This is a genomic window from Pseudonocardia aurantiaca (genome assembly GCF_039526725.1).
GTDB lineage: Bacteria > Actinomycetota > Actinomycetes > Mycobacteriales > Pseudonocardiaceae > Pseudonocardia > Pseudonocardia aurantiaca.
The window spans coordinates 165,726-222,047 of sequence record NZ_BAAAJG010000026.1; the positions used below are offsets into that span (position 1 = coordinate 165,726).

Genomic DNA, 56,322 nt, shown 5'->3' on the forward strand with positions numbered 1-56,322 from the left:
ATCCCGTTCCTGATCAGCATCGTCCTCGTCGCCGTCGGGCTCTACATCCGGCTGAAGATCGAGGAGACGCCGGTGTTCCGGCAGGTCCACGCGCGCAACGAGCAGGTCCGGCTGCCGGTCGCCGTGGCGCTGCGCAACCAGTGGCGCGAGGTGTTGCTGGCAGGCGGCACGCTGACGGTGCTCTTCGGGTTCTTCTACATCGGCTCGGTCTACCTCACCAGCTACGCGGGCTCCGCGCCCGGCACCGGGGTGCTCGGGCTCTCCCGGCCGACCGTGCTCGTCGGGGGCCTGATCGGCGCGCTGGTGTTCGCCGGGACGTGCATCCTGTCAGCGCTGTGGTCCGACCGGGCCGGCAGGCGGCGGGTCATCCTGCTCGGCAACGCGCTGGCGGTCGTGGCTGGGCCCCTCGCATTCTTGATCATGCGGCCCGGGAACGCCCTGTCGTACGTGATCGGAATGGCCCTGCTGATGGTGGTGGTCGGCATCCCGTACGGCCCGGCCGCGGCCTACCTGCCGGAGATCTTCAAGGCCCGTTACCGCTACACCGGCGCGGGGATGGGCTACAACCTCGCAGGCATCCTCGGCGGTGCGGTGCCGCTGATCGTCGCCCCGCCGCTGACCTCGGCGTTCGGCGGCATCGGGGTGGGGGTCTACCTCGCGGCGCTCGGTCTGCTGAGCCTGCTGTGCGCGCTCGCCCTGCCCGAGACGAAGGACGAGGTGCTCGACGGGACCGTGCCGGCGGCTGCTCCGGCCTGAGGCCTCCGGTGCGGGGTGCGGGAGCACCGCACCCCGCACGGGGCTACTTGCGGACGGGGCTGATGTTCAGGCTCATCCCGGCCAGGCCGCGGGCCCGCGTGGTGAGCCGGTCGGCCACGCCCTGCAGAGCGGTGGCGGCCGGGCTCTCCGGCTGGGCGAGCACGATCGGGGTGCCCTCGTCGCCGCACTCGCGCACGCGTGGCTCCAGCGGCACCTGCCCGAGAAGCGGCACCGGCGCACCGAGGGTGCGGGTGAGCGAGTCGGCGACCGTCTGCCCGCCGCCCGAGCCGAACACCTCCATGCGCGTGCCGTCGGGAAGTTCCATCCACGACATGTTCTCGACGACGCCGGCGAGCCGCTGGCGCGTCTGCAGCGCGATCGAGCCGGCCCGCTCGGCCACCTCCGCCGCCGCCATCTGCGGTGTGGTGACGACCAGCAGCTCCGCGTTGGGCACGAGCTGCGCGGTGGAGATCGCGATATCGCCGGTGCCGGGCGGCAGGTCGAGCAGCAGGACGTCGAGGTCGCCCCAGAACACGTCGGCCAGGAACTGCTGCAGCGCGCGGTGCAGCATCGGGCCGCGCCACACGACCGCGTCGTTGCCCGCGGTGAACATGCCGATCGAGATGACCTTCACGCCGTGCGCCTGCGGCGGCATGATCATGTCCTCGACCTTGGTGGGCCGGGCGGTGGTGCCGAGCATGCGCGGCACGGAGTGCCCGTAGATGTCAGCGTCGACCACGCCGACCGAGAGGCCCTTCGCCGCCATCGCGGCGGCCAGGTTGACGGTGACCGAGGACTTGCCGACACCGCCCTTGCCCGACGCGACGCAGTAGACGCGGGTGAGCGAGCCGGGCTGGGCGAACGGGATCACGGGCTCCGCCGCGTCGCCTCGCAGGCTGCGGCGCAGCTGTGTGCGCTGCTCGTCGCTCATCACGTCGAGCTCGACGTCGACGGCGCTGATGCCCGCGACGGCCGACACGGCGTTCGTGACGCGGCTGGTGATCGTCTCCCGCATCGGGCAGCCCGCGACCGTGAGGTAGACCGCGACCTGAGCCCGGCCCTCCGGGGACACCACGACGCTTTTCACCATGCCGAGATCGGTGATCGGCCGGTGGATCTCCGGGTCCTCGACAGTGGCGAGCGCGGCCTGCACGGCCTCTTCGAGGGTGGTGGTGTTTCCGCTGGTCGACATGAGGGTTCTCGTTGCACCTTCCGCCGTACACGTCCATCGACGCAATGGATCGCTACTGGCGTCGCTGCTCGGTGCAGCCACGCCACGCCCGGACACATGCTACGTCTGTGCCCGGGAGCCGTGACGTCCGTAGCATCGTTGGCCGTGACGGAAACCGCCGCCCCGACATCGCGCGCCGAATCCGCGGAGGCGCCGTCCCGGACGACCCCGACGCGCGAGCAGATGGCGTCGTGGCGAGCGTTCCTGCGGGCCCACGCCACCCTCGTCCGGGTGCTCGAGACCGAGCTGGTGGCCGAGGAGCAGCTGTCGCTCGCCGCGTACGACGTGCTGGTGCAGCTCGCGGAGGCGCCGGACCGGCGGCTGCGCATGACGGAGCTGGCCGACGCGGTGCTGCTCTCGCGGTCGGGAGTCACGCGCCTGGTGGACCGGCTGGAGAAGATCGGGCTAGTGGCCCGGTGCCCCGTCGAGAGCGACGGGCGCGGTGTGGCCGCGCGCCTCACCGACGCCGGGCGGAACCGTCTCCGGGTGGCCTCGCGGACGCACCTCGCCGGTGTGGTGCGGCACTTCGTCAACCGGCTCGACGCGGACGACCTCGCTGCGCTCGAGCGGATCAGCCGTCGGCTGACCGATTGATCCTCGTCCGCGCCCGATCGGTCGCGCCGGTCTGGGCGCCGCCGAGCCGGTCGCACAGCTTGTCCAGCTCGCTGCGCAGGTAGTCGCGGGTCGTGACCTCGCCGAGCGCCAGGCGGAGGGAGGCCAGCTCCCTGGCCAGGTACTCGGTGTCGGCCTTTGTCTGGGCGGCCCGCGCGCGGTCCTCCTCCAGCGACACCCGGTCGCGGTCGTCCTGCCGGTTCTGCGCGAGCAGGATCAGCGGCGCCGCGTACGCGGCCTGCGTGGAGAAGACCAGGTTGAGCAGGATGAACGGGTAGGGGTCCCAGCGGCCGATCACGGCCGTGAGGTTCAGCGCGATCCACACGACGACGATCACGGTCTGGATCGCGAGGAACCGTCCGGTGCCCAGGAACCGGGCGATCCGCTCCGAGAGCCGCGCGAACCAGTCGGGGTCGACCTCGAACCGGGCGCGGCCGAGGCGAGGCTGATCGAGCCGGCGGTGGGTGGTGTTCTCAGGCATCGCGCACCTCGGCGACTGGGTCCTCGGTCTCGCCGTCGCGCGGCTCGTCCGGGTCTGTGAGCCGGTCGCGCCAGTCGGGCGGCAGCAGGTGGTCGAGCACGTCGTCCACGGTGACGGCGCCGAGCAAGTGCTCCTCCGCGTCGACGACCGGGCCCGCCACCAGGTTGTACGCGGCGAAGTACCGGGTGACCTCGCCGAGCGACGCGTCCGGGGTGAGGCGGGCCAGGTCGGTGTCGACCACCCCCGCCACCAGCTCGAACGGCGCTTCCCGCAGCAGGCGCTGGGTGTGCGCGCAGCCGAGGTAGCGCCCGGTCGGCGTCTCCGACGGCGGACGGCAGACGAACACCATGCTGGCCAGTGCAGGCGGGATGTCGGGGTTGCGGACGCGGGCGAGCGCCTCTGCGACGGTGGCGTCGTGGCGAAGGATGATCGGCTCCGGCGTCATGAGCCCACCGGCGGTGTTCGAGGAGTAGCGCATCAGCCTGCGCACCGGCGCCGACTCGCCGGGCTCCATCAGTGAGAGCAACGTGTCGGACTCGTGGTCGGGCAGCTCGTGCAACAGGTCGGCGGCGTCGTCGGGGGACATCGCCTCCAGCACGTCGGCCGCGCGCTCGGAGTCGAGGTGCCCGAGCAGCGCGCGCTGGTCGGACTCCGACATCTCCTCGAACACATCGGCGAGGCGCTCGTCGTCGAGGGCGTCGACCACTTCGTGCTGGCGCTTCTCGGGCAGCTCCGCGAGCGCGGCCGCGACGTCGGCGGGCCGCATCGTCTCGAACACCGCGAGCAGGCCCTCGGTGCCCTGCCGGTCGGACAGCGAGAGCCCGGTGACCGCGATCCACGGCACCACCTGCACCGGGCCTCGGCGGGCGAACCCCTGCCGGCGCGGGCGGACCGCGAGGCGCCCGACCACCCAGTCGCGGGAGCGGGTCGGCTCGATCGCGGCGTCCACGACGACGACCGGCTCGCCGCTGTCGCCGAGCCGGACCGGCGCGTCGATCAGCTGGCCGACGAGCAGCGTCTCGTTGGGGCGCTGGGTGAAACCGCGCAGGCTCACCGAGCCCGTCGCGAGGGTGACGGCTCCGGGATCGATGTTGGTGACGCGCAGCATCGGCACGAAGATCCGGCGCCGCGTCGCGAGATCCACCACGAGGCCGAGCACGCGGGGCGGGCTGGCGTCCACGCGCATCGACGCCACGAGGTCGCGCACCTTGCCGATGCGCTCACCATCGGGTCCGAACACGGCGAGGCCCACCAGCCGTGCCACGAAGACGCGATCGGTGCCCACGACGGAAGCGTAGGGCGTATCCGGCGGATCTTCGTCCGCGAAAGCCGCGCCCACCTGCATCAGGGCTCTCATCGGGTGCTGGTCGAGGCGGTTGGAGGCGCCGCCGTCGCGACGGCTGTGGAGGGCGGCGTCGTGCGCGTCGCTCGTGGGGAGCTCATCGCGCTGCCGTGACGGGATGGATCACGCTGCGCGGTTTGGACCGCAGTGGGTGAGAAACCAATCACCTCAGCTGCCGACGGCGTTCCCGGCGTGCCAGCATCGCTAGATGCGCCGACCTCGACGAGGAGCTCGTTCGTGACTGCCACCCAGCTGCGCGCCCGCCGGTCCTGCCTCGCTGTGCCGGGGTCCAGCCAGAAGTTCATCGACAAAGCCCGGACGCTCGCGGCCGACCAGGTGTTCCTCGACCTCGAGGACGCCTGCGCGCCGCTGGCCAAGCCCGGTGCGCGCAAGACGATCGTCGAGGCGCTGAACGAGGGTGGCTGGGGCGGGAAGATCCGCGTGGTCCGGGTGAACGACTGGACCACCGAGTGGACCTACCGCGACGTCACCGAGGTCGTCGAGGGCGCCGGGGCGAACCTCGACGCGATCATGCTGCCCAAGGTCCAGACCGCCGAGCAGGTCACCGCGCTCGACATGCTGCTCACGCAGATCGAGAAGACGATGGGCTACGAGGTCGGCCGGATCGGCATCGAGGCGCAGATCGAGAACGCGCTGGGACTGCTCAACGTGAACGCGATCGCCACCGCGTCCCCGCGCGTCGAGACGATCATCTTCGGCCCGGCCGACTTCATGGCGTCGATCAACATGAAGTCGCTGGTGGTGGGGGAACAGCCGCCCGGTTACGACGTCGGCGACGCCTACCACCACATCCTGATGAGCATCCTGATGGCGGCCCGCGCCCACGACAAGCAGGCCATCGACGGCCCCTACCTGCAGATCCGCGACGTCGACGGCTTTCGCCGCGTGGCCGACCGCTCCGCCGCACTCGGCTTCGACGGCAAGTGGGTGCTCCACCCCGGCCAGATCGACGCGGCGAACGAGGTCTACAGCCCGCGGCAGGAGGACTACGACCACGCCGAGAACATCCTCGACGCCTACGAGTGGTACACCTCCGAGGCGGGTGGGAAGCGCGGTGCGGCGATGATCGGAAACGAGATGATCGACGAGGCCAGCCGCAAGATGGCACTGGTCATCTCCGGCAAGGGCCGGGCCGCGGGGATGCAGCGCACGGACCGCTGGACGCCGCCGCAGGACTGACGGCGATCAGGCCAAGTCCGGCGGTCTGTGCGGGGTGCGGCAGGTCTGTGTCGGCGTCGGTGAGAACCTTCACAGGCCGCGCGCTGCTAAGTATGCCAATCGCGAGGGATACTCCGTCAGCAGCCCAGCGCCGGGATATTGATGCCTGCAGGAGGAGCACGATGGCGAAGCTCGCCCAGACCGCCGGTCTCACCGACGTCCAGCAGGAGATCCTGTCCACTGTCCGCACCTTCGTGGACAAGGAGATCATCCCCCACGCGACCGCGCTCGAGCATGACGACACCTACCCACAGGACATCGTCGACGGGATGAAGGAGATGGGCCTGTTCGGGCTCACGATCCCGGAGGAGTTCGGCGGGCTGGGCGAGTCGCTGCTGACCTACGCGCTGGTCGTCGAGCAGATCGCCCGCGGCTGGATGAGCGTGTCCGGCGTGATCAACACGCACTTCATCGTGGCCCACATGATCGCCCACCACGCCACGCAGGAGCAGAAGGAGCGCTACCTGCCGCAGATGGCGGTAGGGGAGGTGCGGGGCTCGTTCTCGATGTCCGAGCCCGACCTCGGCTCCGACGTCGCCGCCATCAAGACGAAGGCCGTGGCGGACGGCGACGACTTCGTCATCGACGGCGCCAAGATGTGGGTCACGAACGGTGGCACGTCCAACCTGACGGCGGTGCTCGTGCGCACGGACGAGGGCGCCGAGCGGGCCCACAAGAACCTCACCTGCTTCCTCGTGGACAAGCCCGAGGGCTACGGCGAGGTCGCGCCGGGGCTGATCGTGCCCGGCAAGATCGACAAGATGGGCTACAAGGGCGTCGACACCACTGAGCTGGTCTTCAAGGGCCACCGCGTGCCGGCAGCCCAGATCCTCGGCGGCGTGCGTGGCGGCGGCTTCGCCCAGATGATGGACGGCGTCGAGGTCGGGCGGGTCAACGTCGCCGCCCGCGCCTGCGGCATCTCGATCCGCGCCTTCGAGCTCGCCGTGGAGTACGCGCAGCAGCGCAGCACGTTCGGCAAGCCGATCGCCGAGCACCAGGCCATCGCGTTCAAGCTCGCCGAGATGGCCACCAAGGTCGAGGCGGCGCACCTCATGATGGTCAACGCCGCGCGGATGAAGGACTCCGGCGAGCGGTTCGACGTTGAGGCCGGCATGGCCAAGCTGCTGGCCAGCGAGTACTGCGCGGAGGTCACGCAGGATGCCTTCCGCATCCACGGCGGCTACGGATACTCCAAGGAGTACGAGATCGAGCGGCTCATGCGCGAGGCACCGTTCCTGCTGATCGGCGAGGGCACCTCGGAGATCCAGAAGACGATCATCAGCCGCGGGTTGCTGAGGGAGTACAAGTCACGCTGACGTCCTGCAACACGCCAGGGGTCATCATGGCCGGGCGGCGCCTATGAGCCCGGCCACGACCATCTCGGCCGCGGGGCACACCTGGACGAGCTGGTCCAGCCCGCTCGACCGAAGCAATCGGCGCACCCCTTGGTGTTCCGCCGACACGTGCAGCTGCGCTCCCACCGCGACGGCACGCGTGTGCGCGGCCCGCAGCAGCTCTAGGAACTGCCAGTCCAGAAACTGCACGTCCTGCAGGTCGATCACGACATGGCGCGCCCGGCCGAGCTGCTGGTCGACCCGCCGGACGAGCACCGGGGCTGCTGCCCCGTCGTCCAATCGACCGCTCACGCGGACCACCACGACGTCAGGTATCGGTGCGTGCAGCCGTACGTCCACGACTGCCGATGCACCTGTCATCCCACATCACCAACCATCACGCGTCCCCTTCGACATGTGGAGGGAGTCGTGCCGTACCGGTCCCGGCCCCCTCGCCGGGACCGGTACGGCGGGCGGCACCTCGCAGTGCTCCCCAGCCTGCGAGGTGCGAGCTCATGGCGCGCTCAATGCGCGGGCGGCTCGGAGTTGGTGCAGCCTGCGACGGATGGTCTGCGTACGGGTGTGGGCGGTCGGGGTGGTGCCGAAGGCTGCTGCGGCGATCGGCCGACGCCTGTGCACATGTTCACCTCGCTCCCCGCCGGGATAATCACGACAACCTGACGGCCCGGCGCATTTATGTGGATTGGTCTCCGCCGGGGTCTGGAGCGGTGGTTACACAAGTACCGGCCGCCCGGGGTGCACGGCTACGTCCGTACGAGGGAACGTTGTTATCGGACCGCGACAGCGCGTTTGCGCAGGTTACGCTGCCCGGGTGACCGAAGCCGCTGGACGGCCGCGTCGCTTACTGGCGGTAGGCGGCGGGCGATGGGCCAGGTCCGCCAATCCGGCGCCACGCGAGAGAACCGGCAATCCGATCACGTGGCTTACCGCGCGACCGGGGCCGGTGCCGCAGCTTCTCCACCGGATTCGTGTGATGATCGCCGGTACGGGCACTTCGTCCCTGGTACCTGCGTTGACATGATGTGGACGCCTGAGTTTCAGGAGTCCCGACGTCGAGGAATGAGGAGGCCCCGTGACATCACCGTTCGGCGGCCCCGCGCGCACCGCGCCCGGTCCGTCCAACTTGCCCACCCCGCCCACCGGGTGGCCGGTCGGCTCCTACGCCACATACGAGGAGGCGCAGCGGGCGGTGGACCACCTCGCCGACGCCGACTTCCCGGTTCGTGACGTCACGATCGTCGGCGTCGACCTCATGCTCGTCGAGCGGGTCATCGGCCGCCTGACCTGGGGCCGGGCCATCGGTTCCGGTGCCGCGTCCGGTGCCTGGTTCGGTCTCTTCGTTGGCCTGCTGCTCAGCCTCTTCACGGCCGGTGGCTCGTCGTTCGGGCCGATCCTGGTCGGCCTCGCGAGCGGCGTGGTCTTCGGAATTGTCTTCGCCGCCGTCGGGTACGGCGCCACGAGGGGGAGGCGCGACTTCACCTCCGCCAGCCAGCTCGTGGCCGGCCGCTACGACGTCCTGTGCCAGCCGCGCAACGCCGAGAAGGCGCGCGAGCTGCTCGCGAAACTGGCGATGGGCAACTCCCCGGCCTGACGGGCCACGCACATCTCATTCCAGTCACCCCCTCGGGCCAGCGATTGCGGCTCGGAGCTGACGCGCATAGGTTCGGATCACCGGCACTGACCGTGACCGGCATCACACCTGTGGGCGGCGCGGCCCCGACCGCGCGCTCGGAACGGGGGGCGTCATGCGGGCACCGGTCCATCCGTTGTCGCGGCGGCGCGCCGGGCGGCCACTCGTCGCGGCCGCGTGCGCGCTCCTTGCGGCCGCCGCGCTGGCCGGCTGCGGCTCCGCAGCCTCCGGCCCACCCGTCCTGAACTTCTACACGCCCGCCGACAACGCGAGCGGGTACGCCGCCGCCGCCGAGGCCTGCACCAACGCAGCCGGCGGCCGCTACTCCGTCGTCCAGCAGACGCTGCCCAAGGCCGCGGACGACCAGCGCCTGCAGCTTGCCCGCCGGCTCGTCGCGGGTGATCCGGCCGTCGACATCGTCGGCATCGACGTCACCTGGACCGCGGAGTTCGCGGAGGCGGGCTGGATCGCGCCCTTCCCCGAGGACGTCGCCCGTGAGATCCAGCAGGGAACGCTCCAGGGCGCCTATGAGACCGGCACTTACAAGGACCGGTTGTGGGCCGCGCCGCTCAACACCAACACCCAGTTGCTCTGGTATCGCACCGACCTCTCGCCCACCCCGCCCGCCACCTGGGACGAGATGATCCGGCGGTCGGAGGAGCTGCACCAGCGGGGGCTGCCGTCCTACATCGAGGTGCAGGGCGCGCAGTACGAGGGCCTGTCCGTCTGGTTCAACACGCTGCTCACCAGCGCAGGCGGCCAGCTCGTTTCCGAGAACGGCGACGTGCTCGTCGACAAGGGCCCCGCCGCCCGCCAGGCCGTGTCGATCATGCAGCGGGTGGCGGCGTCGCCCGCCTCCGACCCGTCCTTGTCGGTGGCCAAGGAGAACGACGGCAGGCTCGCGATGGAGGCGGGCACGGCCGCGTTCCAGGTCAACTACCCGTTCGTCAACGCCTCGATCAACACCCCGCCACCGGACGGCGGGGGCGGCGGCACGTTTATCGACGAGCAGGGCAGGCCGACCACGCAGGACACCGGGCGGCGCGTGGCCGACGTCTTCGCCTGGGCGCCCTACCCCCGCGTGGACCCGAACCGGCCGGCCACGGTGACGATCGGCGGCCTCAACCTCGGTGTCAGCACCACCTCGCGGCACCAGGACCTGGCGTTCGAGGCCGTGCAATGCCTGCGCAACCGGGAGAACCAGCTGCACAACGCCACCGAGGGCGGCGTGCCACCGACGCTCGCCGCGCTCTACGACGACCTGTCGTTCCAGCAGGAGTATCCCGCGTGGGAGGCGATCCGGGACTCGCTGGAGAACGCGAGCGTCCGGCCGAAGACCCCGGCGTACCAGAGCATCTCGATCGTGCTCGCCGACCTGCTCAACCCGCCCGCCTCGATCAACCCGGACACGATCGTGCCGCAGCTCGCCGACCAGGTGCAGCGGGCCGTCAACTCGGAAGGACTGGTGCCCTGATGGCTGTTCAGAGCACGGCGCCGGCGACTGAGGCCGAGCGCGCGACCCTCCGGCGGGCGAACCGGGCGGGGAAACCTCCGCTGTCGGAGGGGGCACGCGCGGAGCGGAAACTCGCGTTCCTGCTCTGCGCCCCGGCTGTGCTGATCATGGTGGCCGTCACGGCCTACCCGATCGGCTACGCGATCTGGCTGTCGTTGCAGCGGTACGACCTGCGCTTCCCCGACGACCAGGCGTTCGCCGGTCTCGCCAACTACGCCGTGGTGCTGTCGTCGGGGTACTGGTGGAGCGCGTTCGGCGTGACGCTGTTGATCACGGTGGTGTCGGTGGCCATCGAGTTCGTGCTCGGCCTCGCGCTCGCGCTCGTGATGCACCGGACGATCATCGGCCGCGGGCTCACCCGCACCGTCGTGCTCATCCCGTACGGCATCGTCACGGTCGTCGCGGCGTTCAGCTGGCAGTTCGCCTGGACGCCGGACGTCGGCTATCTGGCCGCGATGCTGCCGGAGGGGAGCGCGCCGCTCACCGAGTGGGGCTCGGCCATCGCGGTCATCATCCTGGCCGAGGTCTGGAAGACCACCCCGTTCATGGCCCTGCTGCTGCTGGCCGGCCTCGCATTGGTGCCGGACGACTTGCTCAAGGCCGCGCAGGTGGACGGCGCCGGGCCGTGGCAGCGGCTGACGCAGATCATCCTGCCGATGATGAAGCCGGCGATCCTCGTGGCGCTGCTCTTCCGCACGCTCGACGCGTTCCGGATCTTCGACAACATCTACATCCTGACGCAGGGGTCGAACGGCACCGGGTCGGTGTCGATGCTCGGGTACAACAACCTCTTCCGGGCGTTCAACCTCGGCATCGGCTCGGCGATCAGCGTGCTCATCTTCATCGCAGTGGCACTCATCGCCTTCATCTTCATCAAGCTGTTCGGCGCCGCGGCGCCGGGCTCCGACCCGGAGGGGAGGCGCTGAGATGGCCGTCGCGACGACCGGAGCCGCCAAGAGCAAGTGGGCGGTGGCCAACACGCTCGTGCTGCTCTACGCGCTCATCCCGGTGTTGTGGATCGTCAGCCTGTCGTTCAAGCCGGCGAGCACCATCAACGACGGCAACTTCATCCCGCGCGAGTGGACGTGGGAGAACTACACGCAGGTGTTCGGGGTCTCGCTCTTCACGAGTGCCCTCATCAACTCGATCGGGATCGCCCTCATCGCGACGGTGCTCGCCGTGGTGATCGGCACGATGGCGGCGTACGCGATCGCGCGGCTGCGGTTCCCGGGCAAGGGCCTGCTGGTGGGGATCTCGCTGCTGATCGCGATGTTCCCGCCGATCTCGCTGGTGAGCCCGCTGTTCGACATCGAGCGGTCGATCGGGCTGTTCGACACCTGGCCCGGCCTGATAATCCCGTACATCACGTTCTCGCTACCGCTGGCGATCTACACGCTCTCCGCGTTCTTCCGCGAGATCCCGTGGGAGCTGGAGAAGGCGGCCAAGATGGACGGCGCCACGCCGTTGCAGGCGTTCCGGTCGGTGATCGTGCCGCTGGCCGCTCCGGGCGTGTTCACCACCGCCATCCTGGTCTTCATCTTCTGCTGGAACGACTTCCTGTTCGCGATCTCGCTGACCTCTACCGAACGCTCGCAGACCGCCCCCGTCGCGATCGCGAACTTCACGGGGGCCAGTGAGTTCGCCGAACCGACCGGGTCGATCGCCGCGGCGGCGGTATTGCTGACGATTCCGATCATCTTCTTCGTGCTGTTCTTCCAGCGGCGCATCGTCGCCGGCCTGACCTCCGGCGCAGTGAAGGGCTGAAACAGTGGCTGACATCGTTCTGGACCACATCACCAAGCGCTACCCCGATGGCACGGTCGGCGTCAACGACGTGAGCTTCGAGATCGCCGACGGCGAGTTCATCATCCTCGTCGGCCCGTCGGGCTGCGGGAAGTCGACGGCGCTCAACATGATCGCCGGCCTCGAGGACATCACCGAGGGGGAACTGCGCATCGGCGGCGAGCGCGTCAACGAGAAGGCGCCGAAGGACCGCGACATCGCGATGGTCTTCCAGTCCTACGCGCTGTACCCGCACATGACGGTGCGGGAGAACATGGGCTTCCCGCTCAAGCTGGCGAAGGTGGACAAGGCCGAGATCAACCGCAAGGTCGAGGAGGCGGCCCAGATCCTCGACCTCACCAACCACCTGGACCGCAAGCCGGCCAACATGTCCGGCGGCCAGCGTCAACGGGTGGCGATGGGCCGCGCGATCGTGCGCAGCCCGAAGGCGTTCCTGATGGACGAGCCGCTGTCCAACCTGGACGCCAAGCTCCGCGTACAGATGCGCACGATGGTGTCGAAGCTGCAGCAGCGGCTGGAGACCACCACCGTGTACGTCACCCACGACCAGACCGAGGCCATGACGCTCGGCGACCGGATCGTCGTCATGCGCGGCGGGGTGGTGCAGCAGATCGGCTCGCCGCAGACGCTCTACGACACCCCGGCCAACCTGTTCGTCGCCGGGTTCATCGGCTCGCCCGCCATGAACTTCCTGCCGGCCCGGCTGGAGGACGGGGTGTTCCGCACGGCGCTCGGCGATCTGCCCCTCGCCGACGAGCTGCGCCAAATGCTCGAGGCGGGCGACGCCCCGCGCGAGGTGATCATGGGCCTGCGCCCGGAGAACTTCGAGGACGCCGCGCTCGTCGAGGACCACCAGCGCGACCGCGGCGCGATGTTCACGGCCGAGGTCGACGTGCTGGAGTCCATGGGCTCGGACAAGTTCGCGTACTTCTCCGTGGAGGGCGAGCAGGCGGTGTCCGACGACCTCGCCGACCTCGCCGCCGACGCGGGCACCGCGGACGTCCCCGGCGGCGACACCGGCCAGATCGTCACCCGGCTCTCGGCGGCCTCGGGGGCGGCGGAGGGCGAGCCGATGCAGGTCTGGGTGGACACCCTGAAGATCCAGGTCTTCGACCCGGCGAGCGGCAAGAACCTGACCGCGCGGGAGCAGCCCGCCGCGGTGTCCGCTACTCCGTGACCTCCGCCTCGGTGCGGTCGACGAGGTCGGCCTGCGCGAGCAGGCGCACCACCGGGCGGAACTCCTCGGAGTACCAGCGCCTGGCCACCACCCCGCGCTGGGAGAGCACCTGACTGCGCCACACGCGAAGGAAGTCGTGTTCGGCGTCGGCTGCCGGGAAACCCGTCGCGGACCCGGCTACCGCGCAGGTATCCGGTCGGCCGGCCCGCCGTCGTCACCCGATGGGTCGGTTCCGATCATCAGGCCGGCGTATGGGGGCGCGACGGGACGCGCCAGATGCGCGAGGATGCGAACGTGAGCCCCCCTGTCAAGCCAGGGCGGATCGAGCGCGGTGGAGCCCCGCGGTCCTTCGACGCCCACGCGAAGACCTACGACAAGCTCGTCGGAGCGAACCCCGGCTACCACGAGCATCTACGGATGTCCGCGAGGCGGATGGGACTACCGAACCGCGGCGCCGGGCTGAAGCTGCTCGACCTCGGCTGCGGCACCGGAGCCTCGACCGCCGCGCTGCTCGAGGTGGCCCCCGAGGCCGAGATCACCGCCGTCGACGCCTCGGACGAGATGCTCGCCCAGGCGCGCCGCAAGATCTGGCCGACGACCGTCCGGTTCGTGCACGGCAACGCGGAGAACCTGGCCATGAACGGGATCGTCGGCCCGTACGACGGGATCTTCGCGGCCTACCTCCTGCGCAACCTCGTGCACCAGGACGCGGCGCTCCGGCAGTTCCATCGGCTGCTGCGACCCGGGGCGCCCATCGCGATCCACGAGTACTCGGTGCGCGACTCGCTGCGCAGCCGCACGGTGTGGACGCTGGTCTGCTGGGGCGTGATCATCCCGATGGGCCGCATCCGCGCGGGCTCCGGCGACCTCTACCGCTACCTGTGGCGCAGCGTCCTGCGGTTCGACGGTGTGGCGGCCATGAGGAAGCGCATGGAGGCCGCGGAGTTCGAGGACGTCCGCGTGCAGACGGTGCCCGGCTGGGAGCAGCACATCGTCCACACGTTCCTCGGGCGCAGGCCGGCGGTGGAGGCTGTGGCGACGCCGCGGGTCGCGGAGGCATACGACGACGTGGACACGGAGGCGGCGACGCCGGTCGACGGCATCCCCGTGATCCGGCCCACCTGACCCGGCGCCCCCCGGTTCCGCGTGCCTGGGTGGGCGCACTCGTCCCCACAACCAGGCGGTCTCGGCTGCCGTTAGCCTGGGGGCGTGCATCGCATGTTCCCGATCACCCCGCCGCCACCCTCCTAGCGGAGCCGGCTGACACCTGCGGGATCCCACTCACGGCGCGCCGGTCTGCGCGCCGCTGTTCGGCATGGCTCCGCTTCCGCGACCTCATCCCTCTCGTCGCAGGAGCGATCCACTCGTGCCCACCCTTCGCACCACCCCCGTCTCCGGGGTGTCGTTCCTCATCGTGGCCGGAGTTCTCTGGGGCACCGGCGGGCTGCTCGGCAGCCTGTTCGGTGCTGCAGCCGGACTCTCCCCACTCGCCGTCGCGACCTACCGGCTCGGCGTCGGCGGTCTGCTGATCGTCGGATACCTGTTGGTCAACGGCAGTGTGTTGCCCCGGGGCGGGGCCGCGTGGCGGCGGATCGCCGCCACGGGGCTGCTGGCTGCCCTCTTCCAGGTCTCCTACTTCACCGCCGTCTCGCTGACGTCGGTGAGCCTCGCCACCCTCGTCACGATCGGGTCGTCGCCCGTGCTCGTGCTGCTCGTCAGGCGGCGGCATGCCGGTCGGCGGCAGCTCGGGGCGGTGGCGCCGGCGCTGCTCGGCCTCGCGCTGCTCGTCGGGCTGCCGGCGGACGGTCCCGCCGCCCCGGGTGCGGGCGCCCTGCTCGCAGGTTCGGCGTTCGCACTGCTCGCCGCTGCCGGGTTCTCCGTGATGACGCTGCTCGCCGCCCGACCCGTCCCCGGCCTCGACGCGGCGACGACGACGGGCCTCGGGTTCACGATCGGCGGCGCGGTGCTGCTCCCGGTCGCCGCCGCGACAGCCGGGGTCGGGTTCGCCGTCGACGCGCGGTCGATCGCCCTGCTCGTCGCGCTCGCCCTGGTCCCGACGGCCGTGGCCTACACGTGCTACTTCCGCGGGCTGCGCTCGGCGTCGGCGGGCGTCGGGGTGCTGATGGCACTTCTCGAACCGTTGACTGCGGCCGTGCTGGCGGCGCTGCTGCTCGGCGAGCGGCTCGGTGTGGCCGGGGTCGCAGGCGGGCTGCTGCTCGGCGTGGCGCTCGTGCCGGCGGCCCGGAGCGCGTAGCGGCGCTCGGCGTAGGCGATGTCGTCGCGCCAGAGCCTGCGGGCGGCCAGGCCGACGAGCGGGCGCAGCGCTCCCGCGACGCGCCGCACGTGCTCGAAGCCCGGACGGTCGGAATGCGCCACCACCGCCTCGATCACGGCGGTGCGTGGCAGGCCGTCCGGGCCGGGGCGCAGGGGCGTCGCGTGTGTCTCGACGACACTCCCGGCGCCTTCGCCGTCCACGATCTCCATCGTGACCGTGCGCGCGTCCGGGCAGCTGAACTCGGCGCGGACCGGCACCCCGAGCCGCTTCCCGATCGTGAACGTCACCTCGACGAGGAACCGGTCCTCGGCGGGTGCCGTCGCCCGATCCGGCGGCGGGACGCTGATCACCTGCAAGGCGGTGAACGAGTACGGGTGGAACCAGGCGCCGTGCCAGGGGTCGAGCCGGTTGGCGATCACGTCCTCCGGCTGGCACCGCCCGATCACGGTGGCGACGGCGGCCACGCCCTGGTGCTCGGGACGTGGGCCCAGCACGGGGAGGTCGGTCGGCCCCTCCTCGGCGGTCTCGTCGAGGCGCACCCAGGCGAGCACGCCGTCGTCGTGGGCGGGGAGCGGGCGCCAGCCAGGGCGGCCGCTCGCGCCGAGCACCATCCCGTGCCACCGGCACACGATGTTGCCCTCGTGCACCGGGGCATCGCACAGCGCGGCGCCCAGGTGCGGGCAGGCGCCGGGGCCGACGTGCAGCCCGCCGGCCGCGTCGCGCCAGGCCACCAGTTCGCGCCCCGCGACGACCCGCCCGAACGCCCGGCCCGGCCGCACCTCGCGGCTGCCGGCCAGCACGTGCCACCCGCCGGTCGGGCGCGCCCGCGCCCGCTGCAACGCGCCACTGATGAGGGACGGCCTGGCGGCCGCCCACGTCGGCCGCTGTCTCGCCCACGGCGTGCGCCGCAGCACGCGCAGCGGGTTGACCGGGCGGCGCTCCTTCATCCGCCCAGGCTAGGACGGTGCCGGCGCCTCGGCGAGCCGAACGCTCAGAGCCACTCGTTGCGGCGGAACACCCGGAAGAGCGTCAGACAGATCACGATGATCACCATCCAGATCAGCGGATAGCCGAAGCTCCAGTGCAGCTCGGGCATCGAGTCGAAGTTCATGCCGTAGATCCCGGCGATCATGGTGGGCACCGAGATGATCGCGACGTACGCGGTGATCTTGCGCATGTCGTTGTTCTGCCGCATGGTGATCTTTGCGAGCGCTGCGTCGACCAGCGTGGTGAGCAGCTCGTTGAAGCCCGCGATCCGCTCGGTGACGGTGACCATGTGGTCGTCGACGTCGCGGAAGTACGACCGCACCTCGTGGGGCACGAGCGAGCTGTAGCCCTCGGTGAGCTTGCGCACCGGCCCGCCGAGCGGCACCACCGCGCGCCGCAGCTCCAGCACCTCGCGCTTCATCACGTAGATCTGCTCGGAGTCGACGTTCGACCGGGGCGCGAACACCTCGGCCTCCATCTCGTCGATGTCGTTCTCGATGGCCTCGGTGACGGCGAGGTAGGAGTCGACGACGTGGTCGGCGATGGCGTGCAGCACCGCCGCCGGGCCCAGGGCGAGCTGTTCTGGGTCGGCCTCCAGCTCGCAGCGCACGTCGCGAAGCGACGAGTGCTCGCCGTGCCGCACGGTGATCACGAAGTCGGCGCCGACGAACGCCATGATCTCGCCGGTCTCGACGATCTCGTGCTCCGCCGACCTGCCTGACTTCCCGACGTAGCGCACCGTCTTCAGCACCATGAACAGCATGTCGGCGTAGCGCTCCAGCTTGGGGCGCTGATGCGCGTGAACGGCGTCCTCCACGGCGAGCTCGTGCAGGCCGAAGACGTCGGCGATGCCGGTGATCTGCTCCTCGTCGGGCTCGTGCAGGCCGATCCACACGAACGCGTCGGCCCGCCCGCGCACCTCCGCGAGCGCGCGCTCGTGCGTCCAGCGGCCTGCGAGCCGCTTGCCGTCGGCGTACACGGCGCAGTCCACGACGTACGCGGAGATCGGGACATGAAGCTTGGGGAGCAGTGACTCGGTGCCCCGCACCGAGTGCCGGTTGGCGGCGCGGATGGCGGGCCGGAGCGAGGACAGCGGCGGCACGGGGTACCTCCAGGAGTTCGGTCGGGGACGCGCCGAGCACTGCTGCGGCGCGGGCGTGTAACTCGCGTTCCCCGACCGGGGAGACCGTCAGGTCGCCGTGTCGGGAACGCGGCGACTACTGCAACCGGGTGCCTTAGGCACCGCGCTCACCTCCCTCGCTGGTGGGTCCTGCCGGATCGAGCTGTGCTCAGGGCCATCTCGCGATGGGGGGTTGATAGCCCGACCAGCGGCTAGATTACCCCCACCCACTGTGGATATCGGCGATGGAGGCGGCAGCGTTGCAGTTCGGTCGGTACTACGAGGAGTTCGAGGTCGGCGCGGTCTACAAGCACTGGCCGGGCAAGACGGTCACCGAGTACGACGACCACCTCTTCTGCCTCCTGACCATGAACCACCACCCGCTGCACTTGGACGCGCACTACGCGGAGGAGACCACCGACTTCAAGCGCAACGTCGTCGTCGGCAACTACGTCTACTCGCTGCTGCTGGGGATGTCGGTCCCCGACGTGTCCGGCAAGGCCATCGCCAACCTCGAGGTCGAGTCGCTCAAGCACACCAAGCCGACCTTCCACGGCGACACCATCTACGGCGAGACCGAGGTGCTCGGCAAGACCGAGTCGAAGAGCAAGGACGACCGCGGCGTCGTCCACGTCGAGACGCGCGGTTACAAGCAGGACGGCACCGTGGTCTGCACGTTCCGGCGCAAGGTCATGGTGCCCAAGCGGTCCTACGGCGAGGCGCGCGGCGGCGAGCAGCCGGGGCGGCCGGTCCCGGAGGGGGCCTGAGCGGGTGGCCTGAGGCCGCGGGGTCACAAAGTCCGGTGGTTACGCTGCATCAGTGATCAATTGCGCATCCTGGCTGCGCAGAGTCAGCGGGGGAGGACGTCCCAGCCGGCGAGCGTCTCACTCAGGAGGGTGACGAGCGGGAGCGCGGCGAACTCGGCTGCGTCGCACCAGCGGGCGTCGAGCGCGTCGTCGCCCGCGCGCAGTACGCCGCCGACGACGGTGCAGTGGTAGTCGGCGATCTCGTAGGCCCCGCGGCGCACCCGACCGACCAGAGCACCGGGTTCGACCACAAGCCCGGTCTCCTCGATCATCTCCCGGACCAGCGCCGCGGCGTCGTCCTCGCCCGGTTCGACACGTCCGCCGGGCAGTGACCAGAGTCCGCGGCCGGGATCGTTAGCCCGTTGGACCAACAGCAATCGCCCGTTCGGGTCAAAGGTCAATGCGCCCACACAGGGGACGAGTCGGCTACCCTGGGTCATCAAGCGCCTCCGTACGGCCCGCGTGCCGGATACCGCCGAAGCGTCCGGTGCGGTACAAATCATGGTGCTGGGGCTCCTCATGTGCAGATCGGGGTTGTGGTGAACGTCAAGAAGATCGTCGGGTTGCTCGCGATCGCGTTACTACTCTTCTTCGTCTTCACGCAGCCGGATACAGCGGCCGGCTCGCTGCAGAGCATCGGTACCACGCTGCGCAACGGCGCTGAGTCCGTCATCCAGTTCTTCACAGCGCTCGTCGTATAGACCGCTGTGCTCGCCCCCCGGGAGATCGACGAGTACCTGCTCCCCACCGAGCGCAGGGTCATCAGGCTGCGCCAGCACTGGGCAGTGATGCTCAACCACGTCACGTCCACGGCGCTGTTCCTGCTCGTCATCGTGGTCGCCGAGAGGTACCTACCCGACAGCGTGATCATCGACAACCTGGCGTTCTACCTGGCGCTGGTGGCCGTGGTCAGGTTCACGGTGCAGACGATCCTCTGGTGGATCGAACGGATCGTCGTCACCGACAAGCGCATGATGCTGGCTCAGGGCATCGTCACCCACCGCGTGGGCATGATGCCGCTGGGCAAGGTAACCGACCTCACGTTCCAGCGGTCGCTCAGCGGGCGGATCTTCGGCTACGGCACGATCATCGTCGAGTCGGCCGGTCAGATCCAGGCGCTCAACAGGATCGACTACATGCCGCAGCCCGAAGAGGTCTACGAGGCGCTCTCCGAGCTGGTGTTCGGCGAGAAGGGCAAGACGCGGGCCACAGGCATGCTGGCCCGGCCCCGCTGGCGCAGGTAGCCCTTCGAGCTAGCCTCAGATGTGGCCCGCCCCCGGATCGATCTGCACACCCACTCCACGGCCTCCGACGGCACGGACACACCGTCGCAGCTGGTCGCGGTCGCTGCGGCGGCCGGACTCGACGTCGTCGCGATCACCGACCACGACACCACCGCGGGCTGGGCCCCGGCGGCCGCGGCGCTCCCGCCCGGTATGCAGCTGGTGCGCGGCGCCGAGTTCTCGTGCGTCTCGCCCACGGGCCGCGGCGACCGGGACGTCGCCGTGCACCTGCTCGGCTACCAGTTCGACCCGGTCCACCCCGCGATCGTCGCCGAGCAGAAGCGGCTCCGGCTCGAACGGGTGGACCGGCTGCGCCGGATGATCGGGAAGATGGCCGCCGACGGCTACCCCGTCGACATCGACGCCGTGTTCCGGCTGCTCCCCGAAGGGGCGAGCGCCGGGCGGCCGCACCTCGCGCGGGCGCTGGTGGCGGCGGGTGTGGTCGGTTCCGTCACCGAGGCGTTCGCGGAGCTCCTGCACAACGGAAGCCCGTACTACGTGCCGAAGGCCGATACCCCGGTGCGAACGGCGATCGACATGGTGCGGGCGGCCGGGGGCGTCACGGTCTTCGCGCACCCGCTCGCCCGCAAGCGCGGCCGTGTGGTGGAGCCGTCGGTCATCGCCGAGCTGGCGGCGGCGGGGCTCGCGGGTGTGGAGGTCGACCACCCCGACCACGCGCCCGAGGACCGCGAGCTCCTGCGCGCGCTCGCCGCCGACACCGGACTCGTCGCCACTGGCTCGAGCGACTACCACGGCGCCAACAAGACCACCCCGATCGCGGCCGAGACCACGTCCCCGGACGCCTTTGAGGAGCTGCTCGCGCCCGTCACGGGCGTCGAGACGCTCACCGGCTGATCCGGTCGGCGCGCGGGGCGTTACCGTGCTCTGGATGAACGGCGGTGCGCAACTCGGGTTCGACTTCGAGACCACCCGGCTCGTGCGGGTCACCCCGTCGAAGCTCGCCGCGTGGGCCGACTGCCCGCGGCGCTTCCGCATGACGTACCTGGACCGGCCGCCGCCCCCGCGCGGCGGGGCGTACGCGCACAGCACGCTCGGCGCCGTGGTGCACCTCGCGCTGCGCGCCCTGTTCGACCTGCCGCCGGACCAGCGCACACCGCGTGCGGCCGCTGCCCTCCTCGATCGCTACTGGTCCAGCGAGGGATTCCGCGACGCCGCGCAGGCCGCGACCTACCGGGAGCGCGCCCGCGGCTGGGTGTCCGAGTATGCCGCCGAGCTGGATGCGGACGCCGAGGCCGTCGGGCTGGAGCGGTGGGTGTCGGTGGCGACGGACCGGATCGTCGCCGAGGGCCGGGTGGACCGCATCGACCGGCGTGGCGCCGAACTGGTGATCGTCGACTACAAGACGGGCCGCCGCCGGCCTGCGGTCGCCGACGCCGCCGAGTCGCAAGCGCTCGCTCTGTACGCAGTGGCCACGGAACGCACGCTGCGCCGCTCGTGCCGGCAGGTGGAGCTGCATCACCTTCCGAGCGGCGAGGTGGTCGGGTGGGAGCACGACAGCGCCTCGCTACGGGAACACGTGCGCCGGGCCGAGGAGACCGCGGCCGAGCTGGACGCGGCTAGGGAGGCCCTGGCCGCGGGCGGCGATGTCGACGAGCTGTTCCCACCCCGGCCCGCGGCCCGATGCGGCTCGTGCGATGTGCGCCGCAACTGCCCTGAAGGCCGGGCGGCCGCCCCGGAGCAGGCCTCGTGGGGCCTGCTGGCGCCATGAGGGACGGCGGCAGCAGCCGGGCGGGCGCGCGGCTGCGAGGGTTCTCCGGCGTACTCGCAGGCGGGCTCGTCGCGCTGGTGCTCGCGCTCGTCGGGGCGTGGGTCGTCGCCGTGCAGACCGGCACGCCGGGCCCCGGCCTGAACACGCTGGTCTGGCACGCCGGCGCCGCCGTGGCAGCGGTGCTGGTCCAGCGCCAGGCCGACCGCAGACCGGGCGCGCCCGGGGTGTGGGCGGCCCTGGCGGTGCTGCTGATCACGGCGGTGCTGCTGGCGGTCCAGTGGCTGGTCTGACGCCCCGTCAGATGGGGGGATGTTCGCCCCTGATGCGGCGCACTGCCAGCAGGCCCGCTCGGATCGTCGCCAGGCCCACGGTCGTCGCCGGACCGGCGCCTGGCAGCTGCGGGATGCCATACATCTGCTTGGCCCAGCCCGGGAGCAGCCCGACCGCCACCGCGGCGACCGCCGACCAGACCGGCCGGGCCGGCGTCAGCAGCTCGACGCGCAGCGGTAGCGGGGCCAGCGCGAGGCGCCGTGCCGCCCGGATGGCGACGGGGCTCGCCACCAGCTCCGGCCGGACCGCGGCGAAGTAGGCATCCACCTCGGCACGGCTTGCCGGGAGGTCGGTGGCACCGAGTAGGCCACCTGCCGTGACCTGCTCGGCCAGGAACCGGTCCTCCTCGGCGGCGTCGATCAGCCAGAGCCGCCGTACGCCCGCCACCAAGGAGCTGACCTCGGTGACGTGCACCCAGCGGAGCAGATCGGGGTCGTCGGCGGCGTAGTGGCGGCCGGTGACCGGGTCGATGCCGTGCACCCGCCGGTGGATCGCGCGGACCCGGGCGGCCGCGCGATCGGCGCTTGCGGTGTCGGCGAACGCGATCGTGGTGACGTACCCGGCCGTGCGCTGCAGGCGCGGCCAGAAGTCGTCGGGGAACGAGGAGTGCTGGTCGACGCCTGCCATCGCGCGCGGATGCAGAGCTTGGAGGAACAGGGCGCTGATCCCGCCGATGAGGGCGGCGGGGTCGCCGACGACCTTGCGGGTCGCGCTGCCGCGGGGGAAGTAGCCCTCGGTGGTCACCCTTCGAGGGTGAGACCCCGGCCCCGTGGCTGCCACTCGATCACCCGCTCGGCCGCAGGGCGACGACCTCGGAACCGCGTTGCTCCAGCAGCACGTCGCCGACGGTGGCGAGCCGGACCGGGCCGGGCGGACGCTCGAGTGGGATCGTCCGGAGCGGGGTGGCGGTGGCGGCGTCGAGCACGACGAGCCCCGCGGGCACGGGCACGAGCAGGCCGCCGCCATAGGTCACGGCGGGCCCGAGCGCGCTCGGCAGCGTCCAGAGCGGGGCAAGGTTCGTGGCGTCGAGGGCGATGGTCTGGCTGCCGGTCCACCAGTACACGCGATCGCCGTCAGTGGTGACGGCGGAGAAGCCACCTGGCGGGTCGGCCAGGTCCGCGGCGGGCACGTCGAGGGGGACGGTGCCGAGCTGCTGGCCGCCCCGGTCGAACAGCAGCAGCCGCGGTGGGCCGGGGAGCGCGACGGCGGCCCGGTCGGCGGAGACCGCGACCAGCACTGCGCCGGAGCCGGGGAGAGCCGAGGAGAACTGCACTTCCGGCTGGTTGGCCCCGTCCTTCCCGTCGGTGGCGAGCAGCGTGAGCCGGTCGGTGGGCTCGCCGGGGCAGCGCTCGATCACACCGAGCCGGTCCGAGCCGACCGCCATGGAGCCGTAGACACAGCCGGAACGCGGCTGGCGGCCCGGCTCCGCCGGCGTGGGCACGGCGCCGTACTCGAGTGTCTTGACGAGGTCGCTGCGCAGCACCTCGAGGTAGTCCCGGCCCGTGGTGACCAGGGACGATGAGCCGACGAGCAGCCGCGCCCCCGCCGGGGCGTCCGGGTTGCCCGCTGCGGCCCTGGCGCCGGTGTCCGGGCGCAGGGCCGTGAGCTCGCTGCAGTAGCCGGCCGGGCCTTCGTACAGGGCCATCACGCGGCCGAGTCCGCCGTCCGCTTGCGGGAAGGCCGCAGCGGTATCGCACAGCGGCAGGTCGCGCGTGTAGCTCCAGACCTCCGCCCCGGTGCTGGCGTCGCGGCCGGAGACGCGTGAGCCGTCGGCGGTGACCACGGCAGGTCCGGCCACAACCGGCGCGGTGGTGGCGTTGCTGGGCGCGCGCCAGACCTCGGTGAACCCGGCCGGGACGCCCGCCGCGGGCGGCGGCGGCGCGATCGGGGCGGCTGCGGGCACCGAGTCGGTGGCGACCTCAGGGCTGGTGCGCCAGAGGATCAGCGCGGCGCCGAGCGCGAGCACCGCGAGCACGGCGGCGGCGACGACGTCGCCGCGCCGCCTGCGCTCGGGAGGAAGCTGCGCTGACCGCTCCCGTGGCGGCCGCGCCGACCGCTCACGGGTGTCGGATGGCACGTGCTGCGTCAGCTGGCGGCGGCGTCCGGAGCCTGCTGCTCGCCGCCCTCGTCAGGACCCGCGCCGGCGCGACGGCGTGCGCCACCCCGGCGACGGCGCCTGCGCGGGCGCTCGCCTTCGGGCCGCTGACCTGCGTCGGGGCCGGTCTGCGGAGCGACCGGAGCGACCTCGGAGGCCGCGTCGGAGACGTCGGCGGCCGTGGAGCCATCGGACTCCACCGCCTCGCCGAGCGCCACCCCGCTGCGGCTGCGTGTGCGAGCGCGGGACCGGGGCGGGCGCGGCGCCTCGACCTGATCCTCCTCGCGGCGGCCACGGCCGGTGGGCTTGCTGCGGCCCGTGCGGCGCTTGCCGCCGTGATCGCCCTCGGTGTCGACGTACTCGGCGTCGAGGCCGGCCCGCGTGCGCATGGAGCGGGGCAGCCGCCCGGTGGCGCTGGTGGGGATGCTCAGGTCCGAGTACAGGTGGTCGGACGTGGAGTAGGTCTCGCCCGGATCGGGCATGTCGAGCCCGAGCTCGTCGCTGACCATCTTCCAGCGCGGGATCTCGTCCCAGTCCACCAGCGTGACCGCCACGCCCTCCTTGCCGGCGCGGCCGGTGCGGCCGATCCGGTGGACGTAGGTCTTGGAGTCCTCGGGGCACTGGTAGTTGACGACGTGGGTGACGTCGGAGACGTCGATGCCGCGGGCTGCGACGTCGGTGGCGACCAGCACGTCGACCTTGCCGGAGCGGAACGCGCGCAGCGCCTGCTCGCGGGCGCCCTGACCAAGGTCGCCGTGCACGGCGGCGGCCGCGAAGCCGCGCTCCACCAGGTCGTCGGCAACGCGCTGGACCGTGCGCTTGGTGCGGGCGAAGATCATCGTGAGCCCGCGCTCGTCGGCCTGCAGCACGCGGGTGAGGAGCTCGACCTTGTCCATCGCGTGCGCCCGGTAGACCAGCTGCCGGGTGCGCTCGTGGACCGAGCCCTGGTCGGACTCCTCGGCCCGGATGTGCGTGGGCTGGGTCAGGAACGTGCGGGACAGCTGGATGATCGGGCCGGGCATCGTGGCCGAGAACAGCATCGTGTGGCGCTTCTCGGGCAGCATGCGCATGATCCGCTCGACGTCGGGCAGGAAGCCCAGGTCGAGCATCTCGTCGGCCTCGTCGAGCACGAGGGCCTGGACGCGGCCGAGCACCAGGTGGCGCTGCTCGGCGAGGTCGAGCAGGCGGCCGGGGGTGCCGACGACCACGTCGACGCCCTTGCGCAGCGCGGCGAGCTGCGGCTCGTACGCGCGCCCGCCGTAGATGGCGGTGACGCGGATGCCGAGGTGCTTGCCGGCGTCGGCGATGTCCTTGGCGACCTGCACACACAGCTCGCGGGTGGGCACCACGACGAGCGCCTGCGGGACGTCCTTGGTGCGGTCGGCTGCCTCGCCATCGGCGTTGGCGGCGGGCTGCTCGGCGGGCGGGACCACGCGCTGGAGCAGCGGGACGCCGAATCCGAGCGTCTTGCCCATGCCGGTGCGGGCCTGGCCGATGACGTCCTCACCGGCGAGGGCCAGCGGGAGCGTCAGCTCCTGGATGGCGAACGTGCGCACGATGCCGGCCTCAGCCAGCGCCTTCACGATCTCGGGGCGGACACCCAGCTCGGCGAACGTGGGGGACTCGGGCCGGACGGGGGCACCGGCCTGAAGGGGATGGGCCTCGACCACCTCGTCGGTGGTCTCGGTGGTCTCGGGGTTCTTGATGGACGTGTCGTTGTCGACGGACAGCTTGATCGCCTCTCTCCGCGCACAGGAGCCGGGGTCGGCTCGTGCGACCACCGGTGCGGAGCGCTCAGGCGGGAGAGCCGACGAGGCGCTGCACGCACCAGGTCATTGCGACTCCGGGCGATCCCGTTCGGGACCACAGCCGGGGGGCCGCAGGGAGCGCGCGCCCGTTGGTGGGCGCCGCGCTTGCTCGACATCGTACCCGGTCACGCTCTGCGGGGGCAGCCCTGTCGGGGGACGGCATAGGTGACGTGGGCCGCCCGCACGGTCTAGATCCCCTCTAGGCTCCCGGTCATGGGAACAGCGCAGGCGGCGAACGAGGCCGGAGCGGGTCGGGCGACCGTCGACCTGCTGGGAGTCCTCGCTTACGGGGAGCTGTCCGCGTTCGACCGCCTGGCCGAGGACGCCAGGCACGCCCCCACGCTCAGCGGCCGTGCCGCGCTCTCGTCGATGGCGGCGGCCGAGATCGGCCACTTCCGGATGTTGGAGGAGCACCTGCTCGGGCTCGGCGTCCCCGTCGAGGAGGCCATGCACCCGTTCGTGGCGCAGTGGGACGCCTACCACGTGTCCACCGCCCCACGCAGCTGGCTCGAGTCGCTCGTCAAGGCCTACCTCGGGGACGGGCTCGCCGCGGACTTCTACCGCGAGATCGCCGGCTGGCTGCCCGGCCCGACGGGCGACCTGGTGCAGCAGGTGCTCGCCGACACGGGCCACAGCGCGTTCGCCGAGCGCGAGGTCAAGGCGGCGTGCGCGAGCAGCAGGCAGGTGCACGACCGGCTCGCGCTCTGGGGCCGTCGGCTGCTGGGTGAGGCCGTCACGCAGGCCCAGCAGATCGTGGCCGAGCGCGACGAGCTCGCCGAGTTCATCGTGTCCGGGTCCGGCGACCTGAGCGGCATCGCCGCGCTGCTCAAGCGGCTGCAGTCCAACCACGGCAAGCGGATGGCCCGGCTGGGGCTCACCTGAGTCGTCCGCCCAGTCGTCCGCCCAGTCGTCCGCCCAGTCGTCCGCCCAGTCGTCCCGATCGTCTGCCTGTCCGCGATTTCGCCATGGGCGCAGCGCCCACAGCAGCCACGGTGGCTCCGCTCGACTAGCCTTGGCGTCACGTTCGAGCACTTCGGACGCCAGTTCGACGACGTGACCAGGAGGTCAACCGGTGGAGGTCAAGATCGGCATCGCGGAGAGCGCGCGCGAGCTCGTGGTGTCCAGCGACCAGACGCCGGACGAGGTCCAGGCGCTGGTCGACGACGCGCTCAAGGGCGACGGGCTGCTCCGCCTCGTCGACGACAAGGGCCGGCGCTACCTGGTCCGCGCTGCACAGATCGCGTACGTGGAGATCGCTCCGGCCACGGCAAGCCGCGTCGGCTTCGCGATCGGCTGACCAGCGCCACGCATCCAGTAGCCACCGTGCACTCGTCCTGACGCGTGCACGGTGGCTGTTCGGCCCCGGCGGCCTGTCCGGCGCTCGTGGCTGTCCGGCGTTGGGCGTCAGGTCGCCACGTGCAGCTTCCGCAGCACGCCTGGCACCGCCATCTGCCGCTGCGTCCGGGGTCGTGGGCTCGGGCTCGGTGAGTGGTCAGCCACGGTCCACCTCCACGATCGGAGGAGCGAACCGGAACGACCCTGGTGCGTCGGCCATGGCCAGCACGCCGGACATCCCGCCCCAGATCAGGGTGCTCAGGTAGTCGGTGAGCGCCTCGCGGCTCATCGTCCGGCGTTCGAGCCACCAGTCGCCCGCGCTCTGCACCATCCCCACGAGGCCCTGCGCCCATGCCTCGGCGCCGCCGGAGTCGAGCCCGGCCGAGCGCAGCCGCTCGCCGATGATCACGGCCAGCTTCCTGGCGATCTGCTCGCGGGCGTCGTCGACGACCTCGGCGCCGGGCGCGCGTTCGATGGGGTGGTGCACGACGAAGCGCCACAGATGCGGCTCGTCCTCGATGCGGGCGAGGAACGCGTCGATCACGCCCCGGATCAGCTGGAGCGGCTCGCGGCGCGGGTCCATCTCCGGCGCCATCCGCTCCATCAGCATCTGCGCTGCGCGCTGTCCGACGGCGCGTTGCAGGTCGGCCCGGTCGGTGAAGTGGCGGTAGAGCACGGGCTTGGTGATGCCGGCCATCGCTGCGATCTCCGCGACCGAGACGCCCGGTCCGTGCGTGCGCACCGCTTCGATAGCCGCCTGCACCATCTCGGCCCGGCGTTCCGTGCGGCGCTGGCTGTGGCCATGCTGGGTCTGGCTGCCCTGGGTCTGGCTGCCCTGGGTCTGGCTGCCCTGGGTCTGGCTGCCCTGGGTCTGGCTGCGCCGGCGGTCGGCCGGGGGGCCTGGCTTGACAGCTGGCTCGTCGCGAGGCACGGTACCAGTGGTAACAGTTACCGGCGGTAACAGCAACCTCGGAGGCTGGACGATGACGACAGGGGCCGTGCCCGGTACCGCTGCCGGGAGCCGCGTGCTCATCACCGGAGCGGCAGGAGGGTTCGGAGCGCCCACCGTCGCCCGCCTCCTGGAGCAGGGCGCCCGGGTCATCGGACTAGACCGCAGCGTTCCCGAGGGCGCGGCGGGTGAGCACGTCCTGGCCTGCGACATCACCGACGACGCCGCGGTCATCGGCGCCGTCGAGGCGGCCGTCGAGCGGCTGGGCGGCCTCGATGCCGTCGTCCACTACGCGGGCATCGGCATCCCGAACGATGCGGGCGGCCCGCTCGCCCCCGACGCGCTGCGCGTCATCGACGTCAACCTGCTCGGCGCGTGGCGGGTCACCGCGGCGGCGCTGCCGGCGCTGCTCGCGAGCCGGCGGGAGCGCGGCGGGCAGCGCGGGAGGCTCGTCTTCGTCTCCAGCGAGCTGGCCTACCTGACGCTGCCGTTCGTCTCGGCCTACAGCGTGGCCAAGCGCGGAATGACCGCCTACGCCGACGCCCTACGTCTCGAATACGGCACGGACCTGCACGTGAGCACCGTCTACCCCGGCTATGTCCGCACGCCCATCCACGATGCCGGCCGTGAGATGGGGCTGGCGCTGGAGGGTCAGGTTCGGCGTGAGGAGGTCGAGGACATCGTCGGCACCGTGCTGCGCACCCTCACCGCCGCGCGTCCGCCGCGCGACACCGCGGGCACCCGCGCAGGCTCGCTCGAGCTGTGGGTCGGACGGCACCTGCCCGGCCTGGTCGGAGCCGCCGTCGCCCGCCGCATCCGCCGCCAGGCCGCGTCCGGGCATTTCGACGGCTCGCCGCTCGCCGCCGGGCTCGTCGACCGCCTGGCCTCACCCACCCCGTCGGCTGCCCTCCCCCGTCCAGGCCGCACCGCCACCGGGCGGAGCACCCGGTGAACGTCAAGAGCCTGAACGACCGGGAGGCGACGGCGGAGCGGCTGTTGCGCTCGTCGCTGGACCACTCCTACGAGCCGAGCATCGACATCGACTGGCAGGCCCCGCTCGCGGCGGACGGCTGGGGCATCCCCGCCCACCGCGTGTCGCTCTTCGGCACGGAGCTCTGGGAGGGCCTCACCGACGAGCAGCGGCGCACGCTGTCGGTGCACGAGCTGTGCAGCATCGCCCGCATCGGCCTGTGGTTCGAGATGATCCTCATGCAGATGCTGCTGCGCTACGCCTACGACCGCGACCCGCGACGCCGGCACGTGCAGTACGCGCTCACGGAGATCGCCGACGAGTGCCGGCACTCGATCATGTTCGCGAAGATGACCGAGCGGTTCGGCGTGCCGGACTACGCGCCCCGGCGCGGCACCCACGAGCTGGGGCGGCTGTTCAAGACCATCGCGTACGGCCCGGCCATGTTCGCGGGCACGCTGTTCGTCGAGGAGATCCTCGACCAGATCCAGCGCGAGGCGATGTGCGACGACTCCGTGCACCCGCTCATCCGCATGGTCAACAAGATCCACGTGACAGAGGAGGCCCGGCACGTCCGCTACGCCCGCGAGGAGCTCATGCGGATCATGCCGAAGGCGAACGCGGCGGAGCGCTCGCTCGCCCGCTACCTGTCGTCGCGGGTGGCGTTCGTGGTGGCGCGCAACCTGATCCACCGCGACGTCTACATGGCCGTGGGCATCGACCCGGCGGCCGGGCACAAGGCGGCGGTGGCGAACCCGCACCACCAGGAAACGCTGCGCTGGTCGGCGCGCAAGCTGGTGCCGTTCCTGCGGGAGCAGGGCATCATCGGCGGACCCACCGAGGCCCTCTGGCGGAAGGCGCACCTGATCTGATGAGCGCGGTCCGTTCCGTGCCGGCTGCCGACGGCGTACCCCTGCACGTCGAGATCGACGGCCCGGCCGACGCCCCCGTGACCGTCGTCCTCGCGCACGGCTGGACGCTCGATCGGCGCACGTGGGGTCCGGTCGCGCGGGCGCTGGCGTCCGGGCCCGTCCCGGTGCGAGTGGTGCGCCACGACCACCGTGGCCACGGCCGGTCCGCCGCCGTCGACCCGTCGACGATGACGATCGACCAACTCGCCGACGACCTCGCGGAGGTGCTCGCCGCCACCGCACCCGACGGGCCGCTCGTGCTCGGCGGCCACTCGATGGGTGGGATGACGCTGATGGCACTGGCCGAGCGGCACCCCGCGCTGGTGCAGCGGGCGGCCGGGATCGCCCTGGTGGCCACCGCGTGTGGCGGGCTCGCGGAGAATCCGTTCGGGCTGGTGCCCCGGCAGGCCGCGGTGATGCGCCGGGTGGAGCAGCGCGTCTATGGGACGCGGCGGTGGGCGAGCCGGTCGTCGCTGGGCAGCCCGCGGCTGCTGGCCCCCGGGATGCGCTGGCTGCTGCTCGGGCCGCGGGCGGGTGTCGAGGCGCGGCGCATCACCACGGAGACGGTGGCCGCGTGCCGCCCGCTCACCGTGAGCGGCTTCCGCCCCACCCTGGAAGCGCACGAGCGCCATGCGGCCCTCGCGGCGTTCGCCGGGATCCCGACGGTGGTGCTCGTCGGCGACCGCGACCGCCTCACTCCCGTGAAGGCGAGTCGGCGCATCGCCGACGCACTCCCGTCGGCAGGCTTCACGATCTTCCCCGAGGCGGGGCACATGCTGCCGCTCGAACGGGTCTCCGGGGTGGCGGACCGGATCGCCGCACTCGCGCGACCGGCGGTCGGGGCACCCCGCTGACGTCGGGTTCCGCGGTCAGGGCGGGGATAGCAGATCCAGCGTCGCCCCGATGTCGAGCAGGCGGTCGTGGTGCTTGCGGGCGTGGTGGACACAGAACTGGTGGTCGGTGACATGGCCGGCTCCTTCCGGTCGGTGGTGCATGTACAGGTGAGACCCCCGTCATGCCCGCAAGTCATGGGTGCTGGGCGGGTTCGCTGTGGGCGAAAGGTTCGCCGGTCGCGAAGAAAGGCGCGTCCGAGCGGCCCGCGCCGATAGCGTTCGGGAAATCCCAGCGCCTTTCCGGAAAGGTTTCCCGATGCAGGTCCCCGTGGCGCGGTCGCGCTATGTGCTGCCGTCGTTCGTGGAGCGGACGAGCTACGGCATGCAGGAGTCGAACCCCTACAACAAGCTGTTCGAGAACCGGATCGTCTTCCTCGGCACGGAGATCGACGACGCGGCGGCCAACGACGTCATGGCCCAGCTGATGGTCCTCGAGTCGGCCGAACCCGACCGGCCGATCGCGATGTACATCAACTCGCCCGGCGGTTCGCTCACAGCGATGACCGCCATCTACGACACAATGTGCTACATCCGCCCTGCGGTGCACACCTTCTGCCTCGGGCAGGCCGCGTCGGCCGCCGCCGTGCTGCTCGCCGCGGGCGCCCGCGGCCACCGATCGGTCGTGCCGAACTCCCGGGTGCTCGTCCACCAGCCCAGTACCGGGCTGCTCCAGGGCCAGGCCTCCGACCTGGAGATCTACGCGGCCGAGGTGACGCGGATGCGCAGCCAGCTCGAAGCCCTGCTCGCAGAGCACACCGGCCAACCGCTCGACCGCGTCCACAACGACATCGAGCGCGATCTCGTCCTCACCGCCGATGAGGCCGTCGCCTACGGGATCGCCGACTCCGTCGTCCCCAGCCGCAAGCTCGCCTGATCCGAAGGGAACCCGAATGACATCGCCCAACGGCGTCGCCACCCTCGACGACTCGGTCCACAACCGGCTGCTCGCCGAACGCATCATCGTGCTCGGTAAGGAGGTGGACGACCCGGTGGCCATGAAAATCGTGGCTCAGCTGCTGCTCCTCGCCGCCGAGGAACCGGACAAGGACATCACGCTGTACATCAACTCACCGGGCGGATCGGTGAGCGCCGGATTTGCGATCTACGACACGATGAACGCGATCGAGCCGGACGTCTCGACCGTGGCCACGGGCATGGCGGCGTCGATGGGGCAGTTCCTGCTCACCGCGGGCGCGCCCGGCAAGCGGTACGCCCTCCCGCACGCCGCGGTGATGATGCACCAGCCCTCGGGCGGAGTGGGTGGCTCCGAGTCCGACATCGTGATCCGCGCGGACATGCTCGCGAAGCTCAAGCGGCAGATCGCCGAACTGACGGCCGCGCACGCAGGGCAGCCCGTCGAGCGGATCGAGGCCGACTTCGACCGCGACCGGTGGTTCACCCCGCACGAGGCCGCCGACTACGGCCTCATCGACCGCGTGCTCATCCGCTAGAAGCGGTCCTGAACAAACTCTGACCGTAGCGAGCGGCCGCAGTAGGGCCGAGTTGTTCAGGGCGCTCCCAGCTACCCCTAGTCGTGCACGAGCGGGAAGCCCGCGAGCCCGCGCCAGGCGAAGCCTGACATCAGGGCGACGGCCTCCTCGCGCGGGATCGCGCGGTCGGAGTCGAGCCAGTACTGCGCGGCGATCTGACTCAGCCCCACCAGTCCGACCGCCAGCATCCGCGCGCGGGGGGCGTCGAGGCCTGCGTCGGCGGTGACGACGTCGGCGACGGTGTCGATGCAGCGGGTCAGCGCCCCGTCCACGACGGCCGCGGCCTCCGGCTCACTGCGCAGATCGGACTCGAAGACGAGCCGGAAGGCCTGCCCCTCTCCGGCGACGAAGTCGAAGTACGCGGCGACAGCGGCCTCCACACGCAGCTGGTTGTCGTTGGTGCTGGTGATCGCCCGCTCGACGCGGCCGACCAGCTCGTCGGCGTAGGTGGTGAGCAGCGCGTGGTACAGGTCGAGCTTCCCCGGAAAGTGCTGGTAGAGCACCGGCTTGCTCACGCCTGCGCGTTCGGCGATGTCGTCCATCGCCGCGGCGTGATAACCATGCGCCGCGAAGACGTCCCGCGCCGCGAGGAGCAGCTGGGCCCGTCTCGCGTCCCGGGACAGCCGGGTGCCGCGGTGTGGCGGTGCCGACGCCTCGGTCATGCGCTGCCCTCCGTCCATGCGACCCCCGATCGGGTGCGGAGGGAACACCTTACCCGCCGGTAGTCCGGAATCGGTGGATGCGGAGACCGTTGGCCAGAACACCCGCCGATCCGGTCACCACCACAGCCGCCGCGAGCGTCGGATCCATGACGCCTGTGGCCGCGAACGGCAGAGCGGCCACCGAGGTCGCGACCGCGAGCACCGCATTCGTGCGGATCACGGACGCGGTACGCCGCGCGAGCCGGAGAGCGTCCATGGCGGACAGCGGGTCGTTGCGGTCCATCGGGAGGTCGTCGCCGAGCACGGCGACGAACCGGCCCTCGCTACGCAGCCGTTCCAGCGTGCCGGTGACGATTTCGTCCGGCCGGATGCCGACCAGTCCGGCCGCGGCGAGCGCGGTGCCCGAGCGGTCGCCGGGCAGGAGCATCGGGGTGAGTCCGAGCGACCGGAGTTCGCGCACCGCGCCGGCGGCCGTCGGCCGTGCCGTCGCGCCGATCACGAGCACCGCCCGCGCCACTCCGTCCCACGCGACGGCGACCGCCGTTCGCCCGGTGGCCTCGGCGTTCGCCCGTGCCGCCTCGAGGTCGGCCGGGAGCGCGATGCCGTGCTCGGCGAGCAGTTCCGTGCGGCCGGCGAGCACGGCGTGCGCGACGACGACGGCCTCCGCCGCACCGCGGCGCACGACCTCCGCGACGATGCCACGCCAGCCGAGGTCGGCCACCTCGTCGAACTCGGCCACGCCGGGCAGTGGCCCGGTGGCCACTGCGGCCGCGGTCTCGATCGCCCGGCCGATCGGGTGGTCGGCCGCCCGTCCGATCGCCCCGGCGAGCCGCAGTGCGTCCGCCCCGCCGATGCCGCGGGTGGCGTGCACCGCGTGCACCCGCAGCGCGCCCGGGTCGACGGCGGTGGCTTCGGTGAGCACCACCGTGTCCACCCGCGCGGCCCGTTCCGTCGACGCCGGCGCTGCCGCGGCGAACGCGCACGGGCAGGCGGCCACCAGCACGGCGACAGCCGCGGTGCACGCCTCCTGCATCGTTCCGCCGGAGCCGAGCCAGAAGCCGAGCGTCGCCACTGCGGTGGCGATCCCGGCCACCGCGACGGGGATTGCGATCCGGTGCGGGCCTGCGCCCGCCTGCGCCGCGGCCAGTCGTGCGGTCAGCCCGAACACCGTCATGGCCGACGCCACCTCCGGGTAGACCGGGAGGTAGCCGAGCAGCAGCGCGGCAAGCGAATAGCCCAGGGCGCCGAGCACCGCCACGGCGACGAGTACGTCCGTGGCGTTCCAGTCCTGCGGCGCCGCCGGGGGGATGTGGACCGGCCGGCAGCCCCAGCCGGCCACCACACATGCGAGGACGAGCGCAGCCCACGGCCAGTGCGGGAAGTGCAGCGCCGGAACGGCCGACAGCACGATCACAGGCGCCGTGAGTCCGGTCGCGACGAGGAGCCGCCTGCGGGCCGGCCGGGCCGAGCCGGGTTCCCCTGCCACGACCGCCGCCACCGGCGCCGTGGTCACCGCTGCCGTGGTCACCGGCCTGCTCCGACGGTGAACTCGGTCGTGCGCACGACACCTCCGTGCTGGAAGTCGAAGAACAGCCGGTAGCCGCCGGGCGTCGGCACCTCGGCGGTGAACGCGACGCCTGGCCCGGAGCGGTCGGCGGGACCCGGCGGCGCAGCGTCGGGGTGCACGTGGAGGTAGGCGAGATCGCTCTGACGTAGCACGACGAGATGGCCGAACGCCCCCAGGTAGGGCTCCAGGTCGGTGACCGCGGCGCCGTTCAGGCTGACCGTGGCGAACACCTGCGACGGGCCGCCCGGGACGAGCTCCCCGTCGAGGCGCACCTGGTAGCCGTCCACCTCGGCCACTCGCGACGGCGGGAAGGCGATCGGGGCGAAGTCGCCCGGTGCGAAGAGGTCCACCCCGAGGACGAGCGGGGGGCCGCCCGTCGGCACGAAGTCGGCGTAGGCGCGGTAGACGCCGGCCGCCGGAAGCGTCAACGGCACTCGCCAGACGCCGTCGGGGCCGAGTGCGGGGTGCAGGTGCTGGAAGCCCGCGGCGTCCCGGCGCACGACCACGAGGTGCAGCAGGCGCTCGTGGTCCACGTCGAACGCGGTGACGGGTTGCCCGTCCGAGCCGCTGACGGTGAACGCGAGCTCGGCGGGCGTACCCGGGAGGAAGGTCGTGGTGCCCTGCGGGACGAGCGTGTAGCCCGCCGCCGAGGCCAGGACTCCCGCCGAGTCGACGGTGGCGCTGCTCTCGATGTGGCCGCCCGGGTGGCCGTGCCCGGCGCCGGCCGCGACCGTGTCCGCCGGCAGGGTCCCGGGCTCGCCGGTCGCCGCTCCGACCCACCACGCGACCCCGAAGAGCAGCGCGAGCACCGCCAGGTAGCCCGACAGCCGCGCCGCCGTGCCCATCCGCCGACCCCCTCCCGTCACCGGTACAACGGCCGTATGCCGTTCCGATGACGGATGCATAGCGAACGTACTCGGGGCCGCGGGGTGGCCTGCTCGGGCTCGTTCGGGTAATTCTCAACTCGTGTCCTCCGCCGTGGTGTCCCTCGTTCGCCCGCTCGTCACCCGGGCGGCTCCGCCCGGAACGGTCGTCCGGGAGGCCCCGCTCGCCGACGCCGCCACGCTGCCCGTCCTCGACCCGCACCGGAAGCCGTGGCCAGGTGCCGAGGTGACCTCCGGCGGTGTGACGCTGCACGTACGCCAGACACCGTTTACCCACCCCGCCGGCTCCGCCGGCTGCCGTCCCCCGTGCGGACCCGACGACGTCCAGGCCGTCTACGTCCACGGGCTCTCGGGTTCGGCCACGAACTGGACGGACCTCGCGGCGCTGCTGTCCACACGCGCCGCGGGCACCGCGGTCGACCTTCCGGGTTTCGGGCTCTCGCGCCCGCTCGCGTCCCAGGACTACACGCCTGCCGGGCACGCCGACGCCCTGCTCTGCTTCCTCGCCGGCCGGGGCCGTCCGGTGCACCTGCTGGGCAACTCGCTGGGCGGCGCGATCGCGCTGACCGTCGCTGCCCGGCGGCCCGAGCTGGTGCGCACGCTCACCCTGGTCTCACCGGCCATGCCGGACCTGCGGCCCGACCCCCGACGCGTCTCGGACTTCAGGATGCTGCTCTCGCTGCTACCGCTGGTCGGCAGGCGGGCCAGGGCGGAGCTGGCCGCCATGAGCGCCCGCACCCGCGCCGAGCAGGTCGTGAAGCTGTGCTTCGGCGACCCGAGCCTCGCGCCGGAGCACCGGATGGCCGAGGCCACGGCCGAGTACGAGGCCAGGGCGGCGCAGGGGTGGGCCCGCGAGGCGGCCGAGCGCACCGGCAAGGCGATGGTTGCGGGCTGGCTGCGCGGGGAGTCGCTGTGGTCGGTGGCCGCGCGGGTACGGACGCCCACGCTGGTGCTGTGGGGCGACCGGGACAAGCTCGTCGCGCCGCGGCTGGCCCGACGGACCGTGGCCGCGCTGCCGAACGCCCGGCTGCTGATGCTCCCTCGTGTGGGCCACGTCGCACAGATCGAGGCCCCCGACGCCGTCGCACGTGCTGTTGCAGGTCTGTGGGACGCGGTGGCCTCAGGGAGCTGGGAAGATCCGGCATGAGGAACGCGTTCCTTGAAGTGAGCCATACGCCGATATGAGGAGCTGGATGATGGCCCTACCGCCGCTCGTGGAGCCGGCCGCCGAGCTGACGAAGGAAGAGGTCGAGCGCTACAGCCGCCACCTCATCATCCCGGACGTCGGCATGGCGGGGCAGAAGCGGCTGAAGAACGCCAAGGTGCTGGTGGTCGGCGCAGGCGGACTCGGCAGCCCGGCGCTGCTGTACCTGGCTGCCGCGGGCGTCGGGACGCTCGGCATCGTCGAGTTCGACGAGGTCGACTCGTCCAACCTGCAGCGCCAGATCATCCACGGCCAGTCGGACGTGGGGCGGCCGAAGGCGGAGTCGGCGCGCGACTCGATCAAGGAGGCGAACCCGTTCGTCGAGGTGCGGCTGCACCAGACGCGGCTCGACTCGTCGAACGTGCTCGACATCTTCCGCGACTACGACCTGATCCTCGACGGCACCGACAACTTCGCCACCCGCTACCTGGTGAACGACGCCGCCGTGCTGCTGGGCAAGCCGTACGTGTGGGGCTCGATCTTCCGCTTCGAGGGCCAGGCCTCCGTGTTCTGGGAGGACGCCCCGAACGGCAAGGGCCTCAACTACCGCGACCTCTACCCCGAGCCGCCGCCGCCCGGGATGGTGCCGTCGTGCGCCGAGGGTGGCGTGCTGGGCGTGCTGTGCGCGTCGATCGGCTCGATCATGGTGAACGAGGCCATCAAGCTGATCACCGGCATCGGAGAGCCGCTGCTGGGCAGGCTGATGGTCTACGACGCCCTGGAGATGAGCTACCGGACCGTCCGGATCCGCAAGGACCCGAGCACGCCGAAGATCACCGAGCTGATCGACTACGACGCGTTCTGCGGTGTGGTGTCCGAGGACGCGCAGCACGCGGCCGCGGGCAACACGATCACGGCCATGGAACTCAAGGAGATGATGGACGCGGGCAAGGAGTTCGCGCTCATCGACGTCCGCGAGCAGAACGAGTACGAGATCGTCAACATCCCCGGCGCCGTGCTCATCCCGAAGGACCGCATCCTGTCCGGCGAGGCGCTCGCCGAGATCCCGCAGGACAAGCCGGTGGTGCTGCACTGCAAGTCGGGTGCCCGCTCCGCGGAGGCGCTGGCCGCGCTGCAGAAGGCGGGTTTCAAGGACGCCGTGCACGTCGGCGGTGGGGTGCTGGGCTGGATCAAGCAGGTCGACCCCTCCCTGCCGGTCTACTGACGCCGGTCGACTGACACCACTCGCGGCCGGCGGGCCAGGGAGCTCCCCTAGCCCGCCGGCCGCTGCGTGGTGCCGATCCGCGGGAACGGGCGCGTCGAGAACACCACCTCGACCGCCACCTCGAAGTACTCCGCGATGCGTAGCGCAAGGTGCAGGCTGGGGCTGTACTCACCGCGTTCCAGGTAGCCAATCGTCTGGTAGTGCACCCCGAGCGCGTCGGCCAGCTCCCGGCGGGAGATCCCCCGCTCGGCGCGCAGCATCGCAATCCGGTTGTGGATGGTCTCGCTCATCGCAACCATCCTCAGATGCGCTGCAGCGCCTGCTGACGGCGGGCCTCCACCGTCGAGCCGGACTCCCGCCGGGCCATCCGCCGCAGCAGTACCGGTCCGAAGGCCAGCCCGATCACCCCCCACGCGGCGAGCACCCCGACACCTGTCAACGTGCGCCACGAGCCGCCGATCTCCATCGCGGCCGCCTCCGCCGGGAGGAACACCGAGCGCATGCCGACGCCCAGCCAGTACAGCGGCAACATCTGCACGAGGACCTGCACCCAGCCCCAGAGGGCCTGCAGCGGGAAGAACAACCCCGAGATGATCGACAGGCCCATCGTGCCGAAGAAACCGAGTCCGCCGACGGTGCGTGGGCTCTTCACGAGCGAGCCGATGAGGATGCCCAGCGGCAGGCACGCGAGCAGCCCCAGCAGTAGGTACCCAACGAGGCCGAGCCACAGCACCGGGCTTCCGACCGGCACGCCCGGCACGATGAACATGCCCGGCAGCAGCACCATCAGCATCGACGCCACGGTGTCGAGAACGGCCACCGCTGACAGCCCCACGACGTAGGACGTCATGCCGCGCGGGAGCGCCTTCGCCCGCAGCAGGGTGCCGTCCTCGCGCTCGCTGGTGAGGTAGTACGCCGTTCCCGTCACGGAGAAGGTGATCCCGAGCGCGAGGATGCCGGGCAGCAGCCCGACCCCGAAGGAGATGTCGGTGCCGGGCAGCGTTGTATCCCGGTAGAGCACGAGCGCCCCGAGCGGGATCAGGTTCCAGATGAGGTTCTGGGTGATGCCCTCGCGGCTGGCGATCATGCTGCGGAAAGCGATCCAGCCCCGGGTCAGCCCGAGCCGCAGGGGGGATAGGCGGGACAGCGGTCCGGCCGGGACGCGTGGGCTCGCACTCATCGATGGGCCTCCTCTGCGACGGCGGCGACGGGCGCGCTCTCGCGCCGGCGCACGATCTCCATGTAGGTCTCCTCGAGCGAGGTACGGCGCACCTCGAGGTCGCGCACCTCCTCGCCGGGCTCGTTGAGCAGGCGGCGGACGGAGCTCGTGGCGTCCTCGGTGGCGTGCACGAAGCGCTCGCCGGCACGGCTCCACCGCACCTCCGTGCGGCCCGCGACCTGACGGGCGAGCTGGTCCGCGCTGCCGTCGGCCACGATCCGCCCGTCCGCGAGGATCAGGATCCGGTCGGCGACTTTCTCGGCCTCGGCCAGGTCGTGGGTGGTGAGCAGGATCGTGGTGCCGTCGACGTCGGCCAGCCGGTGCACGAGCTCGTGGAACTCGCGGCGGGCCTGCGGGTCGAACCCGGCCGTCGGCTCGTCGAGGAACAGCAGCTGCGGGCGCCCGACGATGCCGACGGCGACGTCGAGCCTGCGCCGCTGGCCGCCGGACAGCGAACCGGCGCGCTGGCCTGAGTGCTCGGTGAGCCGGACGAGCGCCAGCAGCTCGTCGACGTCGAACGGCCGCGGCCGGCCGGGACGCGCGAACGGCTCGTAGTAGCGGCCGAAGTGCGCGAGCAGCTCACGCACGCGCCAGTTGGCGTGGTCGCGCCATGACTGCAGGACGACGCCGATCTCGGCGCGCCACCGTTCGTCGGCCCGCGCCGGGTCGGCCCCCAGCACCTCGACGCGGCCGGCGGACGGCAGTCGGAACCCCTCGAGGATCTCGACAGTGGTGCTCTTGCCCGCGCCGTTCGGTCCGAGCAGCGCGAGCACCTCGCCGGGCCGCACCGTGAAGTCGAGCCCCCGCAGGACGTCCGTGGTGCCGTAGCGCATCTGCAGGCCGGCGACGCGGATCACGGCGTCGTCGGCCGAGGCTGCCGTCGACGCGTGACCCGGCTCCGGTTCTTCGAGCGTGGTCATGACCTTCCCCCCATCTGTACCGCAGATACGAGAAAATGTAGCATACCTACTACATCGATCACGGAGAGCACGTGCGCCTGCACTTACTGACGTCATCGACGTTCGTGCGAACTTTCACGAGCTGTCGACAAGTCGGGCAGATTTCTGCGCAGTGTCACTCTGACCTGCGGCTATCTCTCCAATTGGAGGGGTGACAACTTCTGGCCACATCCCGTAGCGTTCCGATCCCGAAAAGATCAACACGAAATCCGGCGGCGCCGGGGCGTTGAGATGCGTGCGAGCGCGGGCAAGGGGGCCTGACCGATTGCCGCCGGGTTCGAGCGCGCCGTCAGCCGGCGATGGGGGTCGCACTGGTGGTCGACAACGCGAGACGCTGCGCCCTGCCCGGGTGCGAGGAGCCGATCGAGGACATCCCGGGCAGACCGCCGCGGCGGTACTGCACGGCCGCCCACCGCTCGGCGGCACGCGCGGCCCGCCGCGCCGCCGCACAGCTCGAACACGACGCCCGTCTCGCCGCGACGCTGCCCTGGCTCGCCGAGCCGGCCGAGCCGCCGCAGGCCCCTGCCGTGGCCAGGCCGCCCGCAGGCGAGCGACGCAGGTACCGGCGGGGGGTGCACGGACGCGCTCCGGCGGTCCCGGTTCCGCTGGGGGAGCGGGCCGCGGCGTCGCACCAGCTCGCGGACGACGCACCGGCGCCCGCAGGCCCCTCGGCCGGCAAGCCGCGGCGCTGGCTCGGCGGTCACCTGCGGGAGGGATGGCGGCGGCAGCCCGAGCGGCCGGCTCCCGACGACGAGCGCGCCCGGAGGGCCCGCCGCGACGAGTCGGCGCGCAGGCGCCGGACGGTCGCCGTCTTCAGCGCGGCGGGCATCCTCGCCGGTGGGTACGCGGTCACCGCGTCGCAGCCGGCCCCGTCGCCCGAGCCCGCGCTGACCCTGCCCGAGCCGGGTTCCGAGGCGGAGTGGGTGGCGCGCGCGCAGGTCACGCTGACCTCGCTCAACCGCCAGCTGGACACCATCGCGCAGACCGCGGAGGCCTGGAGCAGGCTTCCGCCCCAGGACCGCGCGGTGTCGCCGGCGCCGGTGCAGGAGATGGAGGAGCGCAAGTCGCTCCTCGAGCGCCGCAAGGCCACCATCCAGTCGCAGATCGACACCTACCGGTCGCGCGAGCGCACCCGCAGCGACCTCGCGATCACCGAGCAGCACCTACAGGCCGTCGAGCGCGCGCTGGAGGACGCCCCGGCCCCGCCCACCCGCACGCCCGAACAGGCGTCCGTGATAGCTGCGCTCGACGAGCAGCGCGACCTGCGCATCCGCCAGCGCGAGGCCCGGCGCGCCGAGCTGGAGAGCCTGGAGAAGGGCGTCCGGAGCGCCGTCGAGACGCCGCTCCCCGATGACGGCGAGGAGACCACCCATCTCAGCCGGCGGGTCCTCGAGGTGATCGAGACCGGTGAGGACAGCTCCGACGAGGACTACAGCGGCACCCCCGACCACCCGGACGTGATCGCGAGGGACGAGCGCCATGAGCGGGAGCGGGAGGACGTCCCGAACGGCGCCCCGCCCGACCCTCGAGGGCCCGGCGACGAGACGGCGAACGGGAGTGATGCCCCCGACGCCCGGGCGGACGGCCCTTCCCACAACGAGGACCGCGGCGGTGACGGGGGTGACGGAGGAGGGTCGCGCGGCCCTATCGGTGAGGTCCTCGACGCTGTCGGCAGCGTGCTGGCCGGCGGGCCAGGCGGTGGCGCCGCGCCCGGCAGCGGGGCCGAGCGGGAAAGCGATCGACGCGGCCAGGACGGTGGCGAGGGTGGCGGGGACAGAGGGGGAGACAGACGGGCCGGTGCCGTACCGGAACAGCCCGGGGGTGCTGTCGGCGCGCTGACCGACGCCGTCGGCGTTGCGCCCGACCGTGCGTCCGGCCCGGGCCCCGGCGCAGGTGGCCCGCTGGACGCGGTCACCGATGCCGTGGGTGGCGTGCTCGGCGGTGGCGCGGGCAGCGCTGCGCGTCAGGGCGGCGCGGGCGAGCGCTCCGGTGGCGGCGAGGAGGGTGGCAGCCGCGACAGAGGGTCGGGCGGCGACTCGGGGGGCGACTCGGGCGGCGGTCTCGTCGAGACCGTCGATCGTGCGGTCGGGGGCGTGCTCGGCGGCGGGCACGACCAGCCACGGCGGCGGCAGCAGGCGGAGTCCCCGGGCGGCGGCGCCGACACGGGGTCGAATGGTGGGTCCACCAGTGACTCGAGCGATTCCGGCGGCGACTCCGGCGGCGATTCCGAACACGACTCCGGGGCACGCTCGGGCGGGGATGCCGGCGACAACTCGACGTCGTCGGGTGCCCGTGCGGTCAGCGACGTCGTGGAGTCCGTCGGAGGTGCGCTCGGCGGCGACCGCGGCGGGAACGGCGACCGGCGCGGCCGCGGGTCGAGCGGTGGCGACAGCGCCGGCAACAGCGACAAGGAGCGCGGCGACAGCAGCCGGGACAGCAGCCGGGACAGCAGCCGGGACAGCAGCCGGGACAGCAGCCGGGACAGCGACCGCGACCGGGACTCCGGTGAGAGGCCGGGCGACAACTCGGGCGACGGCTCGGGCGGTGAGCAGACCGAGGCAAGGCGACCCAGCGGCAAGCCGCGCGGTGGGGGCTCGGAGGTCTCGCGCGAGGAGGTCGCAGCGGCGGTGTTCGCTTCGATGACCCGCGGCGAGGGCCTCGGGGGGATCGTCCGGGAGGCGCTCGAATCCAGCAGGAACCATGACGACTCCGACGACGGCGACTCGAAGACCAGGGACTCGGAGAACCGGGACTCGAACAACCGGGACGGGGATTCCGGCGGTGACCGCTCCAGCGACTCGAACGGCGACAGCCGGAGCGACCGGAACTCCCGTGACGACTCGGGCGACGCGTCCAGCAACTCCAAGGGCGATGACCGGAGTAACCGCGGCTCCCGCGACAACTCCCGTGACGGCGATTCGTCCCGCGACCGCTCCGACGATTCCGACGGCTCCCGCCGCAGCTCGAACGACTCCAACGACAGGGGCTCCGACGATCGCAGCCGCTCCGACCGCGACAACGGCGGCGACTCGGGCCGTGACGACTCGGGCCGTGACGACTCTGGCGGTGACGACTCTGGCGGTGACGACTCTGGCGGTGACGACTCGGGCGGTGACGACTCGGGCGGTGACGACTCGGGCGGTGACGACTCGGGCGGTGACGACTCGGGCGGTGACGACTCGGGCGGTGACGACTCGGGCGGTGACGACTCAGGCGGTGACGACCGCGGGAACGACAGGAAGGACGACCGCGGGAATGACGGCAAGGACGACCGCGGGAACGACGACCGCGGGGACAACGGGAAGAACAGGGGTGGGAATGACGACTCCAGCGACAACTCCGACGCGAACAGCTGACGCCGACGAGCTGATCATGGTCGACCGTTCGTGGTCGTCCGGCGACCCCGAGTGATGGTCCACGAGGCCTGGCCGCCCGATCGCGGGTTGTCCCACGCAGCGCCGACGCGCCGCGCGTGATGAGCCGGGACGGCGAGCCTCCGCAGGTAGCGTGCGGTCCGTGACCCGTGCGCCCGTGCTCCCGTCTGCCGGGGCCGCCCTGCCCCCGTACGTCCGCACCGCGTTCGGGGTCGGGGAGGCAGAGCCCCGCCCGGTGGTCTGGGCGGGCAGGCGCGTATGGCTCTGCGGCGACGTGCTGATCCGGCCGGTGCCCGACAACGTCGTCGCCGCGTGGTCGGCGACCGTGCTCGACGCGCTGCAGGTGCAGGGGCTGCGGGTGGCGCGGCCCGTCCGGTCGTCCGACGGGCGCTGGGTGGTGGGCGGCTGGGCCGCCTGCTGGTACGTGCCGGGCCTGCTGGAGCCTCGCTACGACGCCGTGATCGACGCGGCGATGCGCCTGCACGCGGCCACCGCCACCGTGGCCCGCCCGCGCATGCGCGACGGCAGCGACGACCTGCTCACCCGCTCGGCGGCCGGCGCGTTCGGCGAGCGCAGGCTCCAGCTGAACCCCGCGCTGGGCGGCGACCTGTACGCGCGGCTCGCGGAACTGCGCAGACCGATCCGCCTCGTCCCGCAGGTGGTACACCCTGAGCTCTTCGGCGCCATGCTGTTCGACCACGACGGGGTGCCCGCACTGATCGAGATGGTGCCCTGCTGGCGGCCCAAGGAGTGGGCGGCGGCCGTCATCGTCGTCGATGCGCTGGCGTGGGGCGGGGCCGAGTCGGCGCTGCTGCACCGCTGGTCGCACCTGGACGAGTGGCCGCAGGCGCTGCTGCGCGCCCTGCTTCACCGGCTGGCGCTGCACGCCCAGCACCCGGACGCCTCCGACCGCACCCTCGCCGGCCTTCAACGCGCGGCGACACTAGTCGGCGCCCTCTTCTGATCTGAGCCCGCGCCGATTCGTGCTGCGGTGGTCGCGGGGGAGGCGGCCGTCCACCAGGAACACACCCTCCGCACGTAACCGGGCGCTCTGCTCGGCCGCGATGTGCGGTGCCGCGGTGCCGTCGGCGCGCAGGACGCGGTGCCACGGGATGTCGTGGCCATCCTCGGCGAGGACGCGGCCCACCAGCCGTGGCGACCGCAAGCCCGCCCGCTCGGCGATCTCGCCGTAGCTGGCCGTCTCGCCGGGCGGGATCGCGCGCACGGCCTCCCGTACCCGCTCGACGGTCTCCTCGTCCACGCCGCTCAGCGTGCCAGGAACGCACCGCAAAGGTCGGCGACCTCGGCGGTGCGCTCCAGGAAGAGCATGTGCCCGGCGTCGACCTCGGCGACGGTCAGCGCGTTGCCCAGCTCGGCGCGGCAGGCCGCCACCCACTCCGGGTCGACGAAGTCGGCCTTCGCCGCGGGCAGGAGCAGTGTGGGGATGCCGGCCGGCGGGACGACCGCGGCGCGGGCCATCTCGCTCCACGCCGCGACGGCGGCGGACTGGCAGTAGCGGTAGCGCAGCCGCTCGCCGTCCTGCACGAGGTGCTCGGCGAGCTCGGCCATGACGAGGTCGTCGGAGATGCCGGCCCAGCGGTCGGCCCGGTCGGCGCGTGCCGCTGGCAGGTCGGGGTAGGACTCGTCGGCCCTTGCCCCTTCGGCCGTCTCCAGCATGTCGTCGGCGTCGAGCCCGATGGCCGGGTCCAGCAGTACCAGCCGCTCGACGCGCTCGGGCGCCGTGCGCGCGAGGTGGACCGCGATCGCGCCGCCGTACGAGTGCCCGGCGACGGCGGCGGAGGGGAGGCCGAGCGCGTCCAGCACGGCCACCGCGTCGGCGACGTGTTGCTCGATGTGCCACGGCGGCGTCCAGGGCGAACGGCCGTGGCCGCGCAGGTCCACCCCGTACAGCCGGACGTCCGGCAGCGCCTCGGCGAGCACCCGCCACCGCGCACCGTGCCCGGTGACGCCGTGGAGGGCGAGGACGGGCCTGCCGTCGGCGGGCCCGAACGTGTGGACGTGGAGAGGCGCGGTCACGGGAAGGCATCCTGGCATCCGCCGGGCTGCAACTCGGGCGGGGCCTGCGGGCTCGTCGGCGTGGCGTGGTTGCATCTCCGGCGTGGATACCGGCGCGCTCGCCCCTGGGCTCGTCCGCAGGCCGCGGGCCGCGCCCCGCGAGCTGGTGTGGGACGCGGCAGGCCGGCGGGTGCTCGACCACCGGGCCGGGCCGCTGCGGGTGGTCGGCGGGCCGGGCACGGGCAAGACCACGCTGCTTCTGGCGAGCGTCGCCGCCCGGGTCGCGGCGGGTGCCGAACCGGAGCGCACGCTGGTGCTGGTCGGCAGCAGGCGGGCCGCGGGCGAGCTGCGCGAGCGGCTGGTGGACATGGGTGCCCGCGGCGACGGGGAGGTGTGGGCGCGCGAACCGCTCGTCCGCACCGTGCACTCCTACGCGTTCGGCATCTTGCGGCTGCACGCGGCCCGGGTCGGCGACCCGCCGCCGCGGCTGCTCGCGAGCGCCGAGCAGGACGCCGTGGTCCGCGACCTGCTGGCCGGTGAGCTGGCCGAGGTCGTGCCCGGCTCCGGCTGGCCGGATCGGCTGCGCCCGGCCACCGGACTGCCCGGCTTCGCGGCCGAACTGCGGGAGCTGCTGCTGCGGGCTGCCGAGCGCGGCCTGGGTCCTGACGAGCTCCACGAGCTCGGCCGCCGTCACGACGTGCCGGAGTGGGCCGCCGCCGGCCGGTTCTTCCGCAGCTACGAGCACGTCATCATGCTGCGCGGCGCGGCGGGCCGCGGGGCGCCGCAGGCCACCGCGCCCGCCGTGGACGCAGCGGAGCTGGTGGCCGCCGCGCTCGACGCGCTCGCCGACGATCGGGACCTGCTCGCGGCAGAGCGGGAGCGCGTGCGCCATCTCGTCGTCGACGACGCGCAGGACCTCGACCCGCAGCAGATGGAGCTGGTGCGGGTGCTCGGGGCCACCGCGCAGACCGTGCTGCTCGCGGGCGACCCCGACCAGGCCGTCCTCAACTTCCGGGGCGCCGATCCGGAGGGGTTGCGGGCCGTCGAGGCGGAGACGGTCGTCCTGAGTGTCGACCGCCGGAGCGCGCCGGCCGTGCGCGCCGCCGCCGCACGGCTGGTGGCCCGGCTGCCCGGGTCGGGGGCGGGGCGCGAGCGGGTGGCGCCGCCGGACCGAGCGGCTGAGCGTGAGGGCTCGGTGCAGGTCAAGGTGTTCGGCTCGGCGTCCCAGGAGGCCGGATGGATCGCCGACCAGCTCCGCCGTGCCCATCTCGTCGACGGTGTCCCGTGGTCGCGGATGGCGGTGCTCGCGCGGTCCACCCGGCGCTCGTTGCCCACGCTGCGACGCGCGCTGCTCGCCGCGGGTGTGCCGATCGCGGCGCCGCCGGACGAGCTCCCGGTCGCCCGGCAGGCCGCGGCCGTCCCGTTGCTGATGGTGCTGCGCTACGCCATCCGCCCCGCCGACCTCGACGCCGACGCGGCCACCGCACTGCTGACCTCCCCGCTGGGCTCGGCCGACCCCATGCGCATGCGCCGCTTGCGGCGCGGGCTGCTGCGGTTGCACATCGCAGCAGGCGGTGACGGCTCGGCCGACGAGCGAGCGGGAAGCGACCCGCTGCTCGTCGAGGCGCTACGGGCGGCCGCGCTCGGCCACCCGGACCCGCTCGTCGCGCTGCCGTCGCACGAGACGGCGCCCCTGCGGCGGGTCGGCATGCTGCTCGCGGTCGCAGGTGAGAGCGTCCGGGCCGGTGAGAGCGCCGAGGAGGTGCTCTGGCGGGTCTGGCAGGCGTCCGGGCTGGGGTCGCGGCTGCGCGACGCGAGTGCACGCGGCGGGCCGGTCGGCGCGGCGGCCGACCGCGACCTGGACGCTGTGCTCGCCCTGTTCGACGCGGCCGCGCGGCACAGCGACCGGCTGCCGGGGGCCGCGTTGTCGAGCTTCGTCGAGTACCTCGCCGACCAGCAGCTCCCCGGCGACTCCCTGGCTCCCCGCGCCCCGCACGGCGACGCGGTCGTGCTGCTCACGGCGCACGCCGCCCGCGGCCGCGAGTGGGATGTGGTGGCGGTGCCCGGCGTGCAGGAGGGCACCTGGCCGGATCTGCGGCTGCGCGGCAGCCTGCTCGGTAACGAGCGCCTCGTCGACCTGGTCGCTGGTGTCGCCGAGCCCGTCGGCGCGAAGGTCTCGCGGGTGGCTCCGCTGCTCGCAGAGGAGCGGCGGCTGTTCTACGTCGCCTGCACCCGCGCCCGGCACACCCTGCTGGTCAGTGCGGTGCAGGGCGAGGACGAGCAGCCCTCGCGTTTCCTCGACGAGCTCGACCCGGTGCCGGCCACCGCGGCCGATCGCCCGGTGTACCGGCCGGGCCGGTCCCTCGTGCTGGCCGAGCTGGTCGGCGAGCTGCGCCGGGCCGTCTGCAAACCCGACGACCCCGCCGACCCGGCACGGACGCAGCGGCGGCGCCGGGCCGCGGCACAGCTCGCGCGTCTCGCCGCGGCAGGCGTGCCCGGGGCGCACCCCGACGACTGGTACGGCCTCGCGCCCGTGTCCACCGACGCTCCGCTGCGCGTCCCCGGCGAGATCGTGCCGGTGTCGCCGTCGGACGTCGAGAAGATCGTCCGCTGCCCGCTGCGCTGGGTGCTGGAACGGCACGGCGGCAGCGAGGTGGGCGCCCTGGCGGCCGTCACCGGGTCATTGGTGCACGCGCTCGTGCAGGCGAGCGCGGCCGGTGCCGACGGCGCCGAGCTGGAGGGCGCGCTGAGTTCGGCGTGGGCCCGGCTCGACGCCGGGGCGCCCTGGTACGGGCGCCGAGAGCTGGCGCGGGTGCGTGGCATGCTCGCTGCCTTCGACGGGTGGGTGCGCACCAGCCGCGCGGAGGGCCTGCGGCTGGTGGCGGTCGAGCAGCCCGTGCAGCTCGACATCGCGGGCGACGAGCCGGGCGGCGAGGGCAACGGCCGGACGGGCGGCTCGTGGCTGCGGCTGCGCGGCCGGGTCGACCGGCTTGAGGTCGACCCAGTCGGGCGGCCCGTGGTCGTCGACGTCAAGACGGGTAAGACGGCCGTCAGCGGGCGTGCGGCGGCCGAGCACCCGCAGCTGGCCGTCTACCAGCTCGCGGCCGCCCTCGGCGCCTTTGGGGAGCTGCTCGGGCCGGGGGCGAAACCCGGCGGGGCGCGACTGGTGTACCTCGCCGATCAGAAGACCGGTGGCCAGGCGAAGGAGCCCGTGCAGCCGCCGCTCGGCGATGAGGAGGTCGCCGCATGGCAGGACGTCGTGCGCCGTTGTGCGGACGAGACGTCCGGTGCCCTGTTCGTGGCGCGGGTGGGATCCGACTGTGACCGCTGCCCCGTGCGGACGAGTTGCCCGCTCAGCGAGTCGGGCCGTCCGGTCCCGGACGTGTAGCCGGATGGAGGCAACTGGCCACCCGTTCGGACGTCAGCCGATGAGGACAACGTCACTTTCCGGGGTGACGCTCCATGGACGGGGGCGTTTTGTACGAATCGGGACCACGGGTACGGTCGCCCAGCACGCCGACGCTCCCCAAGCGCTCCCCCGACCGGCGTGCCATTCCAGGAGGTGTGATGCCCCGGCCCTCGCGACGGCTGGTTCCGACGCTCGTGTGCGCCGCTCTCCTGCTCGCCGCGGGGTGCGGCGGCACCCCCGACCCGAACGTCTCGTCTCCCGACTCTGCGCCTGACCTGTTGCAGGCGTTGCCGGCGCCCTCGACTGCGCCGACCGTGGCCCCAACCACCGCGCCCCCAACCACCGCGGCGCCCTCCACCACTCGTCGTCCCACCACTTCCGCCGCTCCCCGCGGCAGGGCTAACGGAGCGGCGTCCGGGGCCGGCGGGTCGAGCAACATCAACTGGCGCCCGGTAGGCGGCGACGAGTTCAACGGCTCCGCGCTCGACAAGTCCGCCTGGAAGGCCTACAACAGCGTAGGTGCCTTCGGAAACGGGTTGAGGCGGCCCGAGGCCATCAGTCAGTCCGACGGGCTGCTGCGGGTCACTGGGCGCGGTGATGTGAGCGGCGGCATGGCACACCAGTCCGGCCAGCTCTACGGCCGGTGGGAGTTCCGCGCCCGCACCCAACCCGGCCGCGGGTTCGGCTCGGCGATCCTGCTGTGGCCGGACTCCGAGAACTTCCCGGAGGACGGCGAGCTGGACATCATGGAGGTCCCCGGCGAGAACCGGGATCTCGCGCACTTCGTCGTCCACTGGAGTGCGGAGAACAAGATGCACGGCACGCGCGTCCCGGGCGACTTCAGCCAGTGGCACACGTTCGCGTTGGAGTGGCTTCCCGACCGCATCACTTGGTACGTCGACGGGGTGAAGCAGTACGAGAACACCGACAAAGCCGTGATCCCCACCAAGCCGATGCACATGACGATCCAGCTCGACCAGGGCCCGTTCCAGAACTGGATCAAGGCGCCGGACGAGACCACGCCGGAGGAAGTGAGCCTCGAGGTCGACTGGGTGCGGATCTACGCGGCTCCCTGACCCGAGTCGCGTGACCTGAATCGCCTGACCCGAATCGCCTGGTCCGAGGTTCCAGCTCCGCGTCCGGTCCCTGCTGCGCTATCCGGTAGAAGCTGTCCGGTAGAAAGAGCCGCGTGGAGCTCACCCCACGGGCGCTGGCGACGGCGCTCGGCCTGCCGCCGCCCACGGACGAGCAGGCCGCGGTGATCGCGGCTCCGGCACGGCCCGCGCTCGTCGTCGCGGGCGCCGGGGCGGGCAAGACGGAGACGATGGCCGCTCGCGTCGTCTGGCTCGTCGCCACCGGCGAGGTGCTGCCCGAGCAGGTGCTCGGCCTGACGTTCACCCGCAAAGCAGCGCAGCAGCTCGGGGCGCGGGTGCGGTCGCGGTTGCGTCGGCTCGCGGGTTCGCGTCTGCTCGACGAGATCGACCCGAGCGGCGCGCGGCGCGCGGCAGCGCTCGCCGGGGAGCCCACGATCGCCACCTACCACGCCTACGCGGGGCGGCTCGTCGGCGAGCACGCCCTCCGGCTGCCCGCCGAGCCCGCGGCCCGGCTGCTCGGGCAGACGGCGTCGTGGCAGCTCGCCCACCGGGTCGTCACGAGCTGGGCGGAGGACCTGGACGTCGACCTCGTGCCGGCCACCGTCACCCAGCGCCTGCTGGCCCTCGCCGGTGAGCTGGGGGAGCACCTCGTCGACCCGGAAGCGGTGCGCCTGCACGCCGAGCCGCTGCTCGCGATCCTGTCGAACGCCGCTCCCGGGAAGAGACAGCGCGCCGAGCCGTCGCAGACCTACAAGAGGTGGATGGACGCCCAGCGCCAGCGGATGGCGCTGCTCCCGCTCGTCGAGGCCTTCGCCGCCCGCAAACGCGCGGAACGGGCCGTCGACTTCTCCGACCAGCTCACGATCGCGGCCCGGGTGGCCGCCGACCACCCGGAGGTCGGATCGACCGAGCGGGCGACCTACCGGGCCGTGCTTCTCGACGAGTACCAGGACACCGGGCACGCGCAGCGGGTGCTGCTGCGCGCGCTGTTCGGCACACCGCCCGGCGAGCCGGTCCGGGCCGACGGTCCGGCCGTCACGGCGGTGGGCGACCCGTGCCAGTCGATCTACGGCTGGCGCGGCGCGAGCGCGGGCAACCTCGTCCGGTTCCGCACCGACTTCCCCGGGCCGGAGGGTGCGCCCGCCGAGGAGTACGGGCTGCTCACGAGCTTCCGCAACCCGTCGGAGGTGCTCACGCTGGCCAACGCCGCGTCGGCACCGCTGCGCGCGGTGCCCGGCGCGGTCGGGGTGGGGGAGCTGCGGGCGGGGCCCGGCGCCCGCGAGGGAGACGTCCGCGTCGCGCTGCTCCCCGACGTCGCCACTGAGATCGCCTGGATGGCCGACGCGATCGCCGGGCACTGGCAGGCCGCCGAGGAGACACCGCCGACGTCGGCGGTGCTGGTGCGCAGGCGCGCCGACATGGACGCGATCGCTGCCGCCCTACGGGCCAGGGGCCTGCCCGTGGAGGTCGTCGGGCTGGGCGGGCTGCTCGACACACCGGAGGTCCGTGACCTGGTCAGCGCGCTGCGGCTGGTGGCCGATCCGCTCGCCGGCCCGGCCGCCGCGCGGTTGCTCACGGGCGCCCGCTGGCGCCTCGGTGTCGCCGACCTCGCCGCGCTGTGGCAGCGGGCCCGGGAGATCGTGCCCGGGCAGCCGGCCCGGCAGGGGCCGCTCTCGCCCACCGAACTCGCGATCGGCGCGCTGCCCGGCGAGCAGGCGGAGCAGGCCGGGCTCGTCGACGCACTGGACGACCCGGGGGAGCCGGAGCGGTACTCGCAGGCGGGTTTCGCGCGGATCTCGCGGTTGGCCCGGGAGCTCGGGTGGCTGCGGTCGCGGGCGTCCGCCCCGCTCACGGACCTGGTCGCCGACGCCGAGCGGATGCTCCTGCTCGACGCCGAGAGCGCGGCGCGGCCCGGCCCGGTGGGCCGGGCCCACCTGGACGCCTTCGCCGACGTCGTCGCCGACTTCGCCTCGGGCGCCGAGGTCCCGACGCTGCCCGCCCTGCTGGACTACCTGGAGACCGCTGAGAAGGCCGAGGACGGGCTCAGCCCGGGTGAGGTGGAGGTCACGCCCGACCGCGTGCAGGTGCTCACGGTGCACGCGGCCAAGGGCCTCGAGTGGGAGGTCGTGGCGATCCCGCACCTGGTCTCCCAGGTCTTCCCCGGGCGCAAGATCAGCGGCACGTGGCTCACCAATCCCGCCGAGCTGCCCGTCGCCCTGCGCGGCGACGCGCACGACCTGCCGCAGCTCGACCTTCCCCCCGACGGCGACCGCAAGCAGCTCGAGGACGCCGTCAAGGCGCACTCCGAGGCCCTCGACGAGCGGCGGCTCGCCGAGGAGCGGCGGCTGTTCTACGTGGCGCTGACCCGCTCGGAGCACGTGCTGCTGGCGTCGGGGCACCGGTGGGGCGCGGCCGGGGAGAAGCCGCGTGAGCCGTCGGAGTTCCTCGTCGAGATCGCCGCAGCGCACGGCGCCGAGCAGTGGGCCGACGAGCCCGAGGCGGACGCCGTGAACCCGGCGACGCTCGACCAGCCCACGGCGCTCTGGCCCGCCGACCCGCTCGGGGATCGCTCCGCGGCGGTGCACGCGGGCGCCGACCTCGTCCGCGCCGCCATCCGCGAGCTCGACGAGCTGCGCGCCGCCCACGCCGACGCGGCCGAGCCGGGTGCGCAGCTCGACCTGCTGGCCGCCGCCGACGCGCCCCAGCTGGACCCGGAGGAGCCGGACCCGGACGAGGACGACCCCGAGGGCTGGGCCGCCGACGTCGAGGTGCTGCTCGCCGAGCGGGCCGCGGCCCGTGCCCGGCCCGCGGTGGCGCTGCCCCCGCAGCTGTCGGTGAGCCAGCTCGTGGACCTCGCGGCCGACCCGGCCGCGCTCGCCGCGAGGCTGCGCCGGCCGCTCCCGCTGCCTCCGAACCCGCACGCCCGCCGCGGCACGGCGTTCCACGCGTGGCTGGAGCAGCGGTTCGGCGCGGCGCAGCTTCTGGACCTCGACGAGCTGCCGGGCGCGGCCGACGAGGGCGCGGCGCCCGACGACGACCTCGCCGAGCTGCAGGACGCGTTCCTCGCGAGCGAGTGGGCCGACCGGAGGCCGATCGAGGCGGAGGTGCCGTTCGAGACGGTCGTCGCCGGGGTGGGGGTGCGCGGCCGGCTGGACGCCGTCTACGCCGATCCGGACGGCGGCTACACCGTCGTCGACTGGAAGACCGGCGCGCTGCCCGTCGAGGCCCGGATGCCCTCGCTCGCGGTGCAGCTCGCGGCGTACCGGCTCGCGTGGGCGGCGCTCGCCGGGTGCGACCCCGAGCAGGTCAGGGCGGTGTTCCACTTCGTCCGCCACGACGTGACGCTGCGCCCGGAGCACCTGCTCGACGCCGACGGCCTGCGGGACCTGCTGGCGTCGGTGCCGGTGGCCTAGGAGCGCCCTGAACAACTCGGCCCTACTGCGCGTCGCCCAGGCGGGCACCTCGCGGCGTTGGACGATCGGGCCGATACAACAGCGGTATCGGCCCGATCGTCCGCCTTGCGATGCACCCACCTGGACGCCGCTCGCTACGGGCGGAGTTGTTCAGGACCCTCCTAAAACAGCTCCGCGAGCTTCGCGATCGTGTTCCAGTTGCGCGCGGTCACCCCGACGCCGAGCCGCTCGGTGAGGTAGCCACCCATGTCGGGCGCGGCCATCAGGCCGTCCGGGCACCACTGGTACGCGGCGCGGGCGCCGAGACGGGCCCGGTCCGGGTCCTGCGGGACGACCTCGTTCCCCTTGATCAACACGGGCTCCACCGGCGACAGGTAGACGTAGGCCATCATCCGCGAGCCGTTGTCCGCGATCTCGGCGAAGGGATGCCCCTCGACGACCGAGCGCAGCTCGTCGCCCGTGAGCACCACCGTGCGCACGTCCATCCCGAGGCGCTCGGCGATCGCGGCCTCGATGCGGACGGCATGCTCGGCGGGCGGGGCCTCCGCGCCCGTCAGCACGGCGTTGCCGCTGTTGAGCACCGTCTTCACGTCCGTGTAGCCGAGGTCGCCGAGCAGCGCGCGCAGGTCGGCCATCGCCACCCGCTTGGCCTTCCCGACGTTGATCCCGCGCAGCAGCACGACATATCGGGGCATAGCGCGCAGCGTACGACGATCACCCTGGCCGAGGGCGAGATCACGGAGATCACCCGAGCGGCCGGGCGCCGCAGTGGACCCTGTCGCCTGCGGCTAGTCTCACGCGCCGTGAGGACCGAGCCGCGCCGGCCGCTGGCCGACCCGACGCTGGTCGGGCTCATCCGCATGCCCGAGACGCGCGCGAGCCCCCTCGTGGCGCTGCTGCGCAGGCTGGCCATCGCGTTCGGCGCGCTCGCTGCCGCGGCGCTCGTCGTCTACTTCGGCGGCGACGGCTACAAGGACAACAACAGCACCACGCCGATCTCGCTCGGCGACGCCTTCTACTACGCCACCGTGTCGCTCTCGACCACGGGCTACGGCGACATCGTCCCGGTCACGCCGGAAGCGCGGCTCCTGACCACGATCGTCATCACGCCGTTGCGGCTGCTGTTCCTGATCGTGCTGGTCGGGACCACCGTGGAGCTGCTCACCGAGCGCTCCCGGCAGGCCGTTCGCATCGAGCGCTGGAGGTCCCGCGTGCGGAACCACACCGTCGTCGTCGGCTACGGCACGAAGGGCCGGGCAGCGGTCGAGACGCTGCTCGGCGACGGCGCCGACCCCTCCAACATCGTGGTCGTCGACACCGACCGCACCCAGCTCGACGCAGCGTCCGCGCTCGGGCTGGTCACCGTCACCGGCAACGCCACCCGGTCGAGCGTGCTGCGGATCGCCGGGCTGCAGCAGGCGGCCGCGATCGTCGTCGCCACCAACCGCGACGACACCGCCGTGCTCGTCACGCTGACCGCCCGCGAGCTGGCCCCGGACGTCCGGATCGTGGCGTCGGTGCGGGAGTCGGAGAACGTGCACCTGCTGCGGCAGTCCGGCGCGAACTCGGTGATCGTCTCGGCGGAGACGGCGGGGCGCCTGCTGGGGATGGCCACCACCACGCCCGCGGTCGTCGAGGTCGTGGAGGACCTGATCACCCCGGACGCGGGGTTCGCGATCAGCGAGCGCCCGGTGGAGGAGTCCGAGGTCGGCGGCTCGCCGCGGCACATGGCCGACATCGTGCTCGGCGTGGTGCGCGGCGACGACCTCTACCGCGTGGACGCCTCGGCCGTCGACGCCCTGGAGCGCGGCGACCGGCTGCTCTACGTCCGCAAGGCCTCGCCGCCCGACGAGGACTAGGCTAGGACTAGGAGCGCGCTGAAAAGCTCGGGCCTACTGCGCGTCGCCCAGGCGGCGCCCTCGCCGCGTTGGACGGCCGGGCCGATACAACAACGGTATCGGCCCGGCCGTCCGCCTTGCGATGACACCACCTGGACCCCGCTCGCTGCGGCCGGAGCTTTTCAGCACCCTCCTAGGCTAGGACGCCCGGGGCAGCACGAACGCGAACGCCGCCCCCATCCCGCTCGGCGGGTCGACGCAACGCAGGTCGCCGCCGTGGGCGCGGGCGATGCCACGGGCGATCGCGAGCCCGAGACCGGCGCCGCCGTCTCCAGATCGGGCGTCGTCGAGCCGCACGAGCCGGTCGAAGATCCGCTCCCGGTCCGCGGGCGGGACACCCGGCCCGGAGTCGGTGACGAGCACCGTCACCCACCCGTTCGCCGTGACGGACACGCCGATCCGGCCGTCGGTGCCCGCGTGGCGGCGGGCGTTGTCGAGCAGGTTGGCGAGCACCTGGCCCAGCCGCGCGGGGTCGCCGACGACGGTGACGTGGTCGCCGCCGACCTCGATCGTCCGGTCCGGCGCGAGCAGCCGCACGCGCTCGGCCTCGGACTCCGCCAGATCCAGCACGTCCACGGGCTCGCGGCGCAGATCGAGGCCCGCGTCCAGCCGGGCGAGCACGAGCAGGTCGTCCACGAGCCGCCCGGCGCGGCGGCTCTCCCGCAACAGCAGGAGGTGCAGCCGCTCCCGCTCCTCCGTCGGGAGCCCCGGTGCGATCGCGGCCTCGGCGACGGCCTGCACCCCGGCGAGCGGCGTGCGCAGCTCGTGGGCGGCGTCGGCGACGAACTGCCTGGTCCTGGCCTCCGACATACGCGCCGTGGCCTCGGCCCCTTCGAGCTCGTCGAGCATCGCGTCGAACGCGGCTGCCGTGCGGCCCAGCTCCGTGTCGGTCCGGGACGGGGCGAGCCGGCGGCCGCGGTCGCCGCGCGTGATGGACCGCGCGAGGCCCGTCATGGCGTCGAGCGGGGCAAGGGCGAACCGGGTGGTCAGCAGCGTGACGAGACCGGCGACCACGAGCGCCGCGATGGAGAGCCCGAGCAGGGTGCGGCGGAGCAGCTGCTGCGCCGAGGACACCGCGCCGCCGCTCGCGACGAGCCTGAGCTGGGAGCCGTCGGCGAGGGGCTGCTGCAGCACCTGGTCCTCGCGCCCGTCGCGGTTGGTCGCCCCGGCGCCGTCCCACCAGCCGCCGCCTTCGCCGTCGGGCCGCCACGGTGGCCCGTGCGGGAACCGGTCGCCGACGTCGCCCTCATAGACCGTGCCGCTCGGGGAGACGACCTCGGCCCGGATGCCCGGCGCCTCCACCCGGCGGGCGACCTCCCCGGCGGGCACCCCCTGCTC

At 72.6% G+C, this 56,322-nt stretch carries 54 protein-coding genes and 1 pseudogene (2 of these 55 running past the window's edge); 32 read left to right on the forward strand and 23 right to left on the reverse strand.

Annotated features, from left to right (window positions below; translation table 11 throughout):
• Positions 1–756, forward strand: partial view of an MFS transporter gene (locus ABD143_RS31855; protein WP_343985361.1) — the 3' portion only. Its footprint begins 570 nt before the window's first position; 756 of the gene's 1,326 nt are visible here — the last part of the coding sequence; the start codon falls outside the window, past its left edge; it ends in the stop codon at positions 754–756.
• 43 nt (positions 757–799) lie between these two features.
• Here ABD143_RS31855 and ABD143_RS31860 read toward each other — a convergent pair whose 3' ends face one another.
• Positions 800–1,948, reverse strand: coding sequence for an Mrp/NBP35 family ATP-binding protein (locus ABD143_RS31860; protein WP_343985363.1), 1,149 nt, complete (start codon positions 1,946–1,948; stop codon positions 800–802).
• 222 nt (positions 1,949–2,170) lie between these two features.
• Between ABD143_RS31860 and ABD143_RS31865 the strand changes: the two genes are divergently transcribed.
• On the forward strand, positions 2,171–2,581 hold the full coding sequence (locus ABD143_RS31865; RefSeq protein WP_343985853.1) for a MarR family winged helix-turn-helix transcriptional regulator: 411 nt from the start codon (positions 2,171–2,173) through the stop codon (positions 2,579–2,581).
• Here the strand turns inward: ABD143_RS31865 and ABD143_RS31870 are convergent.
• Positions 2,559–3,080 carry a DUF1003 domain-containing protein gene (locus ABD143_RS31870; protein WP_343985365.1) on the reverse strand — a complete coding sequence of 174 codons (522 nt, stop codon included), beginning with the start codon at positions 3,078–3,080 and terminating at the stop codon, positions 2,559–2,561. The two genes, ABD143_RS31865 and ABD143_RS31870, sit on opposite strands and share 23 nt — an antisense overlap.
• Complete coding sequence (locus ABD143_RS31875; RefSeq protein ID WP_343985856.1) at positions 3,073–4,425, reverse strand: magnesium transporter MgtE N-terminal domain-containing protein; 1,353 nt, start codon at positions 4,423–4,425, stop codon at positions 3,073–3,075. Before ABD143_RS31875 ends, ABD143_RS31870 begins: the two co-directional genes overlap by 8 nt.
• A 234-nt stretch (positions 4,426–4,659) precedes the next feature.
• Here ABD143_RS31875 and ABD143_RS31880 point away from each other — a divergent pair, with 234 nt between their 5' ends.
• Positions 4,660–5,622: an HpcH/HpaI aldolase/citrate lyase family protein gene (locus ABD143_RS31880; protein WP_343985367.1), complete on the forward strand. Its 963-nt coding sequence runs from the start codon at positions 4,660–4,662 to the stop codon at positions 5,620–5,622.
• 161 nt (positions 5,623–5,783) lie between these two features.
• Entirely contained in the window at positions 5,784–6,977 is a 1,194-nt protein-coding gene (locus ABD143_RS31885) for an acyl-CoA dehydrogenase family protein (protein ID WP_343985369.1), read from the forward strand.
• 24 nt (positions 6,978–7,001) lie between these two features.
• On the opposite strand, the gene ABD143_RS31890 is transcribed toward ABD143_RS31885, so the two are convergent.
• Positions 7,002–7,376, reverse strand: coding sequence for an STAS domain-containing protein (locus tag ABD143_RS31890; RefSeq protein ID WP_343985371.1), 375 nt, complete (start codon positions 7,374–7,376; stop codon positions 7,002–7,004).
• Positions 7,377–8,088: 712 nt separating this feature from the next.
• Between ABD143_RS31890 and ABD143_RS31895 the strand changes: the two genes are divergently transcribed.
• The 5 genes from ABD143_RS31895 to ABD143_RS31915 all read left to right on the forward strand — a co-directional run bounded on the left by ABD143_RS31895 (position 8,089) and on the right by ABD143_RS31915 (position 13,139).
• Positions 8,089–8,607: a YflT domain-containing protein gene (locus ABD143_RS31895; protein WP_343985373.1), complete on the forward strand. Its 519-nt coding sequence runs from the start codon at positions 8,089–8,091 to the stop codon at positions 8,605–8,607.
• Positions 8,608–8,761: 154 nt separating this feature from the next.
• Positions 8,762–10,120: an ABC transporter substrate-binding protein gene (locus tag ABD143_RS31900; protein ID WP_343985375.1), complete on the forward strand. Its 1,359-nt coding sequence runs from the start codon at positions 8,762–8,764 to the stop codon at positions 10,118–10,120.
• Positions 10,120–11,085: a carbohydrate ABC transporter permease gene (locus ABD143_RS31905; RefSeq protein ID WP_343985377.1), complete on the forward strand. Its 966-nt coding sequence runs from the start codon at positions 10,120–10,122 to the stop codon at positions 11,083–11,085. Before ABD143_RS31900 ends, ABD143_RS31905 begins: the two co-directional genes overlap by 1 nt.
• 1 nt (position 11,086) lies before the next feature.
• Positions 11,087–11,923: a carbohydrate ABC transporter permease gene (locus ABD143_RS31910; protein WP_343985379.1), complete on the forward strand. Its 837-nt coding sequence runs from the start codon at positions 11,087–11,089 to the stop codon at positions 11,921–11,923.
• Between the two features lie 4 nt (positions 11,924–11,927).
• A complete protein-coding gene (locus ABD143_RS31915) occupies positions 11,928–13,139 on the forward strand; it encodes an ABC transporter ATP-binding protein (protein WP_343985381.1) in 1,212 nt (403 codons plus the stop codon).
• On the opposite strand, the gene ABD143_RS38385 is transcribed toward ABD143_RS31915, so the two are convergent.
• Positions 13,129–13,263: a hypothetical protein gene (locus tag ABD143_RS38385; RefSeq protein ID WP_379659957.1), complete on the reverse strand. Its 135-nt coding sequence runs from the start codon at positions 13,261–13,263 to the stop codon at positions 13,129–13,131. The two genes, ABD143_RS31915 and ABD143_RS38385, sit on opposite strands and share 11 nt — an antisense overlap.
• 170 nt (positions 13,264–13,433) lie before the next feature.
• On the opposite strand from ABD143_RS38385, the gene ABD143_RS31925 reads away from it, so the two are divergent.
• Complete coding sequence (locus tag ABD143_RS31925; RefSeq protein ID WP_343985383.1) at positions 13,434–14,264, forward strand: class I SAM-dependent methyltransferase; 831 nt, start codon at positions 13,434–13,436, stop codon at positions 14,262–14,264.
• A 241-nt stretch (positions 14,265–14,505) separates the two neighbouring features.
• Positions 14,506–15,393 (forward strand): EamA family transporter, encoded by an 888-nt coding sequence (locus ABD143_RS31930; protein ID WP_379659958.1) that lies wholly within the window; start codon positions 14,506–14,508, stop codon positions 15,391–15,393.
• A gap of 38 nt (positions 15,394–15,431) precedes the next feature.
• Here the strand turns inward: ABD143_RS31930 and ABD143_RS31935 are convergent.
• A pseudogene (locus ABD143_RS31935) lies at positions 15,432–16,361 on the reverse strand (DUF5914 domain-containing protein); the annotation flags it as partial.
• Positions 16,362–16,405: 44 nt separating this feature from the next.
• Complete coding sequence (gene corA, locus ABD143_RS31940) at positions 16,406–17,503, reverse strand: magnesium/cobalt transporter CorA (protein WP_379659959.1); 1,098 nt, start codon at positions 17,501–17,503, stop codon at positions 16,406–16,408.
• A 278-nt stretch (positions 17,504–17,781) separates the two neighbouring features.
• Here corA and ABD143_RS31945 point away from each other — a divergent pair, with 278 nt between their 5' ends.
• Entirely contained in the window at positions 17,782–18,288 is a 507-nt protein-coding gene (locus ABD143_RS31945; protein ID WP_343985863.1) for a MaoC family dehydratase, read from the forward strand.
• Positions 18,289–18,371: 83 nt separating this feature from the next.
• On the opposite strand, the gene ABD143_RS31950 is transcribed toward ABD143_RS31945, so the two are convergent.
• Complete coding sequence (locus ABD143_RS31950) at positions 18,372–18,767, reverse strand: NUDIX hydrolase (RefSeq protein ID WP_343985387.1); 396 nt, start codon at positions 18,765–18,767, stop codon at positions 18,372–18,374.
• A gap of 81 nt (positions 18,768–18,848) precedes the next feature.
• On the opposite strand from ABD143_RS31950, the gene ABD143_RS31955 reads away from it, so the two are divergent.
• From ABD143_RS31955 to ABD143_RS31975, 5 genes are read left to right on the forward strand one after another with little or no spacing between them, the layout of a single operon-like run.
• Positions 18,849–19,028, forward strand: a complete 180-nt coding sequence (locus ABD143_RS31955; protein ID WP_343985389.1) for a hypothetical protein — start codon at positions 18,849–18,851, stop codon at positions 19,026–19,028.
• Between the two features lie 6 nt (positions 19,029–19,034).
• Positions 19,035–19,571 (forward strand): PH domain-containing protein, encoded by a 537-nt coding sequence (locus ABD143_RS31960; RefSeq protein WP_343985391.1) that lies wholly within the window; start codon positions 19,035–19,037, stop codon positions 19,569–19,571.
• Between the two features lie 21 nt (positions 19,572–19,592).
• A complete protein-coding gene (locus ABD143_RS31965; protein ID WP_343985393.1) occupies positions 19,593–20,465 on the forward strand; it encodes a PHP domain-containing protein in 873 nt (290 codons plus the stop codon).
• Between the two features lie 34 nt (positions 20,466–20,499).
• Entirely contained in the window at positions 20,500–21,339 is an 840-nt protein-coding gene (locus tag ABD143_RS31970) for a RecB family exonuclease (RefSeq protein ID WP_343985395.1), read from the forward strand.
• Positions 21,336–21,629, forward strand: a complete 294-nt coding sequence (locus tag ABD143_RS31975; RefSeq protein ID WP_343985397.1) for a hypothetical protein — start codon at positions 21,336–21,338, stop codon at positions 21,627–21,629. The genes ABD143_RS31970 and ABD143_RS31975 overlap by 4 nt, the downstream gene beginning before the upstream one ends.
• Before the next feature lie 7 nt (positions 21,630–21,636).
• Here the strand turns inward: ABD143_RS31975 and ABD143_RS31980 are convergent, their stop codons facing one another.
• From ABD143_RS31980 to ABD143_RS31990, 3 genes are read right to left on the reverse strand one after another with little or no spacing between them, the layout of a single operon-like run.
• Positions 21,637–22,413, reverse strand: a complete 777-nt coding sequence (locus tag ABD143_RS31980; protein WP_343985399.1) for an oxygenase MpaB family protein — start codon at positions 22,411–22,413, stop codon at positions 21,637–21,639.
• Between the two features lie 40 nt (positions 22,414–22,453).
• Entirely contained in the window at positions 22,454–23,746 is a 1,293-nt protein-coding gene (locus ABD143_RS31985; RefSeq protein ID WP_343985401.1) for an Rv3212 family protein, read from the reverse strand.
• 8 nt (positions 23,747–23,754) lie between these two features.
• Entirely contained in the window at positions 23,755–25,545 is a 1,791-nt protein-coding gene (locus ABD143_RS31990) for a DEAD/DEAH box helicase (RefSeq protein WP_379659961.1), read from the reverse strand.
• A gap of 240 nt (positions 25,546–25,785) precedes the next feature.
• Between ABD143_RS31990 and ABD143_RS31995 the strand changes: the two genes are divergently transcribed.
• Both ABD143_RS31995 and ABD143_RS32000 read left to right on the forward strand, forming a co-directional pair.
• Positions 25,786–26,454 carry a ferritin-like fold-containing protein gene (locus ABD143_RS31995; protein ID WP_343985403.1) on the forward strand — a complete coding sequence of 223 codons (669 nt, stop codon included), beginning with the start codon at positions 25,786–25,788 and terminating at the stop codon, positions 26,452–26,454.
• Positions 26,455–26,644: 190 nt separating this feature from the next.
• Positions 26,645–26,869, forward strand: a complete 225-nt coding sequence (locus ABD143_RS32000) for a DUF3107 domain-containing protein (RefSeq protein WP_343985405.1) — start codon at positions 26,645–26,647, stop codon at positions 26,867–26,869.
• Between the two features lie 195 nt (positions 26,870–27,064).
• Here the strand turns inward: ABD143_RS32000 and ABD143_RS32005 are convergent, their stop codons facing one another.
• On the reverse strand, positions 27,065–27,838 hold the full coding sequence (locus ABD143_RS32005) for a TetR/AcrR family transcriptional regulator (RefSeq protein WP_343985407.1): 774 nt from the start codon (positions 27,836–27,838) through the stop codon (positions 27,065–27,067).
• Between the two features lie 52 nt (positions 27,839–27,890).
• On the opposite strand from ABD143_RS32005, the gene ABD143_RS32010 reads away from it, so the two are divergent.
• Genes ABD143_RS32010 through ABD143_RS32020 form a run of 3 tightly spaced genes read left to right on the forward strand, consistent with a single transcriptional unit; the run spans position 27,891 to position 30,591 of the window.
• On the forward strand, positions 27,891–28,808 hold the full coding sequence (locus ABD143_RS32010) for an SDR family NAD(P)-dependent oxidoreductase (RefSeq protein ID WP_343985409.1): 918 nt from the start codon (positions 27,891–27,893) through the stop codon (positions 28,806–28,808).
• Complete coding sequence (locus tag ABD143_RS32015; protein ID WP_343985411.1) at positions 28,805–29,698, forward strand: AurF N-oxygenase family protein; 894 nt, start codon at positions 28,805–28,807, stop codon at positions 29,696–29,698. The genes ABD143_RS32010 and ABD143_RS32015 overlap by 4 nt, the downstream gene beginning before the upstream one ends.
• Positions 29,698–30,591, forward strand: a complete 894-nt coding sequence (locus ABD143_RS32020; RefSeq protein WP_343985413.1) for an alpha/beta fold hydrolase — start codon at positions 29,698–29,700, stop codon at positions 30,589–30,591. Before ABD143_RS32015 ends, ABD143_RS32020 begins: the two co-directional genes overlap by 1 nt.
• Before the next feature lie 15 nt (positions 30,592–30,606).
• Here ABD143_RS32020 and ABD143_RS32025 read toward each other — a convergent pair whose 3' ends face one another.
• Positions 30,607–30,732 (reverse strand): hypothetical protein, encoded by a 126-nt coding sequence (locus ABD143_RS32025; RefSeq protein ID WP_343985415.1) that lies wholly within the window; start codon positions 30,730–30,732, stop codon positions 30,607–30,609.
• A 154-nt stretch (positions 30,733–30,886) separates the two neighbouring features.
• Between ABD143_RS32025 and ABD143_RS32030 the strand changes: the two genes are divergently transcribed.
• Together ABD143_RS32030 and ABD143_RS32035 are read left to right on the forward strand one after the other, a co-directional pair.
• On the forward strand, positions 30,887–31,504 hold the full coding sequence (locus tag ABD143_RS32030) for an ATP-dependent Clp protease proteolytic subunit (protein ID WP_343985417.1): 618 nt from the start codon (positions 30,887–30,889) through the stop codon (positions 31,502–31,504).
• 16 nt (positions 31,505–31,520) lie between these two features.
• Complete coding sequence (locus ABD143_RS32035; protein ID WP_343985419.1) at positions 31,521–32,081, forward strand: ATP-dependent Clp protease proteolytic subunit; 561 nt, start codon at positions 31,521–31,523, stop codon at positions 32,079–32,081.
• Between the two features lie 77 nt (positions 32,082–32,158).
• On the opposite strand, the gene ABD143_RS32040 is transcribed toward ABD143_RS32035, so the two are convergent.
• The 3 genes from ABD143_RS32040 to ABD143_RS32050 are packed head-to-tail and all read right to left on the reverse strand — an operon-like array spanning position 32,159 to position 35,194.
• Positions 32,159–32,782: a TetR/AcrR family transcriptional regulator gene (locus ABD143_RS32040; protein WP_343985421.1), complete on the reverse strand. Its 624-nt coding sequence runs from the start codon at positions 32,780–32,782 to the stop codon at positions 32,159–32,161.
• Between the two features lie 49 nt (positions 32,783–32,831).
• A complete protein-coding gene (locus ABD143_RS32045) occupies positions 32,832–34,310 on the reverse strand; it encodes an HAD family hydrolase (protein WP_343985423.1) in 1,479 nt (492 codons plus the stop codon).
• Complete coding sequence (locus ABD143_RS32050) at positions 34,307–35,194, reverse strand: hypothetical protein (RefSeq protein ID WP_343985425.1); 888 nt, start codon at positions 35,192–35,194, stop codon at positions 34,307–34,309. Before ABD143_RS32050 ends, ABD143_RS32045 begins: the two co-directional genes overlap by 4 nt.
• 121 nt (positions 35,195–35,315) lie before the next feature.
• Here ABD143_RS32050 and ABD143_RS32055 point away from each other — a divergent pair, with 121 nt between their 5' ends.
• Positions 35,316–36,380 carry an alpha/beta fold hydrolase gene (locus ABD143_RS32055; RefSeq protein ID WP_343985427.1) on the forward strand — a complete coding sequence of 355 codons (1,065 nt, stop codon included), beginning with the start codon at positions 35,316–35,318 and terminating at the stop codon, positions 36,378–36,380.
• Positions 36,381–36,426: 46 nt separating this feature from the next.
• Positions 36,427–37,602 carry an adenylyltransferase/sulfurtransferase MoeZ gene (gene moeZ / locus ABD143_RS32060; protein WP_343985429.1) on the forward strand — a complete coding sequence of 392 codons (1,176 nt, stop codon included), beginning with the start codon at positions 36,427–36,429 and terminating at the stop codon, positions 37,600–37,602.
• 47 nt (positions 37,603–37,649) lie between these two features.
• On the opposite strand, the gene ABD143_RS32065 is transcribed toward moeZ, so the two are convergent.
• The 3 genes from ABD143_RS32065 to ABD143_RS32075 are packed head-to-tail and all read right to left on the reverse strand — an operon-like array spanning position 37,650 to position 39,654.
• Entirely contained in the window at positions 37,650–37,892 is a 243-nt protein-coding gene (locus ABD143_RS32065) for a helix-turn-helix transcriptional regulator (RefSeq protein ID WP_343985431.1), read from the reverse strand.
• Positions 37,893–37,903: 11 nt separating this feature from the next.
• Positions 37,904–38,782: an ABC transporter permease gene (locus ABD143_RS32070; protein WP_343985433.1), complete on the reverse strand. Its 879-nt coding sequence runs from the start codon at positions 38,780–38,782 to the stop codon at positions 37,904–37,906.
• Complete coding sequence (locus ABD143_RS32075; protein ID WP_343985867.1) at positions 38,779–39,654, reverse strand: ABC transporter ATP-binding protein; 876 nt, start codon at positions 39,652–39,654, stop codon at positions 38,779–38,781. The genes ABD143_RS32070 and ABD143_RS32075 overlap by 4 nt, the downstream gene beginning before the upstream one ends.
• A 440-nt stretch (positions 39,655–40,094) precedes the next feature.
• Here ABD143_RS32075 and ABD143_RS32080 point away from each other — a divergent pair, with 440 nt between their 5' ends.
• Positions 40,095–43,136, forward strand: a complete 3,042-nt coding sequence (locus ABD143_RS32080; RefSeq protein WP_343985435.1) for a hypothetical protein — start codon at positions 40,095–40,097, stop codon at positions 43,134–43,136.
• A 160-nt stretch (positions 43,137–43,296) separates the two neighbouring features.
• Positions 43,297–44,118, forward strand: a complete 822-nt coding sequence (locus tag ABD143_RS32085) for a TIGR02569 family protein (RefSeq protein ID WP_343985437.1) — start codon at positions 43,297–43,299, stop codon at positions 44,116–44,118.
• Here ABD143_RS32085 and ABD143_RS32090 read toward each other — a convergent pair.
• Positions 44,098–44,415 (reverse strand): MGMT family protein, encoded by a 318-nt coding sequence (locus tag ABD143_RS32090; protein ID WP_343985439.1) that lies wholly within the window; start codon positions 44,413–44,415, stop codon positions 44,098–44,100. The two genes, ABD143_RS32085 and ABD143_RS32090, sit on opposite strands and share 21 nt — an antisense overlap.
• Positions 44,416–44,420: 5 nt before the next feature.
• On the reverse strand, positions 44,421–45,191 hold the full coding sequence (locus tag ABD143_RS32095; protein WP_343985441.1) for an alpha/beta fold hydrolase: 771 nt from the start codon (positions 45,189–45,191) through the stop codon (positions 44,421–44,423).
• 82 nt (positions 45,192–45,273) lie between these two features.
• Between ABD143_RS32095 and ABD143_RS32100 the strand changes: the two genes are divergently transcribed.
• From ABD143_RS32100 to ABD143_RS32110, 3 genes are all read left to right on the forward strand, one after another.
• A complete protein-coding gene (locus ABD143_RS32100) occupies positions 45,274–48,558 on the forward strand; it encodes an ATP-dependent helicase (protein ID WP_343985443.1) in 3,285 nt (1,094 codons plus the stop codon).
• Positions 48,559–48,737: 179 nt separating this feature from the next.
• The gene (locus ABD143_RS32105; protein ID WP_343985445.1) at positions 48,738–49,655 is read left to right on the forward strand and encodes a glycoside hydrolase family 16 protein; all 918 of its coding nucleotides are present in this window, start codon (positions 48,738–48,740) and stop codon (positions 49,653–49,655) included.
• A 113-nt stretch (positions 49,656–49,768) separates the two neighbouring features.
• Positions 49,769–53,086, forward strand: coding sequence for an ATP-dependent helicase (locus ABD143_RS32110; RefSeq protein ID WP_343985447.1), 3,318 nt, complete (start codon positions 49,769–49,771; stop codon positions 53,084–53,086).
• Between the two features lie 161 nt (positions 53,087–53,247).
• Here the strand turns inward: ABD143_RS32110 and ABD143_RS32115 are convergent, their stop codons facing one another.
• Positions 53,248–53,781 carry a DUF1697 domain-containing protein gene (locus ABD143_RS32115; protein WP_343985449.1) on the reverse strand — a complete coding sequence of 178 codons (534 nt, stop codon included), beginning with the start codon at positions 53,779–53,781 and terminating at the stop codon, positions 53,248–53,250.
• A 165-nt stretch (positions 53,782–53,946) separates the two neighbouring features.
• On the opposite strand from ABD143_RS32115, the gene ABD143_RS32120 reads away from it, so the two are divergent.
• A complete protein-coding gene (locus ABD143_RS32120; RefSeq protein WP_343985870.1) occupies positions 53,947–54,945 on the forward strand; it encodes a potassium channel family protein in 999 nt (332 codons plus the stop codon).
• Positions 54,946–55,122: 177 nt separating this feature from the next.
• Here ABD143_RS32120 and ABD143_RS32125 read toward each other — a convergent pair whose 3' ends face one another.
• Positions 55,123–56,322, reverse strand: partial view of a HAMP domain-containing sensor histidine kinase gene (locus tag ABD143_RS32125; protein ID WP_343985451.1) — the 3' portion only. The gene runs 189 nt beyond the window's last position; only the last 1,200 of its 1,389 coding nucleotides appear in the window; its start codon lies off the right edge, out of view — the gene reads right to left on this strand; the stop codon is at positions 55,123–55,125.

Excerpts from the sequence above, each read along its gene's own strand:
- ABD143_RS31905 (WP_343985377.1), top strand. The coding sequence starts at position 10,120 with ATGGCTGTTCAGAGCACGGCGCCGGCGACTGAGGCCGAGCGCGCGACC.
- ABD143_RS31885 (WP_343985369.1), top strand. The coding sequence starts at position 5,784 with ATGGCGAAGCTCGCCCAGACCGCCGGTCTCACCGACGTCCAGCAGGAG.
- ABD143_RS31860 (WP_343985363.1), bottom strand. The coding sequence starts at position 1,948 with ATGTCGACCAGCGGAAACACCACCACCCTCGAAGAGGCCGTGCAGGCC.
- ABD143_RS31950 (WP_343985387.1), bottom strand. The coding sequence starts at position 18,767 with ATGACCCAGGGTAGCCGACTCGTCCCCTGTGTGGGCGCATTGACCTTT.
- ABD143_RS31910 (WP_343985379.1), top strand. The coding sequence starts at position 11,087 with ATGGCCGTCGCGACGACCGGAGCCGCCAAGAGCAAGTGGGCGGTGGCC.
- ABD143_RS32120 (WP_343985870.1), top strand. The coding sequence starts at position 53,947 with ATGCCCGAGACGCGCGCGAGCCCCCTCGTGGCGCTGCTGCGCAGGCTG.
- ABD143_RS31875 (WP_343985856.1), bottom strand. The coding sequence starts at position 4,425 with ATGCAGGTGGGCGCGGCTTTCGCGGACGAAGATCCGCCGGATACGCCC.
- ABD143_RS31995 (WP_343985403.1), top strand. The coding sequence starts at position 25,786 with ATGGGAACAGCGCAGGCGGCGAACGAGGCCGGAGCGGGTCGGGCGACC.
- ABD143_RS32010 (WP_343985409.1), top strand. The coding sequence starts at position 27,891 with ATGACGACAGGGGCCGTGCCCGGTACCGCTGCCGGGAGCCGCGTGCTC.
- ABD143_RS32070 (WP_343985433.1), bottom strand. The coding sequence starts at position 38,782 with ATGAGTGCGAGCCCACGCGTCCCGGCCGGACCGCTGTCCCGCCTATCC.
- ABD143_RS31900 (WP_343985375.1), top strand. The coding sequence starts at position 8,762 with ATGCGGGCACCGGTCCATCCGTTGTCGCGGCGGCGCGCCGGGCGGCCA.
- moeZ (WP_343985429.1), top strand. The coding sequence starts at position 36,427 with ATGATGGCCCTACCGCCGCTCGTGGAGCCGGCCGCCGAGCTGACGAAG.
- ABD143_RS31975 (WP_343985397.1), top strand. The coding sequence starts at position 21,336 with ATGAGGGACGGCGGCAGCAGCCGGGCGGGCGCGCGGCTGCGAGGGTTC.
- ABD143_RS31970 (WP_343985395.1), top strand. The coding sequence starts at position 20,500 with ATGAACGGCGGTGCGCAACTCGGGTTCGACTTCGAGACCACCCGGCTC.
- ABD143_RS31870 (WP_343985365.1), bottom strand. The coding sequence starts at position 3,080 with ATGCCTGAGAACACCACCCACCGCCGGCTCGATCAGCCTCGCCTCGGC.
- ABD143_RS32030 (WP_343985417.1), top strand. The coding sequence starts at position 30,887 with ATGCAGGTCCCCGTGGCGCGGTCGCGCTATGTGCTGCCGTCGTTCGTG.
- ABD143_RS32105 (WP_343985445.1), top strand. The coding sequence starts at position 48,738 with ATGCCCCGGCCCTCGCGACGGCTGGTTCCGACGCTCGTGTGCGCCGCT.
- ABD143_RS32040 (WP_343985421.1), bottom strand. The coding sequence starts at position 32,782 with ATGACCGAGGCGTCGGCACCGCCACACCGCGGCACCCGGCTGTCCCGG.
- ABD143_RS31890 (WP_343985371.1), bottom strand. The coding sequence starts at position 7,376 with ATGACAGGTGCATCGGCAGTCGTGGACGTACGGCTGCACGCACCGATA.
- ABD143_RS32065 (WP_343985431.1), bottom strand. The coding sequence starts at position 37,892 with ATGAGCGAGACCATCCACAACCGGATTGCGATGCTGCGCGCCGAGCGG.
- ABD143_RS32020 (WP_343985413.1), top strand. The coding sequence starts at position 29,698 with ATGAGCGCGGTCCGTTCCGTGCCGGCTGCCGACGGCGTACCCCTGCAC.
- ABD143_RS31865 (WP_343985853.1), top strand. The coding sequence starts at position 2,171 with ATGGCGTCGTGGCGAGCGTTCCTGCGGGCCCACGCCACCCTCGTCCGG.
- ABD143_RS32025 (WP_343985415.1), bottom strand. The coding sequence starts at position 30,732 with ATGCACCACCGACCGGAAGGAGCCGGCCATGTCACCGACCACCAGTTC.
- ABD143_RS32050 (WP_343985425.1), bottom strand. The coding sequence starts at position 35,194 with ATGGGCACGGCGGCGCGGCTGTCGGGCTACCTGGCGGTGCTCGCGCTG.
- ABD143_RS32115 (WP_343985449.1), bottom strand. The coding sequence starts at position 53,781 with ATGCCCCGATATGTCGTGCTGCTGCGCGGGATCAACGTCGGGAAGGCC.
- ABD143_RS32075 (WP_343985867.1), bottom strand. The coding sequence starts at position 39,654 with ATGCGCTACGGCACCACGGACGTCCTGCGGGGGCTCGACTTCACGGTG.
- ABD143_RS32035 (WP_343985419.1), top strand. The coding sequence starts at position 31,521 with ATGACATCGCCCAACGGCGTCGCCACCCTCGACGACTCGGTCCACAAC.